This window comes from Collinsella sp. CM84Y_54 (assembly GCF_036317945.1).
Taxonomy (GTDB): domain Bacteria; phylum Actinomycetota; class Coriobacteriia; order Coriobacteriales; family Coriobacteriaceae; genus Collinsella.
In genome coordinates, this window is the sequence record NZ_JAWQCX010000001.1 from 344,820 (window position 1) to 402,233 (window position 57,414).

A 57,414-nucleotide genomic window follows, 5' to 3' on the forward strand; every position below is an offset into this window, starting at 1 on the left:
CTCGTGCGCCAGATCAACAACCTGGGTCCTGTGAACCAAGTCGCCATGGAGGAGTACGAGCAGCTCAAGCGCCGCGCCGATTACATCGAGGAGCAGCTGGCCGATCTGGAGAGCGCGCGCAAGGCGCTCACCAAGATCACCGTGGCGATCGATCGCAAGATGCGCAAGGCCTTCCTGGTGACCTTTGAGAAGGTCGATGCGAACTTCCGCGAGATCTTCGCCATGCTCTTCCCGGGCGGTCAGGCGCATCTGGAGATGACCGACCCCGAGCATCCGGCCGAGACGGGCATTGAGGTCGTGGCGCAGCCGCGCGGCAAGCGCATCACCAAGATGATGCTCATGTCGGGTGGCGAGAAGAGTCTGACGGCGCTCGCCCTGCTCTTTGCCGTATACCGTACGCGCACGGTGCCGTTCTATGTGCTGGACGAGGTCGAGGCCGCGCTCGACGACGCCAACCTGTCCAAGCTCATCGGTGCTCTCGATGTGCTGCGTTCCGATACGCAGCTCTTGGTAATCTCGCATCAGCGCCGTACTATGGAGGATGCTGACGTTCTCTACGGCGTCTCGATGCAAGCCGACGGCGTCAGTCGCGTCGTCTCGCAAAAACTCGATCGCGAAACCGGAAAGGTCGTGAATGCATAATGGGATTCTTTGACGCACTCTCGCGCGGACTTGAGCGCAGCCGCGAGGCCCTCAACGAGGTCTTCTACTTTGGCGGTGAGGTCGACGAGGATTTTTGGGAGGACCTTGAGGACACCCTCGTTATGGGTGACATGGGTGCCGAGGTCGCCATTCAGGTCTCCGATGACCTGCGCGACGCCGCTGCCAAGAAGAACCTCAAGACCGCCCCGCAGCTTCGCCGCGCCCTGGCCGAGCAGCTCGAGGGCCATTTTGTGCCTGTTGAGCGCGACCCGTTTTCCGATACGCCGAGCTGCGTGCTGTTTGTCGGTATCAACGGCGCCGGCAAGACCACCACGGTCGGCAAGATTGCGAGCGCCATGGCCGCCCGCGGCAAGAACGTGGTCATCGGTTCGGCCGACACCTTCCGCGCCGCCGCTATCGAGCAGCTCGATGTGTGGGGTCAGCGTGCCGGCGTACCGGTTATCAAGCGTGACCGCGGTTCCGATCCGGCGAGCGTGTGCTATGACGTGCTCGACGAGGCCGATAAGCGCGGCAGCGACCTGGTGCTCATTGATACCGCCGGTCGTCTGCACACGAGCCCCGAGCTCATGCGCGAGCTCGCCAAGGTGGTCAATGTGACTCGTAAGCGCGCCGCCAATATGGCCGCCGGTCCCATGCCGGTCTCGGTCGTGCTTGTGATCGATGCCGCCACTGGTCAGAACGGTCTGAACCAGGCGCTCGAGTTTAACGAGGCGCTGGGCCTGGACGGTATTATCATGACTAAGCTCGACGGCACGGCTAAGGGCGGTATCGCCATGGCCGTGGCCGAGAAGCTCAAGCTCCCGATCCTGCGCATCGGCGTGGGCGAGCAGGTCGATGACCTGCAGGAGTTTAACGCCAAAGATTTCTGCCGCGCCCTGGTGGGCGAGTCCAACTAAGGAGTAACCAGTGTTTGATTCCCTGAGCGATCGCCTCAACGACACATTTGACCGCCTGCGCGGTAAGGGTAAGCTGACCGAGGCCGATATTACCTCGGCCATGCGCGATATTCGTATGGCGTTACTCGAGGCCGACGTTAACTTTAAGGTCGTCAAGGAGTTCGTTGCCAAGACCAAGGAGCGCTGCATGACCGCCGAGGTCATGGAGTCGCTGTCGCCGGCGCAAAACGTCGTCAAGATCGTGCTCGACGAGCTCACCGAGATGCTTGGCTCAACCGAGAGCAAGCTCGTCTTTAGCAACCGCATTCCCAATGTCATCATGCTCGTGGGCCTGCAGGGCTCCGGTAAGACTACGGCGGCCGTAAAGCTGGCCTACCTGCTCAAGAAGCAGGGCCGCTCGCCGCTGCTCGCCGCGTGCGACGTCTACCGTCCCGCCGCTGCCGACCAGTTGGCCACGCTCGGTGGCGAGATCGGCGTGCCGGTCTTCCGCGGCGACGGTGCGCATCCGGTCGACATCGCCAAGGGCGCCATCCAGGAGGCCGTCGACCACCTGCGCGACGTGGTCATCGTCGATACCGCCGGTCGCCTTCAGATCGACGAGCAGATGATGCAGGAGGCCGTCGACATCAAGAAGGCCGTCAAGCCCGATCAGGTGCTGATGGTCGTCGATGCCATGACCGGCCAGGATATCGTCAACGTCGTCTCGACCTTCGCCGATCGCACCGACTTTGACGGTGTGATTATCTCCAAGCTCGACGGTGACGCCCGTGGCGGTGGCGCACTTTCGGTGCGTCAGGTGACTGGCAAGCCCATCAAGTTTGTGAGCATGGGTGAGAAGCCCGATTCGCTGGAGCCGTTCTATCCCGATCGCATGGCCAAGCGCATTTTGGGCATGGGCGACGTCGTCGGCATCATCGAGAAGGCCCAGGAGGCAGCCGATGCAGAGCAGCTCGAGGCTGCCGAGCGTATGCTGCGCGAGGGCTTTACCATGAACGATATGCTCGACCAGATGAAAGCCGTCAAGAAGATGGGCGGCATGAAGGGCATTCTGGGTATGCTCCCCGGTGGCCAGCGCGCCCTCAACCAGATGGGCGGCAACCTGGACGAGGGCATCTTCGACAAGAATGAGGCCATCATCATGTCGATGACCAAGGAGGAGCGCCTTCGCCCCTCCATTATCAACGGCCAGCGTCGCGCCCGTATCGCCAGGGGCGCCGGCGTAACCCCCACCGAGGTCAACAGCCTTATGAAGCAGTGGGGCGAGATGAACAAGATGATGGGCCGCATGCGCACGATGGCCAATCAAGCGCAGGCCGGCGGCAAGAAGGGCAAAAAGGGTAAGAAGGGCAAGAAGATGCGCATGCCCAATATCCCTGGCCTGGACGCTATGGGTCTGGGCGGTATGGGCGGCCTGGGCACGGGCGGTCCCAAGTCCGATATGGAGCTGCTGCGCCAGATGGAAGCGCAGATGCGCAATAAGAAATAGGGCTGTAATTCCAGCTTGATATGGCAAAGGCCACTCGGAAGCTACCGGGTGGCCTTTGTTGTTGGCTTTGATTGTTGGGTTGAGTTCGGCGTCGCGCCCCGAGCTCGCGGTGTCGTGCCGTTAGTGGCAGCTGCAGCCCTCGTGGCCCTCGTGCTCGTGATGGTCGTGGCAGCTGCAGGACTCGCCGTGTTCGTGGGCGTGGTCGTGGTCATGGCCGTGGCAGCCGCACGTGGCCTCGCCGTTCTGTGCGAGCGTGCCGGCGATAAGGGCCTCGACGCAAGCGTCGCTGTTGCCCTGGGCACCTGCGTATACCGTGATGCCGGCTTGGGCAAGCGCGTTGATAGCGCCACCGCCGATGCCGCCGCAGATGAGCGCGTCCACGCCACCGTTGGCGAGCAGGCCCGCAAGGGCACCGTGGCCGGTGCCGCCGGTGCCCACGACCTGTTCGTTGAGCACCTTGCCGTCCTGAATGTCGTAGATCTTGAACTGCTCGCTGCGGCCAAAGTGCATAAAGATGTTGCCGTTGTCGTACGTGGTTGCCACCCTCATGGTGTCGACCTCCTTTGCTGGCCATGCGGCCGTCGTTGTGGTGATGGGGGAGTACACGATATTGCCGCCTTTGATGATGAGCGCTCGTCCGTTGACCAGCGCATTTGCTACCTTGCGATGCGCACGGCTGCAGATTGCCGCCACCGTGGCGCGCGCGATGCCCATCTGCTGTGCGACTGCCTCTTGGTTAAGGCCTTCCAGGTCGCACAGGCGCAGCACCTCGAGTTCGTCGATCGTCATGTCGATGGCGTCTCCGCTCGCCAGGCCATCGGGGGTAAAGCCGCGGTATTCGGGGATGATCCCGACGCGGCGCAGTTTCTCGCGTCTTCCTGCCATGCACCCTCCTTATCTGACATATGTCAACAATAGAATAACGAAACTGTAGATTTGCGCAAGGAATTTCTGGCATATGTCAGAATATGAGGGCTTATGTTTGGGCTGTGGGGCCGCGTGCGCCTGGGCTACAATGAATCTCGCTTATAGGCGACTGACAGGAGGGTCAATGAGCAAGGCTGATCAGCAGTTTGTAGCTATGTGCCGCGACATCTTGGACCATGGCACCACGACCGAGGGCCAAAAGGTCCGCCCGGTGTGGGAGGACGGCACCCCTGCCTATACCATTAAAAACTTTGGAGTTACGGCACGCTACGACCTGCGCGAGGAGTTCCCCGCGCTCACCCTGCGTCGCACGGCGCTTAAGTCTGCGATGGATGAGATCCTGTGGATCTATCAGAAGAAGTCCAATAACGTGCATGACCTCAACAGCCATATTTGGGATGAGTGGGCCGACGAGACCGGCTCTATCGGCAAAGCCTACGGCTACCAGATTGGGCAGAAGAGCCATTATGCCGAGGGTGACTTTGATCAGATGGACCGCGTGCTGTACGACCTCAAGCACACGCCGTACAGCCGCCGCATTATGACGAACACCTATGTGTTTAGCGACCTGTCCGAGATGCACCTGTATCCGTGCGCCTACAGCGTGACGTATAACGTGACGCAGCGCCCGCAGGACGACAAGCCGACGCTCAACATGATTCTCAACCAGCGTAGCCAGGATATTTTGGCCGCGAACAACTGGAATGTGTGCCAGTACGCCATTTTGCTGATGATGGTTGCGCAGTCGGTCGATATGATCGCTGGCGAGCTGCTGCACGTGATTGCCGATGCCCACATTTACGACCGTCATGTCGATATCATCCGCGAACTTATCGAGCGTCCGCAGTTTGCCGCGCCCAAGGTAACGCTCAACCCCGATGTGCATGACTTCTATGCGTTTACGACCGATGACCTGATCGTCGAGGGCTATGAGCACGGCCCGCAGGTCAAGAACATCCCCATCGCGGTGTAGGTGACGCGCATGACGTGTAAGCTTTCTGCCATTGTCGCCGTGTGCGATGACTGGGGTATTGGGTGCGAGGGCGACATGGTGGTGTCCAATCGCGCCGACATGCGCCATTTTGTGGCGTGCACCAAAGGTTGCCCGGTCATTATGGGGCGCAAGACGCTGCTGAGTTTTCCCGGTGGGCGTCCGCTCAGGAATCGCCGCAACATTGTGCTCACGCGCGACGAGGGCTTTGCCCCCGAGGGCGTTGACGTGGTGCATGGCATTGACGAAGCGCTCGCCGCGGTTGCCGATGAACCCGTTGCGTGGGTGATCGGTGGCGGCGATGTCTATCGGCAGTTTTTGCCGTATTGCGCGGAGGCCGAGGTTACGCATGACCACTGCGTGCATGACGTGGATACGTACTTTCCCGATCTGGATGCCGATCCCGCGTGGGAGATTGCGCGGCGTGGCGGTGTTGCCACGATTGCCGCGGGCGAGGGTGACGAGGGTCTCGATTATGAGTTCGTGACGTATCGTCGCGTTGAGGCGTAAACCCGATTATCCCTTCGGTATTATCGGGTTGGAATGAGTGGCGGGGCAGCGCATGGCGTTGCCCCGATATTTGTATAGGTGCTGCAAAGAAAGGTGCGGGCAGGCTGCTATGACTGATGCCGTTGAGGTGCTGCGAATCGATTCGCTCGAGGACGAGCGGCTTGATGCCTACGTGCGACTGACCGAGCGTGAGCTGCGCTGCGTGCTGGAGCCGCAAAAGGGCATCTTTATCGCCGAGAGTGCCAAGGTTATCGAGCGCGCAGTGCGTGCCGGATACGAGCCGGTGAGCTTTCTTTTGGGCGAACGCTGGCTCGACCAGATGATGCCGCTGTTTGAGCGCCTGGCGGTACGCGAAGGTGCGGGCCCGGTTCCCGTGTTCGTGGCCTCGATGGAGCTTATGGAGCAGCTGACGGGCTTTAACGTGACGCGCGGTGCGCTCGCGGCGTTCCGTCGCCCGCGTCAGATTCCGGTAGCCGAGTTCTTGGGTGGCGTCGTCGAGGCGGCGGGGGAGCGCCCGGTGCGCGTGTGCGTGCTCGAGGGCATTGTCGACCACACCAACGTCGGCGCGATTTTCCGCTCGGCGGCTGCGCTCAATGTCGACGGTATTTTGGTCAGTCCGACGTGCTGCGATCCGCTGTACCGTCGCTCGGCCCGCGTGAGCATGGGCACGGTGTTCCAGGTGCCCTGGACACGCATTGGCAGCGAGGCGCGCGTATGGCCGCATGATGGGCTGGCGGCGCTGCACGATGCCGGCTTTTCGTGTGCCGCGATGGCGTTGACGGATGATTCGGTGTCGTTGGACGATCCCGCGCTGCAGGAGATTGACCGCCTGGCAATCTTTATGGGCACCGAGGGTGCTGGCTTAGGCGCCAAGACCATTGCTGGCTGCGACCGAGCCGTGCGCATTCCGATGGCGCACGGGGTCGATTCGCTTAACGTGGCCGCGGCAAGTGCTGTCGCCTTTTGGCAGCTGTGCCCGCATGTGAGCAACGAGTACCACTACCAGCCGGGGCTGTATCACTAAACAGATATTTCGCACCGGGCTGTGGTTCGGGGCGTTTCGGCCGACGCTGGTCGGTGCTAAGCTGGTGTCGGCTTTGGTCTTAAATTGCCGTTTTGTTGTATGACGTACGCTAGTGGGGAGGGCGTGTGGCTAAGAAATCTACGGCTATCGATGTAACGCAGGGTGTCATTTGGCAGCAGCTGCTGTCGCTGTGCGTTCCCATCTTCTTTAGTTCGTTCTTTCAGCAGGCATACACGCTTATCGGTACCTATATCGTCGGTCAGTTTGGCGGCAAGCTCGCGCTGGGTGGCATTCAGGCCACGATGGTGCTCACCGAGCTCTGCATTGGCTTTTGCGTTGGCGTCGGTGCCGGCTGCGCGGTCATTACGGGCCAGTTTTTTGGCCAGCACGATGACGAGCGCCTGAGCCGATCGGTCCATACGGCCATGACGCTCGCGCTGGTGGGCGGAATCGTTTTCTCGATTCTTGGCATAGTGTTCGTTGAGCCCATGCTGGTGCTTATGAATACGCCGCATGAACTATTGGCCGAGGGCGTGGCCTATGCCCGTTGCTATTTTGCCGCCATGGTTGCGGCGCTGCTGCTCAATATGGGAACGGCATTGCTGCGCGCCGTGGGCGACACGCGCGGGCCCGCTGTGATCATCGCTTCCGGCTGCCTTGTTAATGCGGTGCTGGATGTCATCTTCGTTGCCGTACTTCATATGGAGGCTCTGGGCTGCGGCATCGCGGTGGCGCTGACCATTTGCTCCAATGCCACGATGATCGTGATTCGTATGATGCACGCACCGGGTGCGTGGCGGCTTTCACTGTCCAAACTCGGCATTGATCCTGGTATTTGTAAGAGCATGATTTCGTGTGGTCTGCCGCTTGGCTTTCAGTCTGCTGCGTATTCGATTTCCAACGTTTTGATTCAGGTGTCGGTCAACTCGTTTGGTGCCGATGTCACCACGGCTTGGGGTCTTTCGGGCCGCCTGGATGGCATTGTCTGGATGGTTACCGAGGCGCTTGGCGTGTCGATTACCACGTTCTCGGCACAGAACTTTGGCGCGCGCAACTACGAGCGCATGCGAAAGGGCTACCATACGTCGCTCGTGCTGTCGTTTATGCTCATTGGTGGCCTGTCTGCCGTGCTGCTGGTGTTCTCGGGTCCGTTGTCGCGCCTGTTTGTCGACGATGCTTCGATTTCGGCGTACACCACGACCATCCTCCATTTCATTGCGCCGTTCTATGCGATTTTCTCGATTATCGAGAACGCCTCGGGTTCCATCCGCGGCGCCGGCGTGAGCTTGCAGCCCATGCTGCTCACGATTTTTGGCACCGTCGTGCTCAGGGTGATCTGGGTGTTTGCGATTATGCCGTTCGATCCGTCGCTTGAGCACCTGCTGCTGGTCTACCCCGTAACCTGGCTCATCACCGCCATAATGTTCACCATCTACCACCACAGCGGCAACTGGCTCGGCCGCGCCACTGCCTAGCCATTGGGGACGTCCGCAATGGCTAGTATTCGATGCCTTGGCGGGCTAGGAGGCCTTCGTCGAAGTAGTGTTTGACGGGGCGCATTTCGGTTACTAGGTCGGCAAGGTCGGCGAGGGGCAGCAAGCCACGGCCGGTGAGCACGAGCTCCGTGGTGGCGGGCTTCATTGCGATTAACGCTTCGACATCTTCGCGCGTCACAAAGCCCCGTCGCATGGCTTCTCCCAGCTCATCCAAGATCAGCACGTCGACCTGGCTAATCTGCTCGCGCGCCAGCTCCATGATCTGTGCGGCACAGGCTTCGGGCGTGTCGCGGTCGGCTTGTACGATGCGTAGCCCCAATCGAGGTGCTGCGTCATGTTCGGCACAGTGCAGCTTCTTGGCAAACTGAAGCATGAGCACGTTAAGTCCATAGCCCGTGGCGCGCAGCGCGAGGCCCAGCGCAGCCGTCGTCTTGCCCTTGCCGTCGCCCGTATAGATTTGAACCTTGCCGACTTCCAGTGATGCCATCTCTGTCCTTTCGTGCCCGGCGTCGGTTTATCGCCGTCCGGGTTGGGTATTCTAGAAAACATTATCAACCCCAGTAGATGGAGTTCAAGCAGATGGAGATGGATGACCACAAACGTAGACGGAATATGATCCTCTACGTGCTCATCGCCTTCGTCGTCTACCTCGTGCTCTCGACCGTACTGTTCCCCAACATCGGTCACACGCAGCAGATTACGAAGACCGATTACTCGACGTTTGTCAAAGCGCTCGATAAGAAGAGTGTCGACAAGGTCGAGTACAACACGGACGATTACACGATTTATTACACCAAGAAGGGCGAGGACGAGAACATCGCCTACAAGACGACCGGTGTGCCGAATGACGCGGGCTTTACCGATCGCGTGCTTGAATCTGGCGCCTCGCTTGAGTCGGTCGTTCCCGATAAGAACTCGGGTCTGATGACCTACTACCTGCTCACCCTCATTCTTCCCATAGCCATCTTCTTCCTGATCGGCTGGTGGCTCAACCGCCGCATGAAGAAGGCCATGGGCGATGACGGTCCGTCGATGAACTTTGGCGGCGGTGGTTTTGGCGGCGGCGGACTGGGTAAGTCCGGCGCGCGCGTGATCGCCTCCAAGGACGTGGGCGTGACCTTTAAGGATGTCGCCGGCCAGGAAGAGGCCAAGGAGTCCCTCAAGGAGGTCGTCGACTTTCTGGAGAAGCCGCAGCGCTACGAGGAAATCGGCGCCAAGCTGCCGCGCGGTGCTCTTCTTGTCGGCCCTCCGGGTACCGGTAAGACCCTGCTTGCCAAGGCCGTTGCCGGCGAGGCGGGCGTGCCGTTCTTTAGTATTTCGGGTTCTGAGTTTGTTGAGATGTTCGTCGGCCGCGGCGCCGCCAAGGTGCGCGATCTGTTTAAGCAGGCCAAGGAAAAGGCCCCGTGTATCGTGTTCATCGACGAGATCGATACCATCGGCAAGAAGCGCGATGGCGGTGGCTTTAGCGGCAACGATGAGCGTGAGCAGACGCTCAACCAGTTGCTGACCGAGATGGACGGCTTCGATAACCACAAGGGTATTGTCGTTCTCGCTGCTACCAACCGTCCCGACAGCCTTGATCCGGCCCTGTTGCGCCCCGGTCGTTTTGACCGCCGCATCCCCGTCGAGTTGCCCGATCTGACCGGCCGTAAGAACATCCTCGAGCTCCACGCCAAGAGTGTGAAGACCGAGCCGCCGATCGATCTGACCGCGATTGCCCGCGCCACGCCCGGTGCCTCGGGCGCCGACCTGGCCAATATCATCAACGAGGGCGCCCTGCGTGCTGTCCGCGAGGGCCGCAAGCGCGCCACGCAGGACGATTTTGAGGAGTCGGTGGAGGTCGTCATCGCGGGTCAGCAGCGTAAGTCCACGGTGCTGTCCGACCACGAGAAGCAGGTCGTTTCCTACCACGAGATCGGCCATGCCATCGTCGCTGCCCGCCAAAAGGGTTCCGCGCCGGTTACCAAGATCACCATCGTGCCGCGCACGAGCGGTGCTCTTGGCTATACCATGCAGGTCGAGGAGGACGAGCGCTTCCTGACGACACGCCAGGAGGTCTTGGACAAGCTTGCCGTCTACTGCGGTGGTCGCGCGGCCGAGGAACTCATCTTTGGCGAGATGACGACCGGTGCCGCCAACGATATCGAACAGGCCACCAAGCTCGCCCGCAACATGGTGACGCGCTTTGGTATGTCCGACGAGTTTGGCATGATGGCGCTCGGTACCGTGCAGAATGCGTACCTCAACCAGGACACGTCGCTCACCTGCGCTCCCGGTACGGCCGAGCGCGTGGACGCGATTGTCGCCAAGCTGATCGAGGATGCGCACGACCGCGCTCTGCAGATCCTGAAGGAGAACAAGTTCAAGCTCCACGAGCTGGCTCGTTACCTGTACAAGAAGGAGACGATCACGGGCGAGGAGTTTATGAATCTCCTCACGCGCGAGAATCCGCTGATGCCAAAGCAGCAGTAAGGCTGGTTGCACATTGTTGAACGCCCCATTTGAGTCTCTATCTCAAATGGGGCGTTTTACGTGGGAGGGATATGTATGAAGATCGTGGTGAGCGCCTGCTTGATGGGCGAGAGCTGCAAGTATAACGGGCTCGACAATTGCCTTCGCGAACTGGTCGAGGCCTGCGAGCGTACGGGGACCGAGGTCCTCTTGGTGTGTCCTGAGGTCTTTGGGGGTCTTCCCACGCCGCGCAAGCCGTCCGAGATTGTGAACGGCGAGGTTCGTACCTGCGAGGGCGCCTCGGTCGATCGTGAGTTTCGCCTGGGTGCCCAACGTGCGCTCGATATGTGTGAGCAGGCGGGCGGACCGGAAGAGATAGTCGCGTGCATCCTTCAGGACCGCAGCCCCTCGTGCGGTGCGGGTCACATCTACGACGGCACCTTTAGCGGTACGCTCACCGCGGGTAACGGTGTTTTCGTCGACCTGCTGCTGCGTCACGGGTACCGCGTGATTCCGGCCAGCGAATTTGACCCCAGTATGTTGGAATAGCAAATGAAAGGGGGAGGCCATCGAGTAGATGGTCGCCCCCTTTACTGGCAAGCTAAACTATTTCAACAGATGTTCAATGGCGTTTGCCCAGATAAAACCTGCCAAAATAAACCTGTCCCTTTTTGGTAGGTTAGGCGAGAAGGGTGTGGCCGTAGGCGTCGGCGGCCTTGATGGCGGCGGCGAATTTTTCGTCGGTGAAGGGCTCGGGGTTTCCCTGCTTCCACTCGTTGGTGGCGTGGGCAAACTCACACAGCGCCGGAATGTCGGCCTCGGTAAGGCCGACCTGCTCAAGCGTCACGGGCAGCCCCATCTGCTTGTTAAAGGTGGCGTAGCGCTCAAGGTTCTCGGTGTCGCCCGTGTAGGCGAACAACACGAGCACGCCCAGGCTCACGACCTCGCCGTGCAGGTAGGTGCCCTCACGCGGAATGCTGCAGGTGGCATTGTAGAACGCGTGCGCCACGCTCGAGTTGTAGTAGTAATCGTTCTGGTTGGTCAGGTTCGAGACATAGCCCGTGTTGACCACGATATCGAGCGCGATCTGCTTGACGGCCTCGCTCGACAGGTCCTGGCGCACGTCCTCAAGACCCTGGACGCCATAGGTAAACAGCGGCTCGGAGCAGGTGTGGGCGAGTGCCAGGCCAAGACCGGCGGTGTGCTCCAAATCACCGGCGCTCGTGGCGTACTCGACCTCGGGCTGCTTAGAGAGGGCATCGCCTACGCCGGCCCAGAAGTACTCTGCCGGTGCCTCGGCGATGATCTTGGGGTTGATGAAGATGTGCGCCGGTCGGTTGGGGTACGAATAGCCCTCGAGCGAGCCGTCGTCGTTGTACACGACGGCAATGGCGGTCGCAGCGGAGCAGTTGGAGCAAATCGTCGGCACCGTAAAGACGATCTTCTTGAGCTCGATGGCTGCGGTCTTCACGGTGTCGAGCGCCTTGCCGCCGCCGCATGCGATAAGCACGTCAGCTTCCTGGCAGGCAGGGGTATTCACGACCTTGGCGATATTGGCACGCGTACTGTTGGTGCCGTAGACGCGCGTCTCGAGAATTTCGACGTCGGTACCCGCCAGCGCAGCTTCGATACCGGGAAGTGCTGCGGCCAGTGCCCGCTTGCCACCGATGATCGCGACCTTCTTCGCGCCGTACTCGGCCAGCGCGCCGGGCAGCTCGTCAAAGCAATCCTCGCCAACGGTGTAGTCGCTCATTCCAATCGTGCGCATAGCAACCTTCTTTCGTTCGATAAAGTGCTTTCAGGTATTTTGCTCCAAGAGAAGGTCCACAGCCGCGAGAAATTTCGAACGTATAAAACCAGTGTTGAGGGTTTTTCGCCGGCGCGGAACGTGCTAGCATACTCCGCATAAGCGTTGATGGGGACGAGTAGTCGGCCGTCCGCATGCTACAGAGAGCGGGAAGCGCTGAGAACCCGTGCATGCGACCGATGAAAATCACCCCGGAGCTGCGGTCCCAACGGACGTGCCGCGCAGGTTCGTCTTAGTAGACATCGCCGAGATGGTCGTCGATACAGACCAGCCGAGTAACGGATGCGAGCGCGCGGCGACGCGAGCGAGGGCATCTAAGCTGGGTGGTTAAGCGAAGAGCTTTTACGGGCAGACTGCCCGTTTTGTGGCGCTTCGTCCCAGCTTGTAGGGACGGGCGCTTTTTTGGTGCCCAGAGGGCGTGCGCGCCCATGACAAGAAAGGGGTACCGTGGCAAACGAGTACAAGCAGACGATGAATCTGCCCAAAACCGGATTTCCCATGCGTGCCGGTCTTTCCAAGTCCGAGCCCAAGCGACTTAAGGACTGGCAGGACAACAAGGTCTACGAGCAAGTTCTAAAGAAGAACGCGGGTCACAAGAAGTTCGTGCTGCACGACGGCCCTCCGTACGCCAACGGCCCGATCCACATCGGCCACGCCATGAACAAGATCTCTAAGGACATGATCAACCGTTACTGGATGATGCAGGGCTGCGAAGTTCCCTATGTCCCCGGTTGGGACTGCCACGGTCAGCCGATTGAGCATAAGGTCGAGGAGAAGCTCGGCACCGAGAAGTTCAACCAGACTTCCACTGCCAAGATTCGCGAGCTGTGCAACAAGTTCGCTGTCGAGAACATCGAGCTGCAGAAGGCCGGCTTCCGTCGCCTGGGCGTGCTCGGCGATTGGGACAACCCGTATCTGACGCTCTATCACCAGCATGACGCCGCCGACATCGAGGTCTTCAAGGCCATGTTCGACAAGGGCATGATCTATCGCGGTCACAAGCCCGTCCACTGGTGCAAGCACTGCCACACCGCGCTCGCCGAGGCCGAGATTGAGTACTCCGACGAGACGAGCCCCTCCATCTTCGTGCGCTTCGAGATGACCTCCAAGCCCGCCGGTCTCGAGAACTTCGACGGCCCGGTCGACTTCATCATCTGGACGACCACGCCGTGGACCATCCCCTCCGACCAGGCAGTTTCCCTCAAGCCCGGTGCCGCCTACGTCGCCGTTGAGCACGACGGCCGCGCCGAGGTCATGCTCGAGGACCTGGCTCCCAAGTGCTGCGAGGAGTTTGGCTGGGAGTACACCCCGGTTATGGTCGACGGCAAGCCCTATGTGGTTCCCGCCGAGACCTTCCACCACATTCACTACAAGCAGCCGATCTTTGACGGTGTCGAGGGCGTGGCACTGCTGGCCGATTACGTCGGTGTCGATGACGGTACCGGTATCGTCCACAACTCGCCCGGCCACGGCGTCGACGACTACTTTGCCTGCCTCAAGGAGGGCATCACCGACATCTGCATGCCGGTCGATGACGACGGCAAGTTCTATACCGGCGAGGAGTTTGGCACCGGTGGCCCCTTCAGCGGTATGGATACCGACGAGGCCAACCCGCACATCATCGAGTTCCTGCGCGAGCGCGGCACCCTGGTCCTCGAGAAGAAGATCACGCACAGCTATCCGCACTGCTGGCGCTGCAAGCACCCGGTGCTCTTCCGTGCTACCGACCAGTGGTTTGTCTCGATGGACAAGACCGGTTTGCGCGAGCAGGCTGGCAAAGAGGTCCGCGAGAACGTCAAGTGGTATCCGGCTCACGCCGCCAACCGCATCGGCGCCATGGTCGAGCAGCGTCCCGACTGGTGCATCAGCCGTCAGCGCAACTGGGGCGTGCCCATCCCCAGCTACACTTGCGCCGACTGCGGCGAGAAGGTCATGAACGACGCCACGCTCGACGCCGTCATCAAGCTCTTCCACGAGAAGGGCTCCGACGCCTGGTTCACCGACGCTCCCGAGAGCTACCTAGGCGAGGCCTGCGTCTGCCCCAAGTGCGGCGGCCATCACCTCAAGGCCGATAAGGACATCCTCGACGTGTGGTGGGATTCTGGCGTGTCTTGGAAGGCCGTCTGTGAGTACCGTCCCGAGCTGGAGTATCCGGCGGATGTGTATCTCGAGGGCTCCGACCAGCACCGCGGTTGGTTCCAGAGCTCGCTGCTTACCTCGGTGGGTGCCAACGGTCACGCTCCGTACAAGGCAGTCGTCTCGCAGGGCTTCACGCTTGACGGCCAGGGCCGCAAGATGTCCAAGTCGCTCGGCAACGTCATCGACCCCAACAAGGTCTGCGACGAGATGGGCGCCGACATCATCCGCCTGTGGGTTGCCTCCGTCGACACCAGCTCCGACGTGTCCATCGACCACGAGATCCTTGCCCGTACGTCCGATGCCTACCGTCGTTTCCGCAACACGCTGCGCTTCCTGCTCTCCGAGCTCGAGGGCCAGTTTGAGCCCGAGACCGACGGCGTCGCCTTTGCCGACCTGCTGCCGCTCGACAAGCTCATGGTTGCCCGCCTGACCCAGGTTCAGGCCGAGGTCGACGATGCCTACGCCAGCTACGAGTTCCCGCGCGCCTACCGTGCGCTCTACGACTTCGTGGTTACCGAGCTCTCCAACGTGTACCTCGACGCCCTGAAGGACCGTCTGTACTGCGAGAAGCCCGGCTCGCTCGAGCGTCGCAGCGCCCAGACCGTGCTGGCCGAGCTCTTCTCGATGCTCATGCGCGACCTGCAGCCGATCCTGTCCTATACGGTCGACGAGGCCATGGCCTATGCGCCCGCCGGCTGCGTCGATCACCAGAAGTACGCCGCGCTGCTCGATTGGTACAAGTCGCCTATCACGGTCGACGAGGCCAATGAGTTTGAGGGCGTGCTCGAGGCTTCGCTCGAGCTCCGTAGCGCCGTGACCAAGGCCCTTGAGGATGCTCGCTCCGCCGGCACTTTCACTAAGAGCCAGCAGGTCCGCGTCAAGGCGGTCGTTCCCGCCGAGATGTACGCGCTGCTGACCGGTGACAAGGCTGTCGATCTGGCCGAGTTCTACATCGTCTCCGATGTTGAGCTGACCCAGGGCGAGGAGCTTTCCGTTGCTATCGAGGCTGCCGATGGCGAGTGCTGCGACCGTTGCTGGAACTACCGCACCACCGTCGGCGAGTACAACGGCCATGCGCATATCTGCAAGCGCTGCGCGGAGGCGCTGTAGGTTACGGCGTTCGTAGAACGCCGTAACCTACCGACGCTGCAAACGCCCCTAAGCGGCAATCTGACTTTCAATCGTCGGTCGCGTACCAAAGTACGCTTCCCTCCTTTTTCACGTCACCTTGCTCGCTTAGGGACGTTTTCGCTGTTGGCGACGGTAATGCGGCGTTTCTATGGACCTAGTCGTTGGGGACGTTCTTAAACGACTAGTCAAACAAGAACGTCCCCAACGACTACCTGTGTCATATTCAAGCGGCATTCTGTTTTTCGGAATGTCGCTTTCGTTTTATGCTGATTATTTCGCTAGCGTTGGTGGATATGTCGTGCGCCCTGCGTGTGACAATATAAGATGATTAATTGCGTTAAACGGAATTCGATTGTTTTGAGGGTAGGGGATTTCTTTGGGTCGTGGTGCGGATATGACGCCGCCTTTGCGTTGGCGGTTAGGTGTTGCTGGTGGGGTAGCGCTTGTTGTGCTGCTTGTTGACCAGCTGACCAAGCTTGCGGTTCGTGCCGTGGGCGATGCCCTGCATATGACCGTTATCCCCGGTGTGATTGACTTTCTGTTTGTTCGCAATATCGGAGCCGCCTTTAGTATGGGCGAGGGCCATGGCGTTGCGTTCGCCGTGCTGGCGCTTGCGGTCATTGTCGCCATTGCCGTGTACTTGCTGCGTGCGCCTCAGCTTGCTCGTCTTGAGGTTGTGGGCATGGCCATGGTCGCGGGCGGTGCTGTCGGCAACGCGATTGATCGCCTGGCCATGGGCTTTGTGACTGATTTTATTGCCGCTACCTTCATTGATTTCCCCGTCTTTAACGTGGCCGATATTGGCATTACGGTCGGTGTCGTGCTGGCTCTTATCGGTTACATGTTCTTGAGTCCCGCCGCTCGCGAGGTCGATGCGACCGCCGAGCTCAACGCCCGTGACGAGGCCCGCGCCAAACGCAAAGCCAAGCAGCGTGGGGAGCGTGCCCGCAAGATTCGCGAAAGGAATGAGCGTTAATGGCCGACATCCATATTCTTGTTGCCGACGATTCCACTGGTCAGCGTCTTGACGCCTATCTGGGCGCCAACGATGGCTGCCCCACGCGCTCTGCCTGCGCGCACTTGATCGAGGGCGGCGCCGTTGCCGTCAACGGCGAGACCTGCCTGTCAAAAAAGTATGCCGTGCGCTCCGGTGACCGCATCTCGGTCGACCTTCCCGAGCCGCACGATCCGACTGACGTGATTCCCGAAGCCATCCCGCTCGACATTCGCTATGAGGACGATTATCTCATTGTACTCTCCAAGCAGCGCGGCCTGGTGTGCCATCCTGCGCATGGTCATGAGAGCGGTACGCTCGCGAATGCCCTGGTCTATCACTGCGGTATCGACCATCTGGGCACCGTGCAGGGCGAGGACCGCCCCGGTATTGTGCATCGCCTGGATCGCGATACCTCGGGTCTCATGCTTGCGGCAAAGGACGACGACACCCAGCGCGCGCTCCAAAATCTCATCCGCACGCGTACGCTCGACCGTCGCTATATCACACTTGTTCACGGGCACATCGCCATGGACGAGGGCACCATCAACACCGGTATTGCCCGATCGACACGCGACCGCGTGAAGATGGCGGTTTCCGATGACCCCTTTGCGCGCCAGGCCATCACGACCTTCAAGGTGCTTGAACGCTTTGATTCCACGCGTTTCGACGACGGCTACACGCTTGTCGAGTGCCACCTGTTTACCGGTCGCACGCATCAGATTCGCGTGCATATGCGCCATATCAACCACGCCTGCGTGGGCGATCCGCTCTACGGTAAGTGCGATGCGCGCGCCGATCAGGGTCTGACCAGGCAATTCCTTCATTCCTGGCGCGTCGCATTCGACCATCCCGCGACGGGGGAGCGCATTGAGTGCCGTGACGAACTGCCGTGGGACCTTGCGGCGGTTCTGGACGATCTGGCCCCGCGTTCGCTCGGCCGCACTGCCGCCGGCGACGAAATCGTCCCGCAGCTCGGTCTGCTCGAAGCCTAGCCAGTATTAGGTGGTTTCTTGAACTCGGTAAGCCTGCGGTAAGATATACGATTGTTTACGTAACGCGTTGCTGGGAGCCTGCATGCTCGCCTTTTTACAAACCAACACACCCATCGTGATCTTCAACCAGATTGTCGTCACGCTGCTCACGGTCTGCTTTCTATACCAGGTGGTCTTCTTTGTCATTGGCGCTCTTCGTGGCGAGGTCGCGCCTCCCAAGGCCAAAAAACTCCACCGCTATGCCTTCTTTATTGCTGCGCATAACGAGGAGGCCGTGATCGCCAACCTCGTTCGCTCCATCAAGGATCAGGACTATCCGTCCGAGCTCATCGAGGTCTTTGTCGTTGCCGACGCCTGCACCGACAACACCGCGCAGCTCGCGCGCGAGGCGGGCGCCATCGTTTATGAGCGCAACGACCTGGCCCGCAAGGGTAAGAGCTGGGTCATGGACTTTGGCTTCGACCGCATCCTTAACGAGTATCCCGACACGTTTGAGGGCTACTTTATATTCGATGCCGACAACGTTATCTCCCGTGATTACGTATCCAAGATGAACGATGCTTTTGACCAGGGCTTTCATGTGGTCACGAGCTATCGTAACTCCAAGAACTTCGGCAGCTCGTGGATCTCGGCGGCTAATGCTACGTGGTATCTGCGCGAGGCGCGCTTTCTCAACAACGCGCGCAACATCTGCAAGACGTCTTGCGCCGTCTCAGGTTCGGGCTACCTCATCTCCGCCAGTGTTATCGAGGGCATGCACGGTTGGCAGTTCCACACGCTGACTGAGGACATTCAGTTCACCACGTTCTGCGCCATCCACGGCATTCGCATTGGCTATGCACCGGCGGAGTTCTTTGACGAACAGCCCGTGACGTTTAAGGCGTCCTGGAAACAGCGTATGCGCTGGACTAAGGGCTTCTACCAGGTATTCTTTACCTACGGTAAGCACTTGGTCAAATCGACCTTTCGTTACCATCGCTTTGCCGCCTATGACATGTTCATGACGATTGCGCCCGGCATGCTGCTATCGTTGATCTCGATGCTCGCCAATGCGACGTTCCTCATCGTGGGCGGTCTTTCGCATGGCTTTTTGGCTACCGAGGTTGAGATGCAGGCGTGCGCCGCTTCGCTCATTTTGACCTTCGCCATGATGTATCAGACGTTCTTTATCCTGGCACTGCTCACGACCATCTTTGAGTACAAGCATATTCACTGCGCGCAAAAGTGGCGTCTGGTGACTAACCTGTTTACCTTCCCGATCTTTATGTTCAGTTATATCCCCATTACGGTGGCTGCTCTGTTCTTGAAGGTTGACTGGGTGCCGACGCAGCACGCCGTGAGTGTTACCCTCGACGAGGTCATGCAAGGCGCCAAATAACCATGATCAAAACCATCACAAAGGGGACAGGCACCTTTGTGATGGTTTTTGCGTTTGAGCTGCTGCCCAAGGAGGTGTTCGATGTTCTATATCCCGTTTTGGATTTGCATCTTTGCCGGCGCTGCGATTGATGCCCGTGAGCGACGGTTTCCCAATCAGCTTGCCGGCGCGTGCGCCGTGGCTGCGCTTGCAGGCGTTTGGCTCGACAGGGGCGTTAACACAGCCCTTGACCACGCTGGTCTTGCGGTTATCGTCTACCTTGCCCTTGTGCTTACTGAGTCGCTCTGGCGTCGTGTTCGCCACGCCCCTGGCATCGGCATGGGGGACGCCAAGGCGCTCTTTGCCCTTTGCACCCTCGATCCCCTGGGTGGTGTCGTCGCGTTTGCGGTTGCGCTCCTGACCCTTGCCGCCGCTTGTCTCATTGCAAAATCGCGCTCCCTGCCTTTGCTGCCGTTTTTGGTGCCTATATTTGCCATAATCGAGGTCGTGGGTAGTACGCTGTAATCGTTTGCGCGCCCTTTTTAAGGAGCATGCCATGGCAATCAATCAACAGACAGCCGCCATCAAGGCGCGTATGGATCGCATTCCCGCGGCGTTGTCGCCCGAGCTGGTCGAGCGTATCGCTGCCGATCGCGCCTCGGGCGTCGTTAATCCCTATCGATGTGGTGACGACCAGGTCATCCGCCGTGTCAATCGAGCCGCAGACGAGGGTACGCTCATGCGTCCGGCTTTTATGCGCGATATCGAAAAGATTCTGCATCTGCCCGCATACACCCGTTATGCAGGTAAAACGCAGGTCTTCAGTTTTCGCAGCAACGACGACCTGTCGCGCCGCGGCCTGCACGTGCAGCTTGTCTCGCGCATCGCTCGCGATATCGGACGTGCCCTGGGGCTCAACTGTGACCTGATCGAGGCGATTGGTTTAGGCCACGACTTGGGCCACACGCCCTTTGGCCATGCCGGCGAGCGCTTTCTCAACGATATCTATCACTTGCGTACCGGTCGTTATTTTTTCCATAACGTGCAGTCGGTCCGCGTGCTTGACGCGCTGTACGGCCGCAACGTGTCGCTCCAGACGCTCGACGGCGTACTGTGCCACAACGGCGAGTACGAGCAACGCGTGTTTGAGCTTTCGGACACGGGTTCCTTTGACCAGTTCGACCGAACCGTCGAGGAATGCATTGCCGCGGGCTATAGCGCGATTGAGCATCTGCGTCCCATGACACTCGAGGGCTGCGTGGTTCGCATCTCGGATATCCTCGCCTACGTTGGGCGCGATCGCCAAGACGCCATTGCGGCGGGCCTGCTGTCGCCCGACGCCTTTGACGATGGCCTGGGCGGTGCATACAACAGCTGGATCCTCACGCACGCCTCCATCGATATTGTCGAGCACAGCTATGGCAAGCCGCGCATCGAGATGAGCGAGGGCTTGTTTGAGGAAATCCGCCGCGCTAAGCGCGAGAACTACGAGAAGATCTATAGCAAGGGCGGCATCGAAGGTGACTCCGAAGCGGAGTTACGCGAGGCCTTTGAAAAGCTCTACGACCGTTGCCTGCAGGATATAAACGAAGGCGACGAGTCCTCTTACATCTTTAAGCACCACATCTCTCGCATTGAGCAGCAGCTTTCCTACTACGATCGCACCTATGCCTGGCAGGGCGATAAAGATCAGGCGGTCGTGGATTATATTGCGAGTATGACGGACGGTTATTTCTGCGAGCTCACGAGCAAGCTGTTCCCGGGATTGAAGTTTCCGCACCGTACCTATATTAACGAACGGTAGTTCGTATATTTTCGGTATACTGTTGGTGGAAAACGTTTTCGATTTATGCACGGGATGGCTATGGACGACCTTTTTTCTGCTTCGACGCGTGAGCGCTCCTTTCAGAATGCGCCGCTTGCGGTGCGCATGCGCCCCAATTCGCTCGACGAGTATGTGGGCCAGCAAAAGGCCGTCGGCAAGGGCTCGTGGTTGCGTGCCGCAATTGAGCACGACGTGCTGTCGAGTGTGATTCTGTACGGGCCGGCCGGTACGGGTAAGACGACGCTTGCCCACATTATCGCCAACCATACCAAGAGTGAGTTTGTCGAGGTCAGCGCCGTGACGGGCACCGTGAAGGACTTGCGCCGCGTGATTGACGAGGCCAAGACACGTCTGAATACGTACGACCGCCGCACCATTCTTTTTATCGATGAGATTCACCGCTTTTCCAAGTCGCAGCAGGATGCCCTGCTGCATGCAGTTGAGAACCGTACCGTCATTATGATTGGCGCTACGACGGAGAATCCGTACTTCGAGGTCAACTCGGCGTTGCTCTCGCGCGGTCGCGTCGTGGAACTTGAGCATCTTAAAGACGAGGATATCGCCACGCTGATCGAGCGTGCGCTCGAGGCGCCGCAGGGCCTGAACGGCAAGTTCTCGGCCGATGAGGATACGGTTAAGACCATCTGCACGCTGGCAGCGGGTGACGCTCGCTCGGCGCTCACGACGCTCGAGCTTGCGAGCGAGATTGCCGTTACGCGTCCCGATACTGAGGGAACGCCATCGCCGGCGGCGGGGGAGCGCTACCCCATTACCGTAGATGACGTAAAGATTGCCAATCCACGTCGTGGCTTTTCGTATGACAAAAACGGTGACATGCACTACGACGTCATCAGTGCGTTTATTAAGTCTATACGCGGTAGTGACCCCGATGCCACGATCTATTGGCTCGCGCGCATGATCGATGCGGGGGAGGATCCAAAGTTTATCGCTCGCCGCATTATGATTCAGGCTTCTGAGGACGTCGGCAACGCCGACCCGCAGGCGCTTTTGGTGGCGCATGCCGCGTTTAAGTCTGCCGAGGTCATTGGGTATCCCGAGTGCCGCATTAACCTGGCTCAGGCTGCGCTCTATGTGTGCCTGGCGCCTAAATCCAACGCGTGCGAGTCTTCCATTGATGCGGCGTTGGCTGATATTCATTCAAGTGGGCTTCGCGAGGTGCCGAGTTATCTGCGCGATCGTCATCGCCCGGGCAGCGACGAGTACGGCGTGTATAAGTATCCGCATGATTATCCCGAAGGCTGGGTCGATCAGCGTTATTTGCCCGAGGGGCTTGAGCACGGCGCGTTTTGGCAGCCTGCAGGCCGCGGCTGGGAAGAGTGGCGTGTAGAGCAAAGCGAGCGCGACCGTAGCGGCAATGCGCCCAAGTAGGTCGTTGCCATCTCGCGCATTCCCTTTGGGTATCTTTCCCCTTCTTTGGGGTACCATGAACAGCGTCTGTATTTCAATTCCTTCGGGAGGCTTGCATGAGTCCCATTCAAATCGCCCTGCTTCTGCTCGCCGTTGCCGGCGTGTGGGCTGTTATCGAGCTCGCGCTCACGCTGCGCAAGACTCGCAACGTCGTTGATTCGCTCGACAAGACCGTAAGCGATCTCAATAACACCATCGCCGAGACTCAGCCCGTGGTGGCAAAGCTCGATGGCGCCGTCGATGAGCTCACCCCCGCGCTGGCGCAGGTTGAGCCGCTCCTCAAGTCGAGCAAGACCGCCGTCGACGCACTTACCTCCAATCTCGTAGAGGTCGAAGCCGTGGTTCGCGACATTTCCGAGGTTACGGGCAGCATGGCCGAGGCTAGCAATGCTGTGTCGAGCGTGACCGATTCTGCGGCCGGTGCCGTTCAGAAACTCTTTAACAAGGTAAAGGTTCCCGCGGCCGACGCCGAGCACAAGCTTTCCGCTGCCGCCGAAGCCGAGCAGCCGACCGAGCGCGTCCTGATTGGCGAAGCCGGGGACGATGTCGCTGCTGGTGACGATGATGCACAGAAGCCTGCTGCTAAAGCAGCCCAGTATTACACCTACACGTCCGCCGAGACCTCCGAGGAGTCCTGCGATGAGTAGCGAAGCAACTTGCCCCATCACGCTGACTGTTGCCGGGGATCCGCGTCTGGCTCGCCTTGTGCGTATGACGGCGGCTAATGTCGGTGCACTGTGCTCCATGTCCGTCGATCGCATCGAGGACATCCGTATGGCTGCCGAGGAGGCCTTCATCTTTGGCTGCACGGCCGTTGATTCCGACGACATCTCGATCAAATTCGATGTCGACGAGTCTCACGTTGGCATGACCTTTACCTTTGGCGATCAGGCGACTGTGGACGAGGACGACCAGGCTGCTGTGTATGCCGAGCTCATTTTGGCGAGCGTGTGCGATTCCTACGAAAAGACTGCGGCGCCCCTGACGCTTTCCCTCGACCTCAAGGCGGATATCTAATATGACCGAACGTTCCCGGAGCGGTAAGACCGCTTGGGACAAGGAGAAAACCCGCGAGCTGTTTCGTCGCTACAAAGAGACCGGTGATCCGGACGCACGTGAGCAACTCGTCATGTCCCATATGAACCTGGTAAGGTTTCTTGCCAACAAATTTAAGAACCGCGGTGAGCCGCTCGACGACCTGATGCAGGTTGGCTATTTGGGCCTGCTCAAGGCAATCGACCGCTTTGATCCCGAGCGCGGACTCGAGTTCACCACGTTTGCCACGCCCACCATCTTGGGTGAGATCAAGCGTCACTTCCGTGACAAGGGCTGGAGTGTGCGCGTGCCGCGTCGCTTGCAGGAGCTCTCGGCAAAGGTCAACCAAGCTACCGACAAGCTCACCAATGAGTTGCAGCGCTCGCCTAAGGTCGAAGAAATCGCTGAGTACCTGGACGTGACTGTCGACGAGGTGCTGGAGGCCATGGAGTCGTCTTCGGCCTATACCTCGGTGCCCATCGAGGCTCCTGGCGCGTCCGACTCCGACGATGCCCCTTCGATTCTCGACCGCTATGTCGATGACGACAACGAGCTCGACTTTACCGATGACCGCCTGGTAATCGAGGAGGCCATCCGCGATTTCTCGCCGCGCGAACGCGAGGTGATCGAGCTGCGCTTTGTGAAGGGCATGACCCAGATCGAGATCGCCAAGAAGCTGGGTATCTCGCAGGTGCAAGTCTCGCGCCTGCTGCGCCGTACCCTTAAGAAGATTCAGGACAAGATCGACCCCGACGGAGTGATGGTTCGTTCATGAGTGAGCACCCCCAACAGACCGACCGCACGCTGCGCGATACCCGTATTCTGACGCTTCGCATTTGGGCCGTCGTCGGCTGCATTGTCATCGCCGCCGTCATCTTTAACCTTATGGGTATCCTGGCGCCGGTTATCGAGTTTCTAGCTGTCGGTTCCATTATCGCTTTTGTGATGTCGCCGACCACCAATTGGCTCGAGCATCACGGCGTCGGTCGTGGCATCGGTTCGCTCATCGCGCTCATTGTTGTCGTTGCCGTGATCGTTGGTGTTGTCTGCATCTTGTCGCCTATTTTGCTCGGTCAGATTATGGAAGTCTTGAGCCGCCTGCCTGAGCAGCTTCGCGTTGCGGGCGGCGATCTCAACGAGTTGATCTCGCATGCCAAGACGCTCAACAACACGCCGCTCAAGGATTATCTGGACGACAATCTTTCTTCGCTCGTTACCGTGGCATCGAAGTATGTGTCTCAGATTGCCGCTGAGCTCGGTCGCGGTGTATTCCCGCTCATTACCAATACGGCCTCGCAGCTGTTCGTCATCTTCCTTGGCTTGGTGCTTGCCTATTGGTTGGCCTGCGACTACCCCCGTATGCACCACGAGGTCTGCACCATCATTGGTCAGGAAAAGGAGACCTCGTACCGCTTTATGGTCGCCATCCTTTCACGCTCGGTCGGCGGTTATATGCGTGGCATGGTCGTGACGTCCATCTGCGGTGGCATCCTCGCTTTTATCGGCTTTACGCTCATTGGCCATCCATACGCAGCGCTCATGGCCATCCTTACCGGCATTATGCACTTGGTCCCGGTTGTCGGTCCCTGGGTGAGCGCGGCGATCGCCACGGTGCTCGGCTTTATGTTCAGTCCCATGTTGGCGTTGTGGACGCTTGTCGTGACTATGGTGGCCCAAAACGTCACCGATAACGTCATTTCGCCTAAGGTCATGCAGAGCTCGGTCCAGGTGCATCCCGTCATGAGTCTGACGGCACTCGTTATCGGTTCGGCGCTTATGGGCGCCATCGGCATGGTGGTCGCCATCCCGCTGTGCGCGGCTCTGAAGGGTATCTTCGTGTACTACTTTGAGAACGAGACCGGCCGCCAGCTCGTGGCATACGACGGCGCCGTGTTTAAGGGCACGCCTTATCGCGATGCCGAGGGTAATCCGGTCGCCGCCTATGACGCGCTTGGAGACGATACGTTCATCTATGAGTCCGAGCTCATCGGTAACGAGACTGCGCCCGAGGCCCAGGCCATGCCCAAACCCGAGCTCGATAATCCCTGGATCAAGCTCTCGGGTCTTCAGCCTGACGCGACAGGCTTTTTCAAGAACCCCTTCACCAAGGACGACGATTCCAATATGGACGACGACACCAAAACCGGCATCGACGGCTCCATGGACGATTCGGATTCTAAATAGGTCCTATTAACGTTTCTTGAAGTTGTAAATGACAAGAAACGCGAGCAAAGCGATTGATAAGGGGCCGGCTACATAGAAAAAGAGAACGTCAATTGCGCGTAGAGTGTAATAAGCCTTATCGCCGGACATTACTGCATACAATACGTAGCCAAATGCTGGTTGGTTTGCGTACCAGCATGAGAAGGCCAAGAGCGCTAAAAGTGCTACAACCAGAAGTGCATTCAGGACAAATCGTTTGCTTTTCATCGATCGCTCCTTTCGGGTGACTCTTATATGTAATTCTACAGCAGCCTTTTTTCAAAGGATTGCTCGGTCCTAAATAACGTGCACTTTCGCTGGAGGGTCGCTGTTTGGCGGCCCTCTTTTTTGCATGGGCGCGGCGGGATGGTAATATCGTTACGTTTGAACTGTTTCGATGTGAAACCGAGGAGATTCCCTCTATGAGTGCTGACTACCCGTCAATGACTACGGCCGAGATCCGCTCCAAATTCCTCAACTTCTTTGAGGAGCGCGGTCTTAAGCTCTATCCTTCTTCGTCCCTTGTTCCCGACGATCCCTCGCTGCTGCTTGCCAACGCCGGCATGAACCAGTTTAAGGAGTACTACCAGGGCAAGAAGACCATGCAGGAGATCGGCGCGATCTCCTGCCAGAAGTGCGTCCGCACCAACGACATCGACTGCATCGGCGAGGACGGCCGTCACCTGTCCTTCTTTGAGATGCTCGGCGACTTCTCCTTTGGCGGCGTCTCTAAGCAACAGGCCTGCGCTTGGGCCTTTGAGCTCATCACCAAGGAGTTCAAGCTGCCGCTCGACCGCCTGTACTTCACCGTCTTTACCGAGGACGACGAGACCCATGACGTGTGGCGCTCCCTGGGCGTTGCCGAGGACCACATCTCGCGCCTGGGCGAGGACGATAACTTCTGGGCCGCCGGCCCCACCGGCCCCTGCGGTCCGTGCTCCGAGATCTATTTTGACATGGGCGAGGAGGTCGGTTGCGGCAGCCCCGACTGCAAGCCCGGCTGCGACTGCGACCGCTTCCTGGAGTTCTGGAACCTCGTCTTTACCCAGTACGACCGCCAGGAGGACGGCTCCATGCCGGAGCTGCCGCACCGCAACCTCGATACGGGCATGGGCCTGGAGCGCATGGCTGCCATCATGCAGCACAAGACCGCCAATTACGACGGCGATCTGATGCAGCACCTCATCAAACTCGGTGAGGAGATTAGCGGCAAGACCTATGACGCCGATGACTACTCCGGCGCCAGCCGCTCGCTGCGCATCATCGCCGATCACTCCCGTGCCGTCGACTTTATGATCTCTGACGGCATCCTGCCTGGTAACGAGGGACGCGAGTACGTCCTTCGCCGCCTGCTCCGCCGCGCCGTGTTCCACGGTCGCCTGCTGGGCATCGAGGGCGCCTTCCTGACCAAGTTCATCGACGAGGTCAACGCTCAGATGGGCGAGGCCTACCCCGAGCTGCTCAAGAACGTCGCGCTCGTTAAGGGTATCGTCGCCTCCGAGGAGGAGCGCTTCTCCACGACGCTCGACAACGGCCGCGTCTACCTGGACGAGGCCCTGGCAGCGCTTGCCGAGGGCGCCGTGCTTCCGGGCGATGTTGCCTTTAAGCTGCACGACACCTTTGGTTTCCCCATCGACCTGACCGTCGAGATTGCCGGCACCGCTGGCCATGACGTCGACATGGACGGCTTCACCGCCTGCATGGAGGACCAGAAGGCCCGCGCTCGCGCCAACGCCAAGGGCGACGCCTGGGGCAGCTTCAACGACGTGTGGGTCGAGCTTTCCGACAAGGTCGCTGCGACTGAGTTCGACGGCTATGACAACGATGTGATCGAGGGTGCCAAGGTCGTCGCCATCGTGCGCAACGGCGAGTCCGTCGAGTCCGCTGCTGCGGGCGAGGATGTCGAGGTCGTGCTCGACCGTACCCCGTTCTATGCCGAGATGGGCGGCCAGCAGGGCGACGCCGGCGAGCTTTCCGCCGAGGGCGTTGTGCTGACCGTTTCCGATACCAAGAACCACAACGGCCTGTATGCCCACGTTGCCCACGTTGCCGAGGGCACGCTGACTGTCGGTGCTACCGTGACCGCCGCGCTCGACGCCGAGCGCCGTGGCTTCCTGCGCCGCAACCACACCGCCACGCATCTGCTCGATGCCGCGCTTAAGCACGTCCTGGGCGAGCATGTTTCCCAGGCTGGTTCGCTGGTGACGCCCGAGCACCTGCGCTTTGACTTTACGCACTTTGAGGCTCTGTCCTCCGAGCAGCTTAAGGCTGTCGAGGACCTGGTCAACCAGCAGATCTTCGCCTCAAAGCCGGTCGTGACCCGCGTCATGGGCATCGACGAGGCCAAGGCCGCCGGCGCCGTCGCCCTGTTTGGCGAGAAGTATGGCGATATCGTGCGCGTCGTCTCCGTGGGTGCCGAGGACCAGCCGTTCTCCCGCGAGCTCTGCGGTGGTACGCATGCCGCCAACACCGCCGAGATCGGTCTGTTCAAGATCATTTCCGAGTCCTCCACGGGCTCCAACGTCCGCCGTATCGAGGCCGTGACCTCTAAGGGCGCCCTCGACTACATGGCCGACCGCCTGGCTCTCGTTGACGCCGCTGCCGCTGCGCTCAAGTGCCGTGTCGACGAGGTTCCCGCCCGTGTGGAGAGCCTGCAGACCGAGCTGCGCGAGACGTCCAATAAGCTCAAGAAGGCCCTGACTGGTGGCTCCTCCGACGCTATCTCCAGTGCTATCGAGGGCGCTGTCAAGCTCGGCGGCTACAAGCTCGTCGTCGCTGAGCTCCAGGGTCTTGAAGCTGCTGACCTGCGTAACGTCTGGGATACCGTGCATCAGAAGGTTGCCGGCCCTGTCGCCTGCGTCGTTGCCAGTGTGACCGAGAAGGGCACTCCGGCCCTGCTCGCTGCCGGCTCCGATGACGCTGTGAAGGCCGGTTTCCACGCCGGTAACGTGATTAAGCAGATTGCGGGCCTGGTCGACGGACGCGGTGGTGGCCGTCCCAACATGGCCCAGGCCGGTGGCAAGAATGCTGCCGGCATTGCCGATGCCCTCGCGGCCGCCAAGACCGCGCTCGGTGCCTAAGTAGTCGCTGTGGTCGCGCTCGCACTGGACATAGGGGAGACCAGGATTGGCATCGCCGTCTCGAGCCGTGATGGCAAGATGGCGATGCCCGTCAAGGTGCTCCCGGCCGCCGAGGTCACCGGTATGGCCAAGACGTTCCGTTACCTGGTCGAGGACTATGAGCCCGACATCCTGGTAAGCGGACGTCCCCTGACCATGGCCGGTGAGCCCGGCCCTCAGGCCGAGCGCGTTGCCGCCGTGGCGCAAAAGATCGCCGACGAGCTCGATCTTCCGCTCGAGTTTGAGGATGAGCGTCTGTCCTCGCAAGAGGCCAAGCGTATCCTGCGTGAGCAGGGACTCAACGAAAAGCAGATGAGGGGCAAGATTGACATGATTGCCGCTAGTCTGTTCTTGCAGACATGGCTCGATCGCAAAAACGAGGAGGTTTCGCATGTCTAGCGCTTCCGATCCGCGTCAGCCGAGTCGTACACGACAGCCTGCGTCGCGCCCTGTGCCGTCCGGCCAGCGTCCGGTGCAGCTGACCCCGCGCGCGGCCCAACCTGTCGCACGTCCTGCGCAGCCTTCCTCCCGTCCCGCGCAGCCCGGTCAGCGACCGGGTCAGCAGCCTGCTAGTCGTCCTACCCAGCAGTCCGCCGCCCGGGCTGCCCAGCCCGCAGGCGGCGCCCGCTTTAAGCAGCGGACATCCACCCAGCGCGCGCAGGCCCCTCAATCGCACGCGCATCATGCTCACGGCACGCATGGCGTGGCTCAGGCCGCGCGTTCGAGCTATAACACGCATGCTCGGCGCGGCGCCCAAAAGAATAGCTCGCCGGTGCCTATGATTATCGGCGCTGTGGTTGCGGTGGTCGTTCTCGCTGTTATCGGCTTCTTCGCCGTACCGACCGTCAAGGGCTTGCTTGGCGGGGAGGACGCAAACGTCGCTGCTGGCCAGCAAGTTACTATCACGATTCCCGATGGCGCCTCGGGCGACACGATCGCCTCGATTCTCTCCGAGAACCATATTGTCGAGAACCCCAAGGACTACTACGCGGCGGTCAAAAAGCTCAACGCGGACATGTCGCTTCAACCTGGCACGTACTCGTTCACAACGCTGATGGATGCGACCAAGGTCGTGCAGCAGCTTATTGAGGGGCCCAATGCCGGCTCCGATGCGTTGACGATCCCCGAGGGCTTGACGGTCGACCAGGTTGCCGACCGTGTGGCCCAGGCGTACGGCAGCATCTCCAAAGATGACTTCCTCAACCAGGCGAAGGCCAGCAATTATGTGAACGACTATCCGTTCCTCAAAGGCGCTGCTAATGATTCGCTCGAGGGTTTCCTGTTCCCTAAGACCTATTCGCTGGGCAAGAAACCGAGCGCCGATGACGTCATCCGCGCCATGCTCGATCAATTCAGCACCGAGTACAAGTCGCTCGATTTTGCCGGTTGCGAGGCCAAGATCAAAGAGCGCTACGGCGTCGGGATGTCCGATTACGACATCATCAATCTCGCTTCCATCGTCGAGCGCGAGGGCCTCAACGCCGAGCAACGCGCGCATGTCGCCTCGGTGTTCTACAACCGTCTTGCCGGCAAGCTCGACGGTCTGCGCTACCTCAATAGCGATGCGACCATGATGTATGTTACCGGCGGCGAAGTTACCGCCGCCGACCTGCAGAGCGATAGTCCCTACAACACCTATAAGCATGAAGGGCTACCGCCCACGCCCATCTGCTCTCCGTCGCTCGAGGCACTCAAGGCAACCCTTGAGCCGACCGACTCCGATGACCTGTATTTCTACATTACGCAGGACGAGGAGTTTTTCTCGCAGACCTACGAAGAGCACCAACAGTCTTGGAATTAAACATGAGGATTTTCAGCCCCAAACGATACGTTGCCTCGGTCGACCGCATCGACCTCGATGCCCTTTGGGCCGACGGCAAGCGCGCTATTTTGCTCGACCGCGATAACACCTTGGTGCCGCGTGATACCGAGCAGGTTCCTGCTGCGGTCTCCGCTTGGCTCGAGGCCGCCCATGCCAAGGGCTTTAAGCTGTGCATGGTGTCGAACAACTGGCATCGCGACCAGGTCATGAGCTCCGCACGCGAGCTGGGTCTCGAGGCCATCAGCCATGCCATGAAGCCCGCGCCGTTTGCTCTCAAGGCCGGACTTAAGCGCCTGAGCGCCACGGCCGATGAGGCCGTGCTGATCGGTGACCAGCTGTACACGGACGTGTGGAGCGGTAACTTTGCCGGCGTCGATACGATCCTGGTAAAGCCGCAGGCCACGCAGGACCTGTGGTATACGCAGATCTTCCGTATTTTTGAGCGCCGGGCCCTGCGCGACCTTCCCTGCGAGGAATAGGTTTCGTCATGTCCCAGCACACCAAGCACGGCTGCGACCATATCTTCTTTATCGGGTTTTTGGGTGCGGGTAAATCGACGCTCGCGCGCAACGTGGGCACCATGTTCAAACGTCGGTTTATCGATACCGACCGCCTGGTCGTGCGTCGTTGCGGCAAATCGGTTACCGAGATTTTTGAGACCGAGGGCGAGGAGCGTTTTCGCGAGCTCGAAACCTCGGCGCTCCGTTCGCTCCAAAGCGAGCGCAGCCTGCTGGTTTCGTGCGGTGGTGGCATAGTCGAGACACCGGTCAATATCGAGCTCATGCACCAGATGGGTACCTGTGTGTACCTCGAGGGTGACTTTGAGGATTCGATGCGCCAGATCCGCCGCTCCGACACGCGTCCCGATTTCCGCTCGCCTGAGCATGCGGCGCTCCTGTTCGAGCATCGACGTCCGCTGTATCGCCAGGCGGCCGATATCACCCTCGATATTCGCAATAAGTCCTTTGAGGATGTTTCCTATGTTTGTGCCGAGATGCTTTTGGAGCGTGGACTGCTATGATTCGCCGTCAACTCATCAATTTCCAAAACCGCAGCGTAGATGTTCGCGTCGGCTTTGACGCGTTTAGCGAGCTGTCGCGCATGTTTGTCTCGGCCGTGGGCAAGCCCAAGCGCGCGATGGTTGTCTGGAACAGTGCTGTGTCCGACCGCTTTGGCGAGATCGTTGAGCACGCTCTGGTCGATGCCGGCTTTGCTGTGTCGGAGCTTTCGCTCGAGGTTTCGCCCGCCGGCGCGAGCTTGGCTGACGCCGATGCCGTCTTTGGTGCGCTGTCGGCTAACGGTATTACCTGCGATGACCTGGTTGTTGCCGTTGGCGATGCCGCAACCTGCTCGGTTGTTTGCTGGTGTGCCGACCAGTGGTGCGGTCGTACCGAGTGCGCACTGCTGCCGACGACCTTCGACGCCATGCTCACGGTCGCTACGACGATGGAGCCCCTCGTCGCTTCGGGCGACCACGCGCTGCCCGCCATCGCGGTGCGCCCCGAGCCCGGTCTGGTCGTGTGCAATTTGGACCTTGTCCGTGAGGCCAGCTCCGAGGACCTTAAGCTTGGCTATGCGGTGCTCGTGGGTACCATGCTTTCCAGCAGCAAATCGCGCTGGAATCAGTTTACTGAGACAGTCCCCGAGATTCTTTCCGGCGAGGAAGTCGCGCTCGTCAATGCTGTGCAGTGGTCCCAGACCGCGCGCAAAGACGTGCTCATGGCCACGAACCCCAGTGCTCGCCATGCGCTCGATTTTGGCAAGACGGGGGAGCGTACCCTTCGCGCCTGCCTGGGCGATGCCGCGGCACACGTCCCCGCATACCAGCTCCTTTCCGAGGGCATGCGCTTTGAAGCGCGCCTAGCACATGATGCCTGCGACTTCGATATCGACTACGTGTTTGAGGTCGATGACTGCCTGGAGGACTTTGGCATCGAGGAGCTTGGCTTCGACCTGGAGTCCACCGCGTTTATTGGGGAGTTCCGCAAGCAGCAGTTTGCTCGCTCGAATCGCAGCATGCTGCCGCTTCCTGCCGCGCTCGGCGCTATCCGCCTGACAAATGTCGAGGACGAGATTCTCGAGCGCCATGCGCAGGCGTATTTGGCTTCTCGCAAGGAACTTCTCTAACTTTATTGACATCCATCGTCTTTCGTATCATTTTGAGGGACGGGTTTCAATCGGCTGCGAATCGCTTGTGATTCCGCTATTCGTTTGAAGCCCGTCCCGCTTTTATTGAGGACATCAAGAAAGGAATCTGCATGTCTGAGTTTGCTGCCGGTCCTGCCGGTCGTATCGAGCGTGTCCGTGCTCTGATGGCCGAGCGCGGCTACGACGCCATCGTCGTGCGCGATGAGGCCAACCTCCGTTGGCTCACGGGCGTGAAGGGCGTCTTTGACTATACCTTCGAGTTTCCGCACGCCGCGTTCATTACGGCTGACCAGTGCCTGTTCCACACCGACTCGCGCTATCTCAACAGCTTTGAGGAGAACACGCCCGCCGGCAGCCCTTGGGTCTACGACATGGACGAGGGCACCATCCCCGACTGGGTCGCCGGCAAGATCGCGGTCAACAAGTGCCGCGTCTGCGCCGTCGAGGATGACATGCAGATTAACTTCTACCAGGGTATCCAGCGTGGTCTGGAGGACCGCTCCGTCGCCTGCATGCTGCCGCTGATGCACGACGATATCCGCAAGATGCGCGCCATCAAGGATGCCGAGGAGATCGAGCTCATGCGCCACGCGCAGTCGATTACCGATGCCGCCTTCCAGCATATGCTCGGCTTTATTAAGCCCGGTATGACCGAGAAGCAGGTTCGCAACGAGCTCGAGAACTTTATGTTTGCCAACGGTGCCGACAGCCTGGCCTTCGGCTCCATCGTGGCGAGTGGCCCCAATACCGCCAACCCGCATGCCGTCCCGAGCGACCGCGTGATCGAGAAGGGAGACTTTGTCCTGATGGACTACGGCGCGGGCTACTGTGACTACCGTTCCGACATGACTCGTACTGTCGTGATGGGCGAGCCAACCCAGGAGCAGCTCGACCTGTACGCGCTCGTGCGCCGTACGCACGAGGAGTGCGTCGCTGCCATCCATCCTGGCGTCGAGGGCAACGACATTTTCAAGCTTTCCAAGAAGATCATCGGCGATGCCGGCTATGGCGATTACTACAACCATGGTCTGGGCCACGGCGTGGGCATCGACATCCACGAGCTGCCCAACTTCAACCGCAGCAAGAATATCATCGAGGTCGGCTCGGTTATCACCATGGAGCCCGGCGTTTACCTGCCCGGCGTGGGCGGCGTACGCCTGGAGGACTACGGCGTCGTCACCGAGAACGGCTATGAGCCCTTCACCAAGACCCCGCACGACCTGCACATTATCGATTGCTAATCCACTCCGGTAGATTTTGGGGCATGTCCCAAAAGTCCACTTTGGAGGCGGGGCGTCCGAAATGATTCGGGTGCCCCGCGTTCTCTTTTTATGCGCTCGCTGCAGCCGTCGTCTGCAAGTGTATAATTTCGGTCGTATGTAATTTGGACGCTTGTGCGTCTCGCCAATAACAAGAAAGGTCGCTATGCCTACTATCTCTACCGCCGACTTCAAGAACGGCCTCGGTCTCCGCATTAAGGACAAGGTTTACACCATCGTCGAGTTCCAGCACGTCAAGCCTGGCAAGGGCGGCGCTTTCGTGCGCTACAAGACCCGCGACATCAAGAGCGGCCGCGTCGTCGAGAACACCTGCAACGCCGGTACCAAGTTCGAGAGCGTCATGCTCACCACTCGTGAGTTCCAGTACCTCTACAACGACGGCGCCGACTACATCTTCATGGACAACGAGTCTTACGAGCAGGTTCCCGTTCCCGAGGACATGGTGGGCGAGAACGCCAAGTGGCTGCGCGAGAACGACACCTGCCAGCTGCTCTTCGCCGATGACGAGCTCATGGGCGTGACCCCGCCGATGTTCATCGAGACCACTATCGTCCAGACCGACCCGGGCTTTAAGGGCGACACCGTTCAGGGTTCCACCAAGCCGGCCACCATCGACACCGGTGCTGTCATCCAGGTCCCCATGTACCTCAACGAGGGCGAGGTTATCAAGGTTGACACCCGCGACGGTAAGTTCGTCTCCCGCGTCTAGCAACCAACTTTTCTAGGAGGACTCATGCCCCAGGAAATCAAGATTGACGGCATCGGTATTTCGCCCGATGTTCTGACCGCCATCGTCTCGCGCGCCGTCACGGATGTCGAGGGCATCGCCTCCGTGGGCGTCAAGGACCTTGCCACCAACCTTGTCTCCATGATGCTTTCGTCCAAGGCCCCGGCTTCCGAGCCGGCGGTCGAGGCCGAGGTCATCGGCGACAAGCTCGCACTTACCGTGCGCGTCGTGGTGTTCTTTGGCTATCCGTTCAAGAAACTCGCCGAGGCCGTTCGCGCCGCCGTGGTTGCCGCCATCGACGCCCAGGTGGGCGTCGAGGTCGAGCGCGTTGACGTTTGCATCGATGGCCTCGTTTTCCCCAAGGAGTAACCTTTGAGCCTTAAGGTTTATCGCGGGCGCACGCTTGCCCGCAGTCAGGCGCTGCAGCTGCTGTTCCAGGCCGAGGCCACGGACAGCCCGCTCGAGCGCGTCCTCGAGGGCGATTTCCTGATCTCGAAGGGTCCCCTCGACCCCTACGCGCTGGAGCTGTGTCGCGGTGCCTACGAGCACATCGACCGCATCGACTGTGCCCTGCGCTCCATCGCCAAGAACTGGGATCTTATGCGCATGCCCGGCGCCGACCGCAATCTGCTGCGTATCGCCGTCTATGAGATGCGCTTCCTCACCGACGAGGAGGTCTCGGACGCCATCGTGATCAACGAGGCCGTCGAGCTTGCCAAGGCCTATGGCACCGACCAGTCTGCGTCGTTTGTCAACGGCGTGCTGGGCAAGATTGCTCGTAGCGAGGAGCTGCCGGGCGAGGACCTGTATCAGGAGCTACTGGCCGAGGATCGTGCCCGCGAGGAGGCCCAGGCCGCCGAGGCTGCCGCCAAGGTTGCCGCCGCTCAGGCGGCGGCCGGCGTTCTCGACGAGGACGCTGAGGTCGCCGAGGCCGAGACCGGTACCGTCGAGGAGTAGCCATGCCAGAGGGTTCCGTCCGCAACTTCGACGAGATCTCGGACCGCTTGGATCAGATCATCGCGACAGTTCGCTCCAAGGATACGTCCCTGGAGCGTTCGCTCGATCTGTTTGACGAGGCGATTGAGCTGGGCTCCCGTGCGGTCGACATGGTCGATAAGTTTGAGCTGACGCCTCGCGAGGCCGATAAGCTCGAGCAGGAATACGATGAGGATGCGGCAAACGAATCCCAGGATAGCCAGGCCGCGTCTCCGGATACGAATGGTTGATGGCATTCATGAAACGTGTGCGTCTTGATGACGAACTGATTTCACAGGGCATCTGCGCCGATCGCGCGGATGCCCTTCGCACTCTTATGGCCGGCTTGGTCTCGAGTGGCGGCGAGCGTTTGACCTCGCCGGGCCTTAAGGTGACGCCCGGCTTGCCGTTGCATGTTAAGGGTCGTATTCCCTACGTGGGGCGCGGCGGGCTCAAGCTCGAGGGCGCGCTCGATACGTTTGTGATTGATCCGACGGACCTTGCTTGCCTCGATGTGGGCTGCTCTACGGGCGGCTTTACCGATTGCCTGCTCAAGCGCGGTGCCGCCACAGTCGTTTCGGTCGATGTGGGTCGCGCTCAGTTTGATTGGTCGCTGCGCCAAGACGAGCGCGTGACGCTCCATGAGCGCACCAACGTGACACAGCTGCCCGAGCTTGGCTACGGCGGCGCTATCGACTTGGCCGTGTGCGATGTGTCGTTTACGAGTATCGCGAATATCATCGACGCCGTGCTGGCGTGCCTGAAACCTTCCGGTTCGTTTTGCACGCTCGTAAAGCCCCAGTTTGAGGCGCCGGCTGCGCTGGTGGGCGAGGGCGGCATCGTGACCGACCCCGCCGTCCGCCGTGATACGCTCGTGGCGGCGATTGAGCTCTTTGCCGCTAAGGGCCTGTTCCCGGTCGACGTGTGCGTGTCGCCTATCCATGGTGCCAAGGGCAACGTTGAGTTTTTCCTGTATGGCACGAGGTTTGCCCCTGGCGAGCGCGCCGACGATGAGCTGCAATCCCAGGTATCGGTTTTGAGCGAGAAAGCTGCAACGCTATGAAGGTCTTTCTGGTTCCCAATTACTACAAGCAAGAGGCGGTCGAGAGTGGCCTGATGCTCGAGCTTTGGCTTTCGCGCCAGGGCTACGAGGTCGCATGGGCTGCCGACCAGCGCTCTAGGATCCAGAGCGCGCCCGATGTTGACGATGCCGACCTGGTCATTACGCTCGGCGGCGACGGTACGCTGCTGCGTGCCGCCCGCATTCTCAACTACCGTGAGATTCCCATTTTGGGTCTTTCCTATGGTCATTTGGGTTTTTTGACGGCCGCGAGCCCCGAGGAGCGCGACATTTTGCAGGTCGTGAGCGATGCCCTGTCCGGCGAGCTCCATGTGAGCCGCCGCGCCACCATCGCCGCTGATATCGTTTCGGTGCGCGAAGACGGCACGAAGGATGTCGTGCGCACGTTTGCCCTCAATGATATGGCCCTTACGCGCGGGCCCCTGTCCGATATGGTCGAGTTTGACATCACGGTGTCCGGCCATCATATCGATCGCCTGCGCGGTGACGGCGTGGTTGTATCGACTGCGACTGGCTCCACCGGCTACGCGCTATCTGCCGGCGGCCCCATCGTCAGCCCCGATTACACGGGCATGGTCTGCGTGCCCATCGCTCCGCATACCATTCAGGCTCGCGCCTTTTTGACTTCGCCGAGCGATGTCGTCGAGATCTTTATGTCCGATGATCGCCCGAGCGTGCCGGCGATCGCCATCGACGGACAGTTTATTACCTGCGATGGTACGGTTCAGAGCGTGGCTGTGCGTCGCGGTCCCGGTGATGTGCTGCTGCTGGATTACGGCCCCGAGAGCTTCTATAATTCGGTGAGCCGCGTGTTCTACGGAGTGCGTCATGATCGATGAGCTGCGGGTTTCCAACATTGCACTCATTCGCGAGGCGACGTTGGTTCCGAGCGCGGGCCTAACAGTTCTGACTGGAGAAACCGGCGCCGGTAAGACCGCGCTGCTCTCGGCGCTCAAGCTCATTTTGGGCGAGCGCGCAGATTCGTCGACGGTGCGCGAAGGCGAGACGCTTGCCAGCGTCGAGGCGCGTCTGTTTGACGGTCCGCACGACACGGAGGGCTTCACCGTACAGCGCAGCCTTTCTACCGAGGGCCGCAGTCGCGTAAAAATTGACGGCCGCATCGCCAGCGTGCGCGAACTTTCGGAGCGCGTCGGCGTGATGATGGATCTTTGTGGCCAGCACGAGCACCAGCGCCTGCTCGACCCGGCGCATCATGTTGCCATGGTCGATGCATGGGCAGGGCGCCCGGCGCTCGAGGCGCTTGAGCACTACCGTGCGTGCTTTAAAGCCTCGCGCGCGGCTGCCAAGGAGGTCCGTCGCGTCGAGGAGGCCTCGCGTGCGCAGGGGAGTCGCGTCGAGGAGGCGCGCTTCGCCCTGGAGCGCATCGCCGAGGTCGACCCCAAACCGGGCGAGTACGAGGAGCTCGAGGAGCTGCTGCCGCGCTCCGAGCATGCCGAGGTGTTGGTGGCCACGGCCAACGATGCTCATGCGTCGCTTGCTGCCGAAGGGGGAGCGCTCGATGCCTTGAACAGTGCCGTGGCGGAGCTTTCCCGTATGGCGTCCGTCGACCGCAAGCTGGGCGACATCGCTGATGCCCTTTCGGATGCCTGCATCTCGCTTGAGGATTGTGCCAACGAACTGCGCGCCTATCGCGATGGAGTCGCCTTCGATCCGCGCGAGCTGTCTCGTATGCGCGAGCGCTATTCCGATCTTAAAGGCCTGCTGCGTCAGTGGGGGCCCACCATGGACGATGTCTTTGCCATGCGCGACCGCTCACAAGAGCTGTTGTCGCTGGTAGACGATGGCGATGCGCAGATCAAGAAGGCGCGTGAAGCGCTTGGCGCGGCGGAACGCGAATTGTTCGCCGCCGCCAAGGCGCTTAAGCGTGCGCGCAATATGGCAGCCCCTCGTTTTTGTCACGAGGTTGGCCGCCAAATGGCGCGCTTGGAGATGGGCGGCGCCGAGCTCGTTTGGGAGTCGCGCGATCTTCCGCGTGCCGAATGGACGCCGGCGGGCCCTTCGAGCTACGAGCTTTTGTATCGCAGCGGTGCCGGATTGACACCGCGTCCCCTTCGCCGCATTGCGTCGGGCGGCGAGCTGAGCCGCGTCATGCTGGCGAGCAAGGTTGTCCTCGGCAACGCGGATGGCGTGGATACGCTGGTGTTCGACGAGGTCGATGCCGGTGTCGGCGGCTCTACCGCACGTGCCCTTGCGAGCGTGCTGGCAGATCTTGCCGCTACGCATCAGGTGATTGTCGTAACCCACCTGGCGCAAGTTGCCGTCATGGCCAATAAGCACTACGTGGTGAGCAAAGAGCCCGGCGATGTTCCCCAAACGCATCTGGATGAGGTGGCAGGGGACGCCCGTACTGTAGAGATCGCCCGTATGCTGAGCGGCGATCATTCGGAGGCAAGCCTAGCGCACGCCAGGCAGATGCTGGAAGAAGCTCGAGGCTAGAACGAGCCGGCGGTGCTGGGGGGACAAAATATCAGTAATTGTTGCCACTCCACTTGCTTGTCTGGCCCGACCGTCAAAAACTATGCCGGTTTACTACGATGAGTCGGCGTAGCTCGAGCACGGCTAAAATTGTAAAAAGAAAACCGCAGGTAGAACGCCTACGGTTTTCTTTTAAAACGCGATGTGGTCTCATATTCCGATTTCATCGTAGTAAACCGGCATAGTTTTGTGGGAATGATACATAACGACCCCTGATAAAACCTACTCCACGACCTTATCCGGCTGGATGAGCTCCTCGTAGTAGCTGATGTGCTCTCGGGCGTCTTCAATCTCGGGCAGCAGGAAGTTGTAGATAACCTCGATGATCATCGTGGCGCTCATCTTGGAGAACGCAAAGTCGCCCGTGGTGAGCAGCGCCTCGTGATTCACGGTATTAAAGGTGTAATCGGCCAAGCGAGCAAGCGGAGACTTGCTGTCGCTGCTGATGACGACTACGGTGGCACCGCAGTCGCGAGCTGCTTTTGCCATGCGATTCAGTCGGCGCGACTTGCCGGAGTTCGAGATCAGAACGATGACGTCGCCGGGGCGCAGCGTAAGCGCAAACCCAATCGAAGTCTCGCTGATGGTGCTTGCCATGCAGCGAAGGCCCAGCTGCGAAAACTTAAACGTCGCGTCGAGCGCGACGGCGTTGGTGTTGCCTACGGCAGCAAACTCGATAGCCCCTGCGTTCTTAAACGCGTGCACGACGGCTGCCAGTGTGTCGTGGTCAATACCATCGATAGTCGCATTGAGTTCGCTTACCTTGGCAGCGAGAATATTCTTGAGGCTCTGCTCCATATTGTCGAGCGAGACCTCGTCGGTGAGGCCTTCGTTGCGCTGGCTCTCCAGATCGCGCGCTAGTGAAAACTGGAAACTGCGAAAACTGCCAAAACCCAGTTTGCGGCAGAAGCGCGAGACGGTTGCCTCGGAGGTTGCGGCGGCGCGCGAGAGCTGGGCGGCTGTCAGACGCGGTGCCTCGGACTGGTGCTCTAGGATATAGTCGACAATGCGCTGCTCGGACTCGCTGTACCCCCTGTGTGTGCTAATAAGGGAGAGTGCGCTCTTGCTGCTATCGGACATGGGATGGCTCCTGGCTGGCATAAAAATCGGACTTGTTTTGTAATGTCGTAGTATAGGGGCATTTTCAACTACAAGATACACCTTGCCGTTTCAATGGTTGATGGTAAACTTTCATTGACCGTTTACGGTTATGAAAGAACCTTTCACCGGAGAAATGAGCTGTATTACTTCTCATATAAGCGGTGGGTTGGTATCTTTCAAGTGTGGAAAAACGCGCATCGAAGCGCGTGTAGGGGAGCGCCCGCGGGCGCAGTACTCAAGAAGGAGGGACACATGGCTAAGTTTGACATCATCGCCGCCACCGGTTGCCCGACCGGCATCGCGCACACCTTCATGGCGAAGGAGGCGCTGGAGAAGGCTGCTGCCGAGCGCGGGCTGACCATTAAGGTCGAGACCCATGGCCAGGTCGGTGTCGAGAACGAGCTCACCAAGAGCGAGATCGCTGGTGCCAAGGCCGTCGTCGTCGCAGCCGACAAGGATGTCCAGGCTGAGCGTTTCGCCGGTAAGCCCATGGTTTCCGTTGGTGTTTCCAAGGCCCTGTCTGTCGAGGCTGCCGGTAAGCTGATCGACCGCGCGCTCGCCGCCAAGGGCGACGACACGGTTGCCGCTGCCGCCGATGTCGAGGACGAGGTCGAGGAGAAGGAGTCCATCGGTCACGTCATCTACAAGCACCTCATGAACGGCGTCAGCCACATGCTGGTCTTCGTCGTTGCCGGTGGTGTTCTGACCGCCATTTCGTTCCTGTGGGGCATCACGTCCTTTGATTCGACGGCTGCCGACTACAACAGCTTCGCCGCTATGCTCAAGATCATCGGCGGCATTGCCATGAACCTCATGGTTCCCGTGCTTTCCGCCTACATCGCCGAGTCCATCGGCAAGCGCCCGGCGCTCGTCCCCGGTTTCGTCGCCGGTATGATTGCCATCCAGGGCTTGCCTGTTAACGCCGATACCGGCATGATCGACGCCGGTGGCGCAGGTGTGGGCTTTGGCTTCCTGGGCGGCATCGTCGGCGGCTTCCTCGCTGGCTATGTCATCCTGCTGCTCGAGAAGGTTTTCTCTAAAATTCCCGCGAGCCTTAATGGCCTGAAGGCAATCTTCCTGTATCCGCTGTGCTCTACCGCCATCGTCGGCCTGGTCATGCTCGGTATTTCCGGCCCCATGGCTGCCATTAACCAGGGCATGATGGATTTCCTGCAGAGCCTCGGTAACTCCGGTCCGGTGATCCTTGGCCTGGCCATCGGCTGCATGTGCGCCTTTGATATGGGCGGCCCGGTCAACAAGGCTGCTTACGCTACTGGCACCTTCCTGCTCGGTACCGCTCTCGAAGCTGGCGTCGGCACCGAGACCTACAACTTCGGCACCAACTTCATGGCTGCCGTCTCCGCCGCTTGCATCGTTCCGCCGCTGATCACCACCTTCGCCGTCATCGTCGGCAAGAAGTACTTCAGCCAGGAGGATCATGACGCCGGTATCGTCAACCTCATCCTTGGTTGCACCCACATCACCGAGGGCGCCATTCCGTTCATGACCAAGAACATCTGGCCCGTCATGCCCATCATGATGCTCGGCTCTTCCATCGCTTCCATCTTGACCATTTTCTTCAACGTTCACGATCCGGCGCCTCACGGCGGCTTCCTGGTCCTGCCCGTTGTCGAGAACGGCCCGCAGTGGGTCCTCGCGATCCTCATCGGCGCCGTGGTCGGTGGCATCCTGTTCGTCGCTTTCAAAAAGTATGACTTCGAGAAGAACCAGAAGGCCGCTCCCGCTAAGCCTGTCGAGGCTCCCAAGGCCGCTGCCGTCGAGGCCCCCAAGGCTGAGGCTGCCGACTTCGTGAAGGTCGAGAACGTTTTTGTCGCCGAGAACTTCGCTTCTCGTGACGAGGCCCTGAGCTTTGTCTCCAACCAGGCCGTCAAGGCCGGTCTCGCTGACGACGCCGACGCCGTGATGAACGCCTTCCTGGCCCGCGAGGCCGAGGGCACCACGGGCATGATGGAGGGCTTCGCCATTCCGCATGCCAAGTCCGATGCCATTACCGAGGCCGCCGTCATTGTCGTCAAGGACGACTCTGGCGTGACCGGTTGGGACACCATGGACGGCGCTCCCGTCAACGTGGCTATCGCCCTGCTCATCCCCGGTGCCCAGGCTGGCACCACGCACCTCAAGATCCTGTCCAAGGTCGCCGAGGCGCTCATGGACGAGGGCTTCCGTGCCACCGTCAAGGGTTCCACCGACGCCGCCGAGATCGCCAAGACGATCAACGCTCGCCTGGTCTAATCCCGCAGTTCGCGAATAACATCGCCCCTTGTATATAAGGCGGAGACTCCACCAGGAGTCCCCGCCTTTTTCTATCCCTCTCATAAGTTGCGGTGAAATAGGGACTGCTTAAACGATTCACCCCCAATTCAGCCCCTATTTCACCGCAACTTACAAAAGGGCATAGAGGGGGCTGTCTATCGAGTCTTTGTCACGAACAGGTCATCAGCCAGAATTCCGTTCGCACGATATTGCTCTGGACCGACCAAGTTTCCGCAGCTCGCCTGTCGGGCGGGGCGGTTAAGTTTGTCGCGAGTTCCGCACGCAAAGGAAAGCACTTAATGTGCTTTCCGTCTTGCGCAGGACTGTAGAGCAGCAAACTTAACCGCCCCGCCCGGCAGGCGAGCGTGCTGCAACGACATCCGTCCAATAATTCGTGCGAAACACAATGAAAAACAGTTTGATGTGAGTTAATATAAACAACGTCGTGAATATGGCTCCTGTCGCATGGTCGACAGGGGTTAAACACAAAAAAGGAGTCAATTATGGTTTCTGAGAAGGCTACCCTCGTTAATCCTCAGGGTCTTCACATGCGTCCGGCTGGTCTCTTCGCCTCCACCATGGGCAAGTACGCCTGCGACGTTACGGTCGTCACCCCCGAGAAGGAGGTCAACGGCAAGTCCCCGATGGCCCTCATGGCTGCTGGTATCCCCTGTGGTACCGAGGTCGAGGTCAAGTGCGACGGCGCTGACGAGGCCGAGGCTCTGGCTGCTGCCATCGAGCTCATCAAGAGCGGTCTTGGCGAGTAGAACTCAAACGGGTCGCATGTTGAACAACTAAGTTCATATTTGGGGGCGCAGTGACCTGTTATAAGGTAGCTGCGCTCTTTTGTCATGGATATGGCAAAACGCTTTATCACATGACACGGAGAGAGGAATGGGAATGTATCAGGGAGTCAACGCTTCCGAGGGCATCGGTATCGGCACCGTCATGGTTGCCGTCGATCCCGACTTGACGTTTGAGCCGCACGAGGTTGCTGATTCGGCAGCAGAGAAGGAGCGCTATCAGTCCGCTCTTTCGGTCTTCTGCGAGAAGACCCAGGCTCAGGCCGACCACATGAAGGAGACGGTGGGCGAGGCCGAGGCCGAGATCATGAGCGGACACATTGTCCTGGCTCAGGACCCGGGCATGACCGACGCCATCAACGCCGCCATTGACGGTGGCACCTGTGCCGAGCAGGCGCTCATGGACACTTCGACCATGTTCGAGAACATGTTCCTGTCCATGGACGACGAGATGTTCCGTCTGCGCGCGGCCGACATCGCCGACATCCGCACCGGTATTCTGGCCGAGCTGCTGGGCAAGGAGGTCGTCGACCTCTCCGTCCTGCCCGAGAACACCGTTGTTGTCGTGCACGACCTTACGCCGTCTATGACCGCCACGATCGATAAGGCCCACGTTGCCGGTATCGTCACCGAGACCGGTGGCCGCACGTCGCACTCCGCAATCATCGCGCGCGCCCTCGAAATCCCGGCTGTCCTTTCGGTTTCCAACAGCTGCACCGCGCTGCGCAACGGCATGACCGTTGTCGTCGACGGTGGCAAGGGCATCGTCGAGGCCGATCCCAACGAGGAGACGCTCGCCGCCTACACTGCCAAGGCCGAGGCCTTCGCTGCCGAGAAGGCGGCCCTCGAGGCCTTCCGTGGTAAGCCGTCCGTGACTGCCGATGGCATCAAGAAGATCATCGCCTGCAACATCGGTAACCCCGATGACGTGCCCAACGCGCTCGATCACGATGCCGAGGCTATCGGTCTGTTCCGCTCCGAGTTCCTGTTCATGGACTCTGCCGAGCTTCCTTCCGAGGAGGAGCAGTTCAACGCCTACCGCAAGGTCGCCAGCGCGCTCAAGGGCGCTCCGGTCATCATCCGCACGCTCGATGTGGGTGGCGACAAGGAGATTCCGTACCTGCACATGGTCAAGGAAGATAACCCCTTCATGGGCTTCCGCGCCGTGCGTTACTGCCTGGCCAATCCCGATCAGTACAAGGTCCAACTCCGCGCCCTGCTGCGCGCCAGCGCCTTCGGCGATGTCAAGATCATGATCCCGCTCGTCACCTGCGTCGAGGAGGTCGTGGCTGTCAAGGAGCTCGTCGAGCAGTGCAAGGCCGAGCTGACCGAAGAGGGCCGCAAGTTCAACGAGAACATCGAGGTCGGCATCATGGTCGAGACGCCCGCCGCTTCGCTGCTCGCTGACCGCCTGGCCGAGGTTGCCGACTTCTTCTCCATCGGCACCAACGACCTGATCGGCTACACCATGTGCGCCGACCGTGGCAACGACACCATCTCCAACCTGTACCAGGTGTACTATCCCGCCGTGCTCCGCTCGCTCAAGAACATCATCGAGAGCGGCGTGAAGGCCGGCATCATGGTCGGTATGTGCGGCGAGGCCGCTGCCGATCCGCTGCTCGAGCCGCTGCTGATCAGCTGGGGCCTGGAGGAGTTCTCGATGAGCGCTCCGTCTATCCTGCGCGCCCGCAAGACCATCAGCCAGTGGACCAAGGCCGAGTGCGACGAGCTTGCCGAGAAGGCGCTCGCCTGCAACACCGCCGCTGAGGTCAAGGCACTGCTCGAGTCCGCAGCTCGCTAATTTGGTATCAGAGGTAACCGCGTGGTTGGAATGGGCCGGCCACGCGGCCCTCACATATACAGGGGGTACTGTAAATGTTCTACACGCTAACCGCTAACCCGGCTGTCGACATGACGGTTTCGAGCTCTCCGCTCGAGCCCGACGAGAACGTCCGCACCGGCTCGGCCAGCTACACGGCTAACGGCAAGGGCCTCGACGTGTCCTTCGCCTTTAAGAAGATGGGTGTCGACACCGTCGCTCTCGGCTTCTTCGCCGGCTTCACGGGCAAGTTCATCGTCGAGGAGGTCATGAACCTTGGCTGCCTGTGCCGCCCGGTCTGGACCGACGGCATCACGCGTATCAACACCTACGTCAACGATGGCCAGCACGAGTACGGCATCCTCAACCCCGGCGCCCCGATCACGCCGCAGCATCAGGAGGAGCTCTACGACATCCTGGACACCGCGGGCGATCTTGAGTGCCTGATCGTCTCTGGCTCCGTGCCTCCCAAAGCTACGCCCGACTTCCTGGCTAAGGTCATGGAGCACGCTCAGGCTCGTGGCGCCGACGTCGTCCTGGACCTGTCCTCTGACAAGCTCAAGGAGCTCGCTCACAAGAAGCCGCTGCTCATCAAGCCGAACCATCACGAGATGAAGGCCATCTTCGGCGTGCCGGTTGACACCGACGACGAGGTCCGCGTTGCCATGAAGTTGGCTCACGATGCTGGCGTTCAGAACGTGCTGCTCACCCGCGGTAGCCGCGGCGACGCTTACTTCTCCAATGGCGAGGACATCTGGTACGCCAAGCGTGAGTTCAACATCAAGCTGGTCTCTTCCGTCTGCGCCGGCGACTGCACCCTCGCCGCGTTCCTGCACAAGTGGTACAGGGATCGCGACAACGTCGAGGAGGCCATGAAGCTCGCTATGGCCACCGGCGCCAACGTTGCCGAGTCCGTCGGCATCGGCGACTTCGGTCACGTCGATGAGTACAGCAAGCGCGTTGCTGTCCGCAAGCTCGATCGCAAGTAAGCGAAACACGACATATTCGTGGTTCTATGGCGCCCCGGTTTTGGCCGGGGCGCCATTTTTGTATATTGTGGGCGAGCAACAGTACAAACGCATCTGAGCTATTTGCTCGTCATCCTGCCGCCCTGCACGCGTTCTACACCGTTTGCCGGGTTGCTATGGTCTTTTCCTGAAGCGTGGAATATACTTTCATCAACACGTTGCCTTGTGAAAGGAACATTCATGATTTACACGCTCACTGCAAATCCGGCCATTGACTACAACATTGCCTGCGACGGTCTTTCCGCCAACACCGTCAACCGCACTCGTAACGCGGTCTATACGCCCAACGGCAAGGGTCTCAATGTCTCGTTCACCCTCAATCACTATGGCGTCGACACCACGATCCTGGGCTTTTTTGCCGGCTTCTCGGGCGAGTTTATCGTCAAGGGCGCCGAGGCCCTGGGCGTGCCCGTCAAGCCCGTGTGGACCGACGGCATCACGCGCGTCAACGTTTTCCTCAACGCCGGTCCCGACACCGAGTACAACATGGTCAACGCGGGTGCCGCCATCAATGCGGCCAACGAGCAGGAGATGTTTGAGCTCATCGATTCGCTCGACGATATGACCTGCCTGGTCATTAGCGGCTCGCTGCCCCCCAACACCTCTGAGGGTTTCCTGGCCGAGGTCCTGCGCCGTGTTAAGGCAAAGGGTGCCGAGTTCGTGCTCGATATCTCGAGCCATCAGCTGGCCGACCTCATTGCCATGGAGCCGTTGCTCATTAAGCCCAACGACGACGAGCTGCTCGACATCTTTGGCATTAAGGTGAGTGGTGGCGACGACGAGTCCGTTAAGGGCGCGATGGCCGAGCTGCACGCCAAGGGCGCCAAGAACGTTCTGCTGACCCTTGGTGGCGACGGCGCGTACTTCTCCAACGGCGAGCATATCTGGTTTGCCAACCGCACCTTTGAGGTCAAGCTGCTGTCGACGGTCTGCGCCGGCGATTCCTCGCTTGCCGCCTTCCTGTCTGTGTGGCACGACGCTCCCGAGCGCGTCGAGGACGCACTGCGCCTCTCGATGGCTACCGGCGCCAACGTGGTGGAGTGCCCCGGTCTGGGCGATTTTGCCAAGGTGGACGAATATAAGAAGCACATCGAGGTTCGCCAGGTCTGCTAGCCGCATCGATACATCGTTGCCGAACACCCGCTTTGGATTCCCAAGGCGGGTTTTTGCGTTCTGGTCGTATGTGGCGCTTACTGTCCCGTTCGTTCGAATTGACCGCGTGATTGCATGTGCGCACATGCTCGTTTCTTGTTAGACTTCTTGAGAACCATCGATTAACGCTTACATGCGTAGGAGGCCATAGGTATGTGCAATGTTTCGCTCAACGGTACGCAGCCCTCAGACGCCTCCCTGCGTGTGCTACGTGCGCTTGAGGCAGCCGGTCTTGAGGCCTGGTTCGTGGGCGGTTGGGTACGTGACGCCCTGATGGGACGCCCCAGCCACGATGTCGACATGTGCTGCAGTGGTCTGTGGCAGGAGTCCAAGGCGGCGCTCGAGGTCGCCGGCATTGCGGTGGTTGAGTCGGGGATTAAATTTGGCGGCATTACTGCTATTTGTGACGATGAGCGCATTGAGGTCACGTCGTATCGCCTGGATGGTTTTTATACCGATGGTCGCCATCCCCAGAGTGTGGAGCGTGCGGCGTCGCTTGAAGACGATCTGGCGCGTCGTGACTTTACCGTTAACGCCATGGCTTGGCACCCCCAGCGCGGTCTTGTCGACCGCTACGATGGCCAGGGCGACCTTGAACGCAAGCTGATCCGTGCCGTTGGAGATCCTAAGCGTCGCTTTAACGAGGATGCGCTTCGCATGCTACGCGCGGTACGTTTTGCCTGTCGTTTGGATTTTATGATCGAGCCTAAGACTAAACTGGCGCTTGCCGAGTGCTCGCCGCTGCTCGATGCCGTGGCACGCGAGCGCGTGGGCATTGAGCTCGAAGGCATTCTTTCGACCGGTCATGGGGGAGACGCGATGCTGCGCTACCCCGAGCTTATTTGTGCCGCCGTGCCCGAGCTTTCGCCGGCTCGTGGGTTTGACCAGCGCAGCGTCTACCATGCCTTTAATGTCTACGAGCATATCGCTCGCGTGTTGACGGTGGCGGGGGAGCTGGCACTGTGTGACGGCGTCGCGCCTTCGTCGAGTTTAATGTGGGCAGCGTTTTTGCATGACGTCTCCAAGCCCGATTGCTTTACGGTCGACCATGCGGGCAGCGGTCACTTTTACGGTCATCCCGAGCTTGGCGCCAAGAAGGCGCGCGCCATTATGGATCGTCTGGCGCTTTCGCACGATTTGGTTCGCGATGTGTGTCTGCTTATCAAGTATCACGATAAGCCGTTGCGTCCCGAGCGTTCCTGTTTGCTCAATATGATGCGCTTGCTTTCGGGCGAGGGCGTCGACACGCCGCGTCTGATTGACGAGCTTATGGACCTTAAGCGTGCCGATACGCTGGGTAAGGCGCCGTCGTGCTTCTATTACGTCGAGACGATCGAGGAAATGCGCTCACTCGCCCACGGACTTCTTGAGGCAGGGGAGCCCTATACGCTCAAGATGCTTGCCATCAACGGCGGCGATTTGATTCGCGCCGGCGTCAAACCGGGGCCGGAGTTGGGGCAGCTTCTCAATGCCGCCCTCGACGCTGTGATCGAGGATAACGTCCCCAACGAGCGCGAAGCCCTTTTGGCCCATCTGCACCTGGGATAAACATCCTTCGGTTCGTCCCAAATGATCTACTTAGTTCACCTGCGTGTTCCATAACCTCCCGACAAAATTTGGGCAATTTGGAATTTCTTCTTGCGCTCGCGTTTTTTGTCCCGTAATATATTTCCTCGCAGCACGGCAGTGCAGATGTCATGTGGCCCGTTCGTCTAGCGGTTTAGGACGCCGCCCTCTCAAGGCGGAGATCACCAGTTCGAATCTGGTACGGGCTACCACTTCTTTTTCTGCTGAGTCTTATGGCCCGTTCGTCTAGCGGTTTAGGACGCCGCCCTCTCAAGGCGGAGATCACCAGTTCGAATCTGGTACGGGCTACCATGTTTTAGATACCCGGCCTTTCGCGAGAAGGTCGGGTTTTTTATTGCATACGGGCTGGTCTGTTAATCCCATTTGCCCCATAGCTTTACGTTTTGCTCATCTCTCATACGGGTACAATAGGCCAGATACTTTGACGGTCAGAAGGAGCCTCATGACGGAGTCCTCTCAGCATAGCCCAAAGCCCCAGGTCGAGGTTTCTGGCGGCGATGACAACAAGAGCGCGCGTCGCGGCGCTATCTTCATCGGCGTTGTGCTGATCGGCTACATCGTCTATCTGGTCGTGACCGGGCAGATGGGACAGTTTTGGGCCGCTATGTCCAGCGTTCAGATGCCCTGGCTCTTCGCTGCATGCTTTTGCATGTTTTTGTATCTCGTTTTTGGCATCGTAGCGTACGCGATCGCCGTTTGGCTCGACCCCGATTCGCCCGTCGGCATCCGCGACCTCATTTCGGTCGAGGCGAGCGGCATCTTCTTTGGCAACCTGACGCCCATGATGATGGGCTCTACGCCTGCCCAGATTTACCGCCTGACCAAAGCCGGCCAAAACGTGGGCGAGGCGGGTGCCACGCAGTTCACGCGCTTTATTGTGTACCAATTTGGCCTGGTGGCATGGGGTGCCATTCTGCTGCTCGCCCGCATGCCGTTTTTCGCCGAGCGTTATGGCGACATGACGTTGCTGTGCGTCTTTAGCTTTGGCGGCCACTGCTGCATCCTGCTCGGCATCTTTGCCGTGGCGTTGATGCCCAAGACCGTAACGCGCGTCGCTCATTGCATCATCAATTGGCTCGAGCGCGTGGGCGTCTCGGCCACAAAGATCGAGGGCTGGCGCACCTTTGTCGATGGCGAGATCTATTCGTTCTCCGAGAAATTCAAACTCTCCGCCGGTCATTTTTCGTCCATGCTGCTCACGGTCGTCATCACTATGCTGCAGCTGGCGTTTTTCTACCTGGTTCCGTACTTTTTGATGCTCTCCTTTGGCCACCACGAAGTCGACTTTTTCTCGGTCATGGCCGCGAGTGCCTTTGTCCAGCTGCTGAGCTCCGCCGTTCCGCTGCCCGGCGGCACCGGTGGCGCCGAGGGCGGCTTCGCACTGTTTTTGGGTCACTTTTTTGGCACGGCATCGACTGCCGGCTATCTGCTGTGGCGTCTGATCACCTTTATCGCGCCGACCATTTTGGCCGCCCCGCTGCTGGGCCTTAAGAGCGCTCATAACGAGAGTATCCATGCGCGCTGGGACCGTGTGATGCGAAAGCTTGGACGCACGCCTCAGACGTCCTCTACGCCCGTTAAGGCGCATCCTGCGTGCCAGGTTACCGTGGACCCCAATCAGCGTGCTCAAAAGGCTGCTGTGGCCTCTAAGCCGGCTCGCAAGACCTACGTTCGCCAGACTGGCGACGGCATCCGCGTTTCCCCTGCGGCGCTCAATAAAAAGAAGCGGCCCTAGGATTCAGCGTGCGAGTCGTGCGTTCTTGATGATGCTCGTCATCGCGATTGGAGATGTAAGATAATCCTCTTACGTTGATTATCTCCCACTTGTACATGAGCTATGGGTGGGCAGTTGACATGAAGGGGACACGTCTATGGCTACCACCAAACCGCGCCTTGACCGTCGTATCGTCCGCAGCCGCAATGCGATTCTTTCGGCGTTTGAGCGACTGCTCATGGAAAAGCCTCTGGCCGATATTACGGTGAGCGCCATCGCGCGCGAGGCAAATGTGGACCGCAAGACCTTCTACGTGCACTTTGGTACGGTCGATGGCTTGCTCGATGCCATTGCCTTCGATGTGGTCCAGATGATCGTCGATTCGGTCGAGAAGACGCTTTCCTCCATGGGTGGCGACACCAACGAGCGTGCACTCGGCGCTGCGGCGTCCTTTTTCAAGACCGTTAACGAGGCGCTGTGCAACAACCTGGTGCTTAATCGCCAGTTGATTGAAAATATTCCGCTCGACGACTTTATGGCTCGCCTGCGCGTGCCGCTCGAGCACGAGATTGCCGAGCGTGACCTGCTGCCCGAGGGCCTAAAGGACGAAATGTTCGATTACTACCTGGCGTTTTTGCTGTCCGGCATTATCGGCATCTATCGCACGTGGGCGTTGTCGGACGGCTCGGTTCCCATCGAGCGTGTCTCGGCTGTCGCCAACGACCTGACTCTTAACGGCCTATCCAGCCTGGAGTCTCGCTTGGAATAGACCTTCTGGTGACAACTGACCTTCTGTTGGCAACTGCTTCCATCTGCTCCTTAATGAGTTGCGGTGAAATAGTGTCTGTTTTTGCTGGTAGAAGGCATAAGGACACTATTTCACCGTAACTTAGGGGATATATGTCATATATGGCGCGGGCGCCCCAAAATGCCTTGGGGCGCCCGCGCGTTTGTATTCTATCGATGATGGGGTACTAGCAGTTTGATTTAAGCTTGCGGCCCTGCTTTTCAAACTTGTGCATATCGCTATCGGCCATGCCCTGTGTCATATCGTCATGGCGCTTGGTGTAGAGCGGATCTTTGGGGTCGTTCCAAATGCGCTCTGCCACGGATGACCAAGCTTTGGCGGCGGCACGGGTCTTCTCGCGCAGTTGTTCGGGAGACTCCTTCTCTACCAGGTCGGTGCTCATGGCGCCTGCCTCGGCGACCATTTTGGGCAGTACATCGGGGTTCTCGAGCATGGGGCAAGGCTTGAGGTAGTTGTCGTTAAAAGGCTGGCCTTCGTAATACTTCATAAAGAGGGGAGAGCGAAGTGCGTCGAGCAGGCTTACGTCGTGGATATTGGCATTGGAGTAGTGAATGAATACGCACGGCTCCACGTCTCCCGCCGCGTTGATATGTAGGTAGCGTCGCCCGCCGGCGATACAGCCGCCCACGAACTCACCGTCATTTTGGAAATCGAGGGTAAAGAGAGGCTTTTTCTCTCGCATCTCGCGAATAAAATGATACATGTGTTCGCGCTGCTCAGGCGTGGGCATAAGCTCGTTGGTGGCATTGCGGCCGACCGGCATAAAGTAGAAATACCAGCAGAAGAGCGCGCCCTCGCGAATCATCCAGTCCATGTTTTCCTCGGTGGCGACGGTATCGGCGTTGGCGCTGGTCCAGCACGTCGAGATTCCAAACGGCAGTTTTCGCTCACGCAAAAGTTTCATGGCGTGTTCGATCTTTTCGTACGTACCCTCGCCACGGCGCGCGTTGGTGGTGTGCTCGTTGCCCTCGGCGCTGATGGCAGGGACAAAGTTTGCAACGCGGATCATGTCGTCACAGAACGCCTCGTCGATGAGCGTGGAATTGGTGAAGCAGAGAAACACGCAGTCCTGATGTTTTTCGCAAATTCTGATTAGGTCGTGCTTGCGGACGAGCGGCTCGCCGCCCGTATAGATGTAGATATGCGTGCCGAGCTCTTTGCCCTGCGTGACGATGGAGTCGATGTCATCGAAGGACAGATTCTGCTTATAGCCATACTCGGCGGCCCAGCAGCCCGTGCAATGCAGGTTGCAAGCACTTGTGGGATCGAGCAGGATGGCCCACGGAATATTGCACTGGTATTTCTCGCGGTTCTTTTCCTGTTGGGGCCAAGCCAGCAGGTTGCCGTCGATTATAAGCGCCTTGAGCAACTTGGTGCGCATTTTGGGATTGAGGTCGAAGATGCGCATGATCAGGTCATACCAATTGCCGCGACTCTTGATGACGTTGGTAAACGCCTCGCGCTGTACGGGAAATACGCGATTGGGGACCAGTTTGTTCACGAGGTCCATGATTTTGTCGATGTTTTCTTGCGGGTTGTCATCGAGATAATCGATGAGCTTGTTGAGCGCTGCACGCTCTGCTGACTGTGTAAGCGACATGGGTATATCCTTTCACGTGTGCTTTGTGTGTGATAATACCCACTTGTGGATTAAACGAAGTATAAAGATTTGCAATGTGTATATTCAACTAACCAATTTGATTTGGGGTGAAGCGTTATACCTGACGCTATCTAAGTTGCGGTGAAATAGGGTCAGATATGGCCTTTTGGCAGCATAAACAATCTCTATTTCACCGCAACTTATCTGGTGTTGGCTTACTGATAGCGCAGGCACTCGACTGGATCGAGCTTTGCGGCGCGGCGAGCGGGGTAGAAGCCAAAGATCACGCCGATGCCAACCGATACGGCAAACGCGATCAACACGGTCGTAATGGAGAAGCTCGGCGTAATCGTCCCAGTGGCTCCAAACTCGCTCATAATGCCCGAGTTGGCGGCAAAGAACGTGAGTCCCCAGGCCAGCAGATAGCCAATCACGACACCTAGAATGCCGCCGGTGATGCACAGCGCCGAGGATTCGGCCAAAAACTGGGCGGTGATATCACGTCGGCTTGCGCCCAGAGCGCGGCGAATACCGATCTCGCGGATGCGCTCGGTCACGTTGGTGAGCATCATGTTCATAATGCCGATTCCGCCCACGAGCAGCGAAATGCCGGCAACCGCGCCCATGATGAGCGAGAAGGCGCCCATAAAGGAGTTGAGGGCATCGATAGCGCTTTTCATGGAGCTTGCCGTCACGCTTTCGTACTCGTCGTCCTCCGAGATGCCCTTCATGTTGCGCACCTTGGACTCGATCGTCTTGCAGAGCTCATCCATGTCCGTGCCCTCGGCGGCGAGTGCCGTCACGCTGGGAAATGACGGATTGTCATCGCCATAGAGCTCGGCGATCGTTTCTCGTGGCATGTACAGGCTCAGCGAGCCCATGGAGTCGTTGCCGCCGTCGATGACGCCAATGATCTGCACGTCTCCGCTTGAAACCTTGATGGTCTTGCCAATCGCGTCCTGTTCGTTGCCGTAAAGTTGATCGGCGCCGCCGCGGCCGATGAGCGCCACGCGCGCGCCGGATTTGGACTCGATGTCGCTATAGGTGCGACCGGCGACGATCTTGCTGGCGCCCACGGCGTCGAGCATGTCGCTATCGACACCCTGGGCCATGACGGTATAGCTTTTATCTCCAACTTTGTACTCTGAATAGGCGCTGTCGACGATGCCGATCTGCTCAATTTGCGGCACCATTTTTCGTAGCTTCTCGACGTCCGAATCGGTGAGCTCTTGGGACGAGTAGACCTGCACCATGCGGGCCGCGTTGAGGCCCAAGCTGTTGACCAAGCTGTTTTGGATGCCGCCGATGAGCGAGGTCATGGCTATGACCGAGGCGATGCCAATGACGATGCCCAGGATGGTGAGCAGACTACGTCCCTTGTTGGCCTCGAGCGAGTGCAGGGCTTCTTGGACAAGATCACGGGTGCTCATGCCTCTGCTCCTTTCGGCGGTGTAGAAGGTGCGCAAATCGCGGGTAGCTCGTTGACGGCGCAACGTAGATTGTTCGGTGCATGCGCGATATACGCGCCGTCATGGATTCGCCCGTCGCGAATGGTCACGGCTCGGTCGGCCTCGGCGGCAATGCCCGGGTCGTGCGTGATGAGCACGATGGTCTTGCCGCGCTCCTGGAGCTTGTGGAAGGTTTCCATGACGAGTGCACCGGTTGCCGAGTCCAGGTTTCCCGTGGGCTCGTCGGCCAAAATGATGGGCGGATCGTTGACGAGGGCGCGCGCGATGGCGACGCGCTGCATTTGTCCGCCCGAGAGTTCCGATATGCGGTGGTCCCAATGGTCGACCGGAAGCGTGACAGCTTGCAGCGCGTGTACGGCTCGCATCTCGCGCTGGCTGCGCGGCACATTGGTGTAGGACAGCGGCAGCATGACGTTTTCGATAACCGACAGACGCGGCAGCAGGTTGAAACTTTGAAAGACAAAGCCAATGCTCAGCGCGCGCACCTCGGTGAGCTCATCATCGTCGAGTTCAGCGACATTGAGCCCCTGCAGGTAATAGTCGCCCGCCGTCGGTTTGTCCAAGCAACCCAGGATGTTCATGAGCGTCGACTTGCCCGAGCCCGAGGGGCCGGTGATGGCGACGAACTCACCGGGGTCTACCGCCAGGCTCACGTTGTGCAGGATGTGGGCGCAACCGGCCTCGCTCTCAAAGATGCGGTGCACGTTGCGGATGTCGATGACGGGGCGCATTACATGCCCTCGTCGGCAGGCATGCCGTCGCCGCCGTCTGCCGTCACGCCCGCGCCGGTATCCATAACGATAGTATCGCCATCGCGCAGCTTGGTAACCGGCACGTCGGGGTTGATCTCGTTGCCCTGGTCGTCGCGCTTGACCTGCGTCTTGCCTACTACGGCGTCGTTGTCGTTTTGCGTCACAACGGTCACCTTCACGCGGCGCGTTTCCTTGCCTTCGTCATCGGAGGCAAGATTGACGTAATAGTGCTCGCCGTCCTCGGTCATCAGCGCCATGGTGGGCACCATGACCACCTCATCAAGCTGTTCGGTCACCACCGAGACCTCGGCGGTCATACCGGGCTTAAGGCGGCTGTCGGGTGCCTCGATGAGGATGTCGACGTTAAAGGTCACGCTGCCGCCACCACCGTTGGCGGCGTCGGAGTTTGCCACCGACGCGATAGCCGTGACGGTGCCCTGACTCACGATATCGGGAAACGCGGGATAGGTAACGTTGGCGCTCTGGCCTACCGCGATCTTGGCGATGTCCTTTTCGCCCACCTGAACCGTCACCTTCATCTTGGAGAGGTCGGCGATCTGCATGCACTGCTTGCCGCCGCTCGTGTCGCCTTCGCCCATGACCATGCCTCCGGTCACCGTGGCGCCCACTTTGGCGTTGAGCTCAACGATGCTACCCGAGCTGGGGGCCTTTACGGTGCGTTCGGCCGCCTTGGCGTTTGCCTGGTCCAGGGTTGCCTGGGCCGAGGCGAGATTGCGCTGGGCGCTCGAGACAGCGCTGGCGTCGGCGGTTGCATCCGTCGGGGTGGTCGCTCCGTCGGCATCCAGCGTCGGTGCTGCCTGTGCGGCGGCGAGCGCCGCCTGCGCGTTTTTCAGGTCTTCCTGGGCAGCCGCGACCGCGCGCTTCGCCTCGGCAACGGCGTTATCGAGCTCATCGTTTTTGATCGTCATGAGCACGTCGCCCTCGTTGACGCTTTGACCGGCCTGCACGTTGATCTGTGCCACCGTACCGTCGACAGAAGGGGAGACGACCGAGGCCGAAATAGGCTTGAGCTGCCCTTTTGCCTCGACGGTCGTGGTAAAGGTACCTTCCATGACCATATCGGTAACAGGTCCGTCCGCAGATTGCGGCTGCGAGGTGAGGATAACGCTCGCGATTATGGCTATTAGGATCATGCCGCCCACGATGCCTGCAGCGATGCCGCGGCGGACGAGCTTTTTGTGTCGCCGCTCCGCACGCTTGGCCTTGAGCTTCGCGTAAGCCTCATCGTCGGATATCCCGGCGTTACCTTGCTTGTTGTTGTTTTGCTGTGCCGTGGGGGCGCTTGTGATAAGCGGCAGGGTTTCGGTGGCGCCTTCCGGCGCGTGCCCGGTATCGTCGGGACCCGGAGTGATGGTCGGGACTTTTGTCATAGCGTCTCCTTTATAGAACATACCGCGATAAGTATATACGCCCGCCGGTTGGGGCGGGCGTATGGGCATGTTTCTTTCAGCAATGAAAGGTAGGCGGCTCTGGACTTTATTGTGTCGCGTGTGATGCGCTATGAGTGCACGACCACGCACAGACCGACTTTGATGCACTCGTGCAGCGCCTTGGCATCGCTCGGCCGCAAATTAATGCAGCCGTGGCTGCCGCACCACTTGTAGGAGTTGGGGTTATCAAAACTTGCATCGTTCTGCCAGGAGGCATCATGGAGACCCACCATGTTGCCCTCAAAGGGCATCCAGTAGTCGACCTTGGATTCGTATTCTGGCTTGCCGGTTTCGGGGTCCTTTTTGCCGATAAGCGTTGTTCCGCCACTGTTGCTGTTGATCTGCCATACGCCTTCGGGTGTGGCATGCTCACCCGGCAGTCCCGAGATGAAGTGTGCTTCCCAGACGATGGCACCATTTTCGTCATAGTAGCGGGCATATTGTTCGGAAAGATCGACATCGATGTAGGCCTTCCAGTCGGGCTCGCCCTTTGCGGTGAAGGTATCGGCCTTCTTGGAATACGAAATTTCGATATCGCCCGTCTGCTTGTTGTTTATGGCTTCTTCTACCTGCTTGGCGAGCGTTTTGCTGTCAATTGACCAGCCAAAGTCGCCGCCCTCGACGGCGCACTCCTTACCGTCGGCTCGTGTCCACCAGCGCGTGGTTCCTACTGTGTTAAAGCTATTGGCGAGCTCTGCGGCCCAGCTACTGATCTGTGAGGTATCGAGCGTGGGGTTAGCAGCGTCGGCAAAGCTGATCCACTGCAGCACTGAGCTGCCGTCGACCTTGCCGACCTCATCGCCGTTAAGCTTGAGGCTCACGTTGACGCCCAGGAAGTTGTTGGCGGCATC

At 59.5% G+C, this 57,414-nt stretch carries 52 protein-coding genes and 2 tRNA genes (2 of these 54 running past the window's edge); 44 read left to right on the forward strand and 10 right to left on the reverse strand.

The features are described from left to right. The 3 genes in view from smc to ffh are tightly spaced (at most 10 nt apart) and all read left to right on the forward strand, a layout consistent with a single transcriptional unit that may run on beyond the window. Positions 1 to 642 carry the 3' portion of a chromosome segregation protein SMC gene (gene smc / locus V2391_RS01545; RefSeq protein WP_329737973.1) on the forward strand. It extends 2,895 nt beyond the left edge of the window, so 642 of the gene's 3,537 nt are visible here — the last part of the coding sequence; its start codon lies off the left edge, out of view; it ends in the stop codon at positions 640 to 642. After that, a complete protein-coding gene (gene ftsY / locus V2391_RS01550; protein ID WP_117564147.1) occupies positions 642 to 1,559 on the forward strand; it encodes a signal recognition particle-docking protein FtsY in 918 nt (305 codons plus the stop codon). Before smc ends, ftsY begins: the two co-directional genes overlap by 1 nt. Positions 1,560 to 1,569: 10 nt before the next feature. Then, positions 1,570 to 3,045 (forward strand): signal recognition particle protein, encoded by a 1,476-nt coding sequence (ffh, locus tag V2391_RS01555; protein WP_138374833.1) that lies wholly within the window; start codon positions 1,570 to 1,572, stop codon positions 3,043 to 3,045. A gap of 120 nt (positions 3,046 to 3,165) precedes the next feature. Here the strand turns inward: ffh and V2391_RS01560 are convergent, their stop codons facing one another. Continuing rightward, entirely contained in the window at positions 3,166 to 3,930 is a 765-nt protein-coding gene (locus V2391_RS01560; RefSeq protein ID WP_138374834.1) for a DUF134 domain-containing protein, read from the reverse strand. 166 nt (positions 3,931 to 4,096) lie between these two features. Here V2391_RS01560 and thyA point away from each other — a divergent pair, with 166 nt between their 5' ends. From thyA to V2391_RS01580, 4 genes are all read left to right on the forward strand, one after another. Beyond that, positions 4,097 to 4,945: a thymidylate synthase gene (gene thyA, locus V2391_RS01565; protein ID WP_138374835.1), complete on the forward strand. Its 849-nt coding sequence runs from the start codon at positions 4,097 to 4,099 to the stop codon at positions 4,943 to 4,945. 9 nt (positions 4,946 to 4,954) lie between these two features. Next, complete coding sequence (locus tag V2391_RS01570) at positions 4,955 to 5,473, forward strand: dihydrofolate reductase (RefSeq protein ID WP_250787085.1); 519 nt, start codon at positions 4,955 to 4,957, stop codon at positions 5,471 to 5,473. A gap of 109 nt (positions 5,474 to 5,582) precedes the next feature. After that, positions 5,583 to 6,497 (forward strand): TrmH family RNA methyltransferase, encoded by a 915-nt coding sequence (locus tag V2391_RS01575; RefSeq protein ID WP_152068073.1) that lies wholly within the window; start codon positions 5,583 to 5,585, stop codon positions 6,495 to 6,497. A 125-nt stretch (positions 6,498 to 6,622) separates the two neighbouring features. Beyond that, a complete protein-coding gene (locus V2391_RS01580; RefSeq protein WP_329737974.1) occupies positions 6,623 to 7,972 on the forward strand; it encodes an MATE family efflux transporter in 1,350 nt (449 codons plus the stop codon). Positions 7,973 to 7,994: 22 nt separating this feature from the next. Here V2391_RS01580 and V2391_RS01585 read toward each other — a convergent pair whose 3' ends face one another. Next, positions 7,995 to 8,480, reverse strand: coding sequence for a cob(I)yrinic acid a,c-diamide adenosyltransferase (locus V2391_RS01585; protein WP_250787087.1), 486 nt, complete (start codon positions 8,478 to 8,480; stop codon positions 7,995 to 7,997). A 92-nt stretch (positions 8,481 to 8,572) separates the two neighbouring features. Here V2391_RS01585 and ftsH point away from each other — a divergent pair, with 92 nt between their 5' ends. Continuing rightward, positions 8,573 to 10,465: an ATP-dependent zinc metalloprotease FtsH gene (gene ftsH / locus V2391_RS01590; RefSeq protein ID WP_195245805.1), complete on the forward strand. Its 1,893-nt coding sequence runs from the start codon at positions 8,573 to 8,575 to the stop codon at positions 10,463 to 10,465. Positions 10,466 to 10,540: 75 nt separating this feature from the next. Next, the gene (locus tag V2391_RS01595) at positions 10,541 to 10,993 is read left to right on the forward strand and encodes a DUF523 domain-containing protein (RefSeq protein WP_250787088.1); all 453 of its coding nucleotides are present in this window, start codon (positions 10,541 to 10,543) and stop codon (positions 10,991 to 10,993) included. A gap of 130 nt (positions 10,994 to 11,123) precedes the next feature. Here V2391_RS01595 and V2391_RS01600 read toward each other — a convergent pair whose 3' ends face one another. Next, a complete protein-coding gene (locus V2391_RS01600) occupies positions 11,124 to 12,212 on the reverse strand; it encodes an iron-containing alcohol dehydrogenase family protein (protein WP_250787089.1) in 1,089 nt (362 codons plus the stop codon). A gap of 510 nt (positions 12,213 to 12,722) precedes the next feature. On the opposite strand from V2391_RS01600, the gene ileS reads away from it, so the two are divergent. The 11 genes from ileS to V2391_RS01655 all read left to right on the forward strand — a co-directional run bounded on the left by ileS (position 12,723) and on the right by V2391_RS01655 (position 25,339). Further along, a complete protein-coding gene (gene ileS / locus V2391_RS01605; RefSeq protein ID WP_442877997.1) occupies positions 12,723 to 15,500 on the forward strand; it encodes an isoleucine--tRNA ligase in 2,778 nt (925 codons plus the stop codon). 469 nt (positions 15,501 to 15,969) lie between these two features. Continuing rightward, entirely contained in the window at positions 15,970 to 16,497 is a 528-nt protein-coding gene (gene lspA, locus V2391_RS01610; RefSeq protein WP_233504748.1) for a signal peptidase II, read from the forward strand. Further along, on the forward strand, positions 16,497 to 17,510 hold the full coding sequence (locus V2391_RS01615; RefSeq protein WP_329737976.1) for an RluA family pseudouridine synthase: 1,014 nt from the start codon (positions 16,497 to 16,499) through the stop codon (positions 17,508 to 17,510). The genes lspA and V2391_RS01615 overlap by 1 nt, the downstream gene beginning before the upstream one ends. 82 nt (positions 17,511 to 17,592) lie before the next feature. Beyond that, the gene (locus V2391_RS01620; protein WP_329737977.1) at positions 17,593 to 18,888 is read left to right on the forward strand and encodes a glycosyltransferase family 2 protein; all 1,296 of its coding nucleotides are present in this window, start codon (positions 17,593 to 17,595) and stop codon (positions 18,886 to 18,888) included. Positions 18,889 to 18,969: 81 nt separating this feature from the next. Then, positions 18,970 to 19,392, forward strand: coding sequence for a prepilin peptidase (locus V2391_RS01625; protein WP_329737978.1), 423 nt, complete (start codon positions 18,970 to 18,972; stop codon positions 19,390 to 19,392). Between the two features lie 31 nt (positions 19,393 to 19,423). Then, positions 19,424 to 20,671 carry a deoxyguanosinetriphosphate triphosphohydrolase family protein gene (locus V2391_RS01630; protein ID WP_329737979.1) on the forward strand — a complete coding sequence of 416 codons (1,248 nt, stop codon included), beginning with the start codon at positions 19,424 to 19,426 and terminating at the stop codon, positions 20,669 to 20,671. Between the two features lie 60 nt (positions 20,672 to 20,731). Next, positions 20,732 to 22,081, forward strand: a complete 1,350-nt coding sequence (locus V2391_RS01635) for a replication-associated recombination protein A (RefSeq protein WP_329737980.1) — start codon at positions 20,732 to 20,734, stop codon at positions 22,079 to 22,081. A 95-nt stretch (positions 22,082 to 22,176) separates the two neighbouring features. Beyond that, positions 22,177 to 22,767 carry a hypothetical protein gene (locus tag V2391_RS01640; RefSeq protein ID WP_329737981.1) on the forward strand — a complete coding sequence of 197 codons (591 nt, stop codon included), beginning with the start codon at positions 22,177 to 22,179 and terminating at the stop codon, positions 22,765 to 22,767. Further along, on the forward strand, positions 22,760 to 23,137 hold the full coding sequence (locus V2391_RS01645; protein WP_022094590.1) for a hypothetical protein: 378 nt from the start codon (positions 22,760 to 22,762) through the stop codon (positions 23,135 to 23,137). Before V2391_RS01640 ends, V2391_RS01645 begins: the two co-directional genes overlap by 8 nt. 1 nt (position 23,138) lies before the next feature. Then, entirely contained in the window at positions 23,139 to 23,930 is a 792-nt protein-coding gene (locus tag V2391_RS01650) for a SigB/SigF/SigG family RNA polymerase sigma factor (RefSeq protein WP_271760541.1), read from the forward strand. Then, the gene (locus V2391_RS01655; RefSeq protein ID WP_329737982.1) at positions 23,927 to 25,339 is read left to right on the forward strand and encodes an AI-2E family transporter; all 1,413 of its coding nucleotides are present in this window, start codon (positions 23,927 to 23,929) and stop codon (positions 25,337 to 25,339) included. The genes V2391_RS01650 and V2391_RS01655 overlap by 4 nt, the downstream gene beginning before the upstream one ends. A gap of 6 nt (positions 25,340 to 25,345) precedes the next feature. Here the strand turns inward: V2391_RS01655 and V2391_RS01660 are convergent, their stop codons facing one another. Continuing rightward, a complete protein-coding gene (locus V2391_RS01660) occupies positions 25,346 to 25,585 on the reverse strand; it encodes a hypothetical protein (protein WP_118237448.1) in 240 nt (79 codons plus the stop codon). A 194-nt stretch (positions 25,586 to 25,779) separates the two neighbouring features. Between V2391_RS01660 and alaS the strand changes: the two genes are divergently transcribed. The 14 genes from alaS (at position 25,780) to V2391_RS01730 (ending at position 38,966) form a co-directional block, all read left to right on the forward strand. Next, the gene (alaS, locus tag V2391_RS01665) at positions 25,780 to 28,437 is read left to right on the forward strand and encodes an alanine--tRNA ligase (RefSeq protein ID WP_329737984.1); all 2,658 of its coding nucleotides are present in this window, start codon (positions 25,780 to 25,782) and stop codon (positions 28,435 to 28,437) included. A 9-nt stretch (positions 28,438 to 28,446) separates the two neighbouring features. Beyond that, complete coding sequence (gene ruvX / locus V2391_RS01670; RefSeq protein WP_329737985.1) at positions 28,447 to 28,875, forward strand: Holliday junction resolvase RuvX; 429 nt, start codon at positions 28,447 to 28,449, stop codon at positions 28,873 to 28,875. Continuing rightward, positions 28,868 to 30,277 carry an endolytic transglycosylase MltG gene (gene mltG / locus V2391_RS01675; RefSeq protein WP_329737986.1) on the forward strand — a complete coding sequence of 470 codons (1,410 nt, stop codon included), beginning with the start codon at positions 28,868 to 28,870 and terminating at the stop codon, positions 30,275 to 30,277. Before ruvX ends, mltG begins: the two co-directional genes overlap by 8 nt. 2 nt (positions 30,278 to 30,279) lie before the next feature. Then, positions 30,280 to 30,777 carry a YqeG family HAD IIIA-type phosphatase gene (locus tag V2391_RS01680; protein ID WP_329737987.1) on the forward strand — a complete coding sequence of 166 codons (498 nt, stop codon included), beginning with the start codon at positions 30,280 to 30,282 and terminating at the stop codon, positions 30,775 to 30,777. Between the two features lie 8 nt (positions 30,778 to 30,785). Continuing rightward, on the forward strand, positions 30,786 to 31,319 hold the full coding sequence (locus V2391_RS01685; protein ID WP_329737988.1) for a shikimate kinase: 534 nt from the start codon (positions 30,786 to 30,788) through the stop codon (positions 31,317 to 31,319). After that, a complete protein-coding gene (locus V2391_RS01690; protein WP_329737989.1) occupies positions 31,316 to 32,425 on the forward strand; it encodes a hypothetical protein in 1,110 nt (369 codons plus the stop codon). The genes V2391_RS01685 and V2391_RS01690 overlap by 4 nt, the downstream gene beginning before the upstream one ends. Positions 32,426 to 32,556: 131 nt before the next feature. After that, positions 32,557 to 33,687 carry a M24 family metallopeptidase gene (locus V2391_RS01695; RefSeq protein WP_329737990.1) on the forward strand — a complete coding sequence of 377 codons (1,131 nt, stop codon included), beginning with the start codon at positions 32,557 to 32,559 and terminating at the stop codon, positions 33,685 to 33,687. Between the two features lie 184 nt (positions 33,688 to 33,871). After that, on the forward strand, positions 33,872 to 34,435 hold the full coding sequence (gene efp, locus V2391_RS01700) for an elongation factor P (protein WP_117583455.1): 564 nt from the start codon (positions 33,872 to 33,874) through the stop codon (positions 34,433 to 34,435). 24 nt (positions 34,436 to 34,459) lie between these two features. Continuing rightward, the gene (locus V2391_RS01705; protein ID WP_117583456.1) at positions 34,460 to 34,822 is read left to right on the forward strand and encodes an Asp23/Gls24 family envelope stress response protein; all 363 of its coding nucleotides are present in this window, start codon (positions 34,460 to 34,462) and stop codon (positions 34,820 to 34,822) included. A gap of 3 nt (positions 34,823 to 34,825) precedes the next feature. Further along, the gene (gene nusB, locus V2391_RS01710) at positions 34,826 to 35,410 is read left to right on the forward strand and encodes a transcription antitermination factor NusB (RefSeq protein ID WP_329737991.1); all 585 of its coding nucleotides are present in this window, start codon (positions 34,826 to 34,828) and stop codon (positions 35,408 to 35,410) included. 2 nt (positions 35,411 to 35,412) lie between these two features. Beyond that, positions 35,413 to 35,679: an exodeoxyribonuclease VII small subunit gene (locus tag V2391_RS01715; protein ID WP_154515533.1), complete on the forward strand. Its 267-nt coding sequence runs from the start codon at positions 35,413 to 35,415 to the stop codon at positions 35,677 to 35,679. Between the two features lie 8 nt (positions 35,680 to 35,687). Next, positions 35,688 to 36,491, forward strand: a complete 804-nt coding sequence (locus V2391_RS01720) for a TlyA family RNA methyltransferase (RefSeq protein WP_329738231.1) — start codon at positions 35,688 to 35,690, stop codon at positions 36,489 to 36,491. Then, on the forward strand, positions 36,488 to 37,348 hold the full coding sequence (locus V2391_RS01725; protein ID WP_329737992.1) for an NAD(+)/NADH kinase: 861 nt from the start codon (positions 36,488 to 36,490) through the stop codon (positions 37,346 to 37,348). Before V2391_RS01720 ends, V2391_RS01725 begins: the two co-directional genes overlap by 4 nt. Continuing rightward, positions 37,338 to 38,966: a DNA repair protein RecN gene (locus V2391_RS01730; RefSeq protein WP_329737993.1), complete on the forward strand. Its 1,629-nt coding sequence runs from the start codon at positions 37,338 to 37,340 to the stop codon at positions 38,964 to 38,966. The genes V2391_RS01725 and V2391_RS01730 overlap by 11 nt, the downstream gene beginning before the upstream one ends. 261 nt (positions 38,967 to 39,227) lie before the next feature. On the opposite strand, the gene V2391_RS01735 is transcribed toward V2391_RS01730, so the two are convergent. Further along, the gene (locus V2391_RS01735) at positions 39,228 to 40,085 is read right to left on the reverse strand and encodes a MurR/RpiR family transcriptional regulator (protein ID WP_196022807.1); all 858 of its coding nucleotides are present in this window, start codon (positions 40,083 to 40,085) and stop codon (positions 39,228 to 39,230) included. A 273-nt stretch (positions 40,086 to 40,358) separates the two neighbouring features. On the opposite strand from V2391_RS01735, the gene V2391_RS01740 reads away from it, so the two are divergent. The 10 genes from V2391_RS01740 (at position 40,359) to V2391_RS01785 (ending at position 51,252) form a co-directional block, all read left to right on the forward strand. Beyond that, on the forward strand, positions 40,359 to 42,359 hold the full coding sequence (locus V2391_RS01740) for a fructose-specific PTS transporter subunit EIIC (RefSeq protein ID WP_329737994.1): 2,001 nt from the start codon (positions 40,359 to 40,361) through the stop codon (positions 42,357 to 42,359). A 524-nt stretch (positions 42,360 to 42,883) separates the two neighbouring features. Continuing rightward, positions 42,884 to 43,147 (forward strand): HPr family phosphocarrier protein, encoded by a 264-nt coding sequence (locus V2391_RS01745; protein ID WP_022094575.1) that lies wholly within the window; start codon positions 42,884 to 42,886, stop codon positions 43,145 to 43,147. Positions 43,148 to 43,280: 133 nt separating this feature from the next. Further along, positions 43,281 to 44,984: a phosphoenolpyruvate--protein phosphotransferase gene (gene ptsP / locus V2391_RS01750; RefSeq protein WP_329737995.1), complete on the forward strand. Its 1,704-nt coding sequence runs from the start codon at positions 43,281 to 43,283 to the stop codon at positions 44,982 to 44,984. A gap of 74 nt (positions 44,985 to 45,058) precedes the next feature. Continuing rightward, on the forward strand, positions 45,059 to 45,991 hold the full coding sequence (locus tag V2391_RS01755) for a 1-phosphofructokinase family hexose kinase (RefSeq protein ID WP_329737996.1): 933 nt from the start codon (positions 45,059 to 45,061) through the stop codon (positions 45,989 to 45,991). 219 nt (positions 45,992 to 46,210) lie between these two features. Then, complete coding sequence (locus V2391_RS01760; protein WP_329737997.1) at positions 46,211 to 47,143, forward strand: 1-phosphofructokinase family hexose kinase; 933 nt, start codon at positions 46,211 to 46,213, stop codon at positions 47,141 to 47,143. Between the two features lie 192 nt (positions 47,144 to 47,335). Next, the gene (locus V2391_RS01765) at positions 47,336 to 48,730 is read left to right on the forward strand and encodes a CCA tRNA nucleotidyltransferase (protein ID WP_329737998.1); all 1,395 of its coding nucleotides are present in this window, start codon (positions 47,336 to 47,338) and stop codon (positions 48,728 to 48,730) included. Positions 48,731 to 48,883: 153 nt separating this feature from the next. After that, positions 48,884 to 48,960, forward strand: a tRNA-Glu gene (locus V2391_RS01770). A 23-nt stretch (positions 48,961 to 48,983) separates the two neighbouring features. Next, positions 48,984 to 49,060 (forward strand) — tRNA-Glu (locus tag V2391_RS01775). A 151-nt stretch (positions 49,061 to 49,211) separates the two neighbouring features. Further along, positions 49,212 to 50,504 (forward strand): lysylphosphatidylglycerol synthase transmembrane domain-containing protein, encoded by a 1,293-nt coding sequence (locus tag V2391_RS01780; protein WP_329737999.1) that lies wholly within the window; start codon positions 49,212 to 49,214, stop codon positions 50,502 to 50,504. 136 nt (positions 50,505 to 50,640) lie between these two features. Beyond that, positions 50,641 to 51,252 (forward strand): TetR/AcrR family transcriptional regulator, encoded by a 612-nt coding sequence (locus tag V2391_RS01785; protein WP_329738000.1) that lies wholly within the window; start codon positions 50,641 to 50,643, stop codon positions 51,250 to 51,252. 205 nt (positions 51,253 to 51,457) lie between these two features. Here V2391_RS01785 and V2391_RS01790 read toward each other — a convergent pair whose 3' ends face one another. The 5 genes from V2391_RS01790 to V2391_RS01810 all read right to left on the reverse strand — a co-directional run. Beyond that, entirely contained in the window at positions 51,458 to 52,891 is a 1,434-nt protein-coding gene (locus V2391_RS01790) for a radical SAM protein (RefSeq protein ID WP_329738001.1), read from the reverse strand. Positions 52,892 to 53,106: 215 nt separating this feature from the next. Further along, a complete protein-coding gene (locus V2391_RS01795; RefSeq protein ID WP_329738002.1) occupies positions 53,107 to 54,321 on the reverse strand; it encodes an ABC transporter permease in 1,215 nt (404 codons plus the stop codon). Further along, positions 54,318 to 55,091, reverse strand: a complete 774-nt coding sequence (locus V2391_RS01800) for an ABC transporter ATP-binding protein (RefSeq protein WP_329738003.1) — start codon at positions 55,089 to 55,091, stop codon at positions 54,318 to 54,320. Before V2391_RS01800 ends, V2391_RS01795 begins: the two co-directional genes overlap by 4 nt. After that, positions 55,091 to 56,503, reverse strand: a complete 1,413-nt coding sequence (locus tag V2391_RS01805; RefSeq protein ID WP_329738004.1) for an efflux RND transporter periplasmic adaptor subunit — start codon at positions 56,501 to 56,503, stop codon at positions 55,091 to 55,093. The genes V2391_RS01800 and V2391_RS01805 overlap by 1 nt, the downstream gene beginning before the upstream one ends. A gap of 128 nt (positions 56,504 to 56,631) precedes the next feature. Beyond that, positions 56,632 to 57,414, reverse strand: the 3' end of a protein-coding gene (locus V2391_RS01810) for a L,D-transpeptidase (protein ID WP_329738005.1). 951 nt of this gene lie beyond the right edge of the window; only the last 783 of its 1,734 coding nucleotides appear in the window; its start codon lies off the right edge, out of view — the gene reads right to left on this strand; the stop codon is at positions 56,632 to 56,634.

Bases quoted from the DNA above. Each gene is read 5' to 3' on its own strand.
- V2391_RS01585 (WP_250787087.1), bottom strand. From the start codon at position 8,480: ATGGCATCACTGGAAGTCGGCAAGGTTCAAATCTATACGGGCGACGGC.
- V2391_RS01785 (WP_329738000.1), top strand. From the start codon at position 50,641: ATGGCTACCACCAAACCGCGCCTTGACCGTCGTATCGTCCGCAGCCGC.
- mltG (WP_329737986.1), top strand. From the start codon at position 28,868: ATGTCTAGCGCTTCCGATCCGCGTCAGCCGAGTCGTACACGACAGCCT.
- V2391_RS01795 (WP_329738002.1), bottom strand. From the start codon at position 54,321: ATGAGCACCCGTGATCTTGTCCAAGAAGCCCTGCACTCGCTCGAGGCC.
- thyA (WP_138374835.1), top strand. From the start codon at position 4,097: ATGAGCAAGGCTGATCAGCAGTTTGTAGCTATGTGCCGCGACATCTTG.
- V2391_RS01715 (WP_154515533.1), top strand. From the start codon at position 35,413: ATGCCAGAGGGTTCCGTCCGCAACTTCGACGAGATCTCGGACCGCTTG.
- V2391_RS01685 (WP_329737988.1), top strand. From the start codon at position 30,786: ATGTCCCAGCACACCAAGCACGGCTGCGACCATATCTTCTTTATCGGG.
- ftsH (WP_195245805.1), top strand. From the start codon at position 8,573: ATGGAGATGGATGACCACAAACGTAGACGGAATATGATCCTCTACGTG.
- V2391_RS01790 (WP_329738001.1), bottom strand. From the start codon at position 52,891: ATGTCGCTTACACAGTCAGCAGAGCGTGCAGCGCTCAACAAGCTCATC.
- V2391_RS01650 (WP_271760541.1), top strand. From the start codon at position 23,139: ATGACCGAACGTTCCCGGAGCGGTAAGACCGCTTGGGACAAGGAGAAA.
- V2391_RS01780 (WP_329737999.1), top strand. From the start codon at position 49,212: ATGACGGAGTCCTCTCAGCATAGCCCAAAGCCCCAGGTCGAGGTTTCT.
- V2391_RS01805 (WP_329738004.1), bottom strand. From the start codon at position 56,503: ATGACAAAAGTCCCGACCATCACTCCGGGTCCCGACGATACCGGGCAC.
- V2391_RS01760 (WP_329737997.1), top strand. From the start codon at position 46,211: ATGATTTACACGCTCACTGCAAATCCGGCCATTGACTACAACATTGCC.
- V2391_RS01755 (WP_329737996.1), top strand. From the start codon at position 45,059: ATGTTCTACACGCTAACCGCTAACCCGGCTGTCGACATGACGGTTTCG.
- V2391_RS01705 (WP_117583456.1), top strand. From the start codon at position 34,460: ATGCCCCAGGAAATCAAGATTGACGGCATCGGTATTTCGCCCGATGTT.
- V2391_RS01800 (WP_329738003.1), bottom strand. From the start codon at position 55,091: ATGCGCCCCGTCATCGACATCCGCAACGTGCACCGCATCTTTGAGAGC.
- V2391_RS01735 (WP_196022807.1), bottom strand. From the start codon at position 40,085: ATGTCCGATAGCAGCAAGAGCGCACTCTCCCTTATTAGCACACACAGG.
- V2391_RS01690 (WP_329737989.1), top strand. From the start codon at position 31,316: ATGATTCGCCGTCAACTCATCAATTTCCAAAACCGCAGCGTAGATGTT.
- V2391_RS01615 (WP_329737976.1), top strand. From the start codon at position 16,497: ATGGCCGACATCCATATTCTTGTTGCCGACGATTCCACTGGTCAGCGT.
- V2391_RS01730 (WP_329737993.1), top strand. From the start codon at position 37,338: ATGATCGATGAGCTGCGGGTTTCCAACATTGCACTCATTCGCGAGGCG.
- V2391_RS01620 (WP_329737977.1), top strand. From the start codon at position 17,593: ATGCTCGCCTTTTTACAAACCAACACACCCATCGTGATCTTCAACCAG.
- ptsP (WP_329737995.1), top strand. From the start codon at position 43,281: ATGTATCAGGGAGTCAACGCTTCCGAGGGCATCGGTATCGGCACCGTC.
- V2391_RS01600 (WP_250787089.1), bottom strand. From the start codon at position 12,212: ATGCGCACGATTGGAATGAGCGACTACACCGTTGGCGAGGATTGCTTT.
- V2391_RS01725 (WP_329737992.1), top strand. From the start codon at position 36,488: ATGAAGGTCTTTCTGGTTCCCAATTACTACAAGCAAGAGGCGGTCGAG.
- V2391_RS01575 (WP_152068073.1), top strand. From the start codon at position 5,583: ATGACTGATGCCGTTGAGGTGCTGCGAATCGATTCGCTCGAGGACGAG.
- ileS (WP_442877997.1), top strand. From the start codon at position 12,723: ATGAATCTGCCCAAAACCGGATTTCCCATGCGTGCCGGTCTTTCCAAG.
- V2391_RS01680 (WP_329737987.1), top strand. From the start codon at position 30,280: ATGAGGATTTTCAGCCCCAAACGATACGTTGCCTCGGTCGACCGCATC.
- V2391_RS01660 (WP_118237448.1), bottom strand. From the start codon at position 25,585: ATGAAAAGCAAACGATTTGTCCTGAATGCACTTCTGGTTGTAGCACTT.
- alaS (WP_329737984.1), top strand. From the start codon at position 25,780: ATGAGTGCTGACTACCCGTCAATGACTACGGCCGAGATCCGCTCCAAA.
- V2391_RS01740 (WP_329737994.1), top strand. From the start codon at position 40,359: ATGGCTAAGTTTGACATCATCGCCGCCACCGGTTGCCCGACCGGCATC.
- V2391_RS01570 (WP_250787085.1), top strand. From the start codon at position 4,955: ATGACGTGTAAGCTTTCTGCCATTGTCGCCGTGTGCGATGACTGGGGT.
- V2391_RS01720 (WP_329738231.1), top strand. From the start codon at position 35,688: ATGAAACGTGTGCGTCTTGATGACGAACTGATTTCACAGGGCATCTGC.
- V2391_RS01630 (WP_329737979.1), top strand. From the start codon at position 19,424: ATGGCAATCAATCAACAGACAGCCGCCATCAAGGCGCGTATGGATCGC.
- V2391_RS01645 (WP_022094590.1), top strand. From the start codon at position 22,760: ATGAGTAGCGAAGCAACTTGCCCCATCACGCTGACTGTTGCCGGGGAT.
- V2391_RS01765 (WP_329737998.1), top strand. From the start codon at position 47,336: ATGTGCAATGTTTCGCTCAACGGTACGCAGCCCTCAGACGCCTCCCTG.
- V2391_RS01635 (WP_329737980.1), top strand. From the start codon at position 20,732: ATGGACGACCTTTTTTCTGCTTCGACGCGTGAGCGCTCCTTTCAGAAT.
- V2391_RS01745 (WP_022094575.1), top strand. From the start codon at position 42,884: ATGGTTTCTGAGAAGGCTACCCTCGTTAATCCTCAGGGTCTTCACATG.
- V2391_RS01640 (WP_329737981.1), top strand. From the start codon at position 22,177: ATGAGTCCCATTCAAATCGCCCTGCTTCTGCTCGCCGTTGCCGGCGTG.
- V2391_RS01625 (WP_329737978.1), top strand. From the start codon at position 18,970: ATGTTCTATATCCCGTTTTGGATTTGCATCTTTGCCGGCGCTGCGATT.
- V2391_RS01595 (WP_250787088.1), top strand. From the start codon at position 10,541: ATGAAGATCGTGGTGAGCGCCTGCTTGATGGGCGAGAGCTGCAAGTAT.
- V2391_RS01560 (WP_138374834.1), bottom strand. From the start codon at position 3,930: ATGGCAGGAAGACGCGAGAAACTGCGCCGCGTCGGGATCATCCCCGAA.
- V2391_RS01655 (WP_329737982.1), top strand. From the start codon at position 23,927: ATGAGTGAGCACCCCCAACAGACCGACCGCACGCTGCGCGATACCCGT.
- efp (WP_117583455.1), top strand. From the start codon at position 33,872: ATGCCTACTATCTCTACCGCCGACTTCAAGAACGGCCTCGGTCTCCGC.
- ftsY (WP_117564147.1), top strand. From the start codon at position 642: ATGGGATTCTTTGACGCACTCTCGCGCGGACTTGAGCGCAGCCGCGAG.
- V2391_RS01695 (WP_329737990.1), top strand. From the start codon at position 32,557: ATGTCTGAGTTTGCTGCCGGTCCTGCCGGTCGTATCGAGCGTGTCCGT.